At 72.7% G+C, this 55,666-nt stretch carries 59 protein-coding genes and 1 pseudogene (1 of these 60 cut by a window edge); 29 read left to right on the top strand and 31 right to left on the bottom strand.

The window, feature by feature from the left end:
• Positions 1-1,080: the 3' portion of an MFS transporter gene (locus BI06_RS04865; RefSeq protein WP_233290006.1), read on the top strand. The gene continues 162 nt to the left of window position 1, outside the view; the window shows 1,080 of its 1,242 coding nt (coding positions 163-1,242); its start codon lies off the left edge, out of view; it ends in the stop codon at positions 1,078-1,080.
• A gap of 134 nt (positions 1,081-1,214) precedes the next feature.
• The gene (locus BI06_RS04860; protein WP_043465369.1) at positions 1,215-1,610 is read left to right on the top strand and encodes a contact-dependent growth inhibition system immunity protein; all 396 of its coding nucleotides are present in this window, start codon (positions 1,215-1,217) and stop codon (positions 1,608-1,610) included.
• Positions 1,611-1,776: 166 nt separating this feature from the next.
• Here BI06_RS04860 and BI06_RS04855 read toward each other — a convergent pair whose 3' ends face one another.
• The gene (locus tag BI06_RS04855; protein ID WP_043465367.1) at positions 1,777-3,087 is read right to left on the bottom strand and encodes a lipopolysaccharide assembly protein LapB; all 1,311 of its coding nucleotides are present in this window, start codon (positions 3,085-3,087) and stop codon (positions 1,777-1,779) included.
• 92 nt (positions 3,088-3,179) lie between these two features.
• Positions 3,180-4,628 (bottom strand): DUF4331 domain-containing protein, encoded by a 1,449-nt coding sequence (locus tag BI06_RS04850; RefSeq protein WP_043465365.1) that lies wholly within the window; start codon positions 4,626-4,628, stop codon positions 3,180-3,182.
• Between the two features lie 536 nt (positions 4,629-5,164).
• On the opposite strand from BI06_RS04850, the gene BI06_RS50335 reads away from it, so the two are divergent.
• The 12 genes from BI06_RS50335 to BI06_RS04790 all read left to right on the top strand — a co-directional run bounded on the left by BI06_RS50335 (position 5,165) and on the right by BI06_RS04790 (position 20,299).
• Positions 5,165-6,874, top strand: coding sequence for a nickel/cobalt transporter (locus BI06_RS50335; protein ID WP_051740234.1), 1,710 nt, complete (start codon positions 5,165-5,167; stop codon positions 6,872-6,874).
• Positions 6,875-6,903: 29 nt separating this feature from the next.
• Positions 6,904-7,239 (top strand): hypothetical protein, encoded by a 336-nt coding sequence (locus tag BI06_RS04840; RefSeq protein ID WP_051740233.1) that lies wholly within the window; start codon positions 6,904-6,906, stop codon positions 7,237-7,239.
• Between the two features lie 204 nt (positions 7,240-7,443).
• Positions 7,444-8,346 (top strand): ribosome-inactivating family protein, encoded by a 903-nt coding sequence (locus tag BI06_RS04835; protein ID WP_030395311.1) that lies wholly within the window; start codon positions 7,444-7,446, stop codon positions 8,344-8,346.
• Positions 8,347-8,622: 276 nt separating this feature from the next.
• Entirely contained in the window at positions 8,623-9,333 is a 711-nt protein-coding gene (locus tag BI06_RS04830; RefSeq protein WP_043465359.1) for a GPR1/FUN34/YaaH family transporter, read from the top strand.
• A 22-nt stretch (positions 9,334-9,355) separates the two neighbouring features.
• Positions 9,356-11,254: an amidohydrolase gene (locus tag BI06_RS04825; protein WP_043465356.1), complete on the top strand. Its 1,899-nt coding sequence runs from the start codon at positions 9,356-9,358 to the stop codon at positions 11,252-11,254.
• A 125-nt stretch (positions 11,255-11,379) separates the two neighbouring features.
• The gene (locus BI06_RS04820; RefSeq protein ID WP_043465353.1) at positions 11,380-12,054 is read left to right on the top strand and encodes a hydrolase; all 675 of its coding nucleotides are present in this window, start codon (positions 11,380-11,382) and stop codon (positions 12,052-12,054) included.
• Between the two features lie 20 nt (positions 12,055-12,074).
• Positions 12,075-12,578: a DoxX family protein gene (locus BI06_RS04815; RefSeq protein ID WP_030395315.1), complete on the top strand. Its 504-nt coding sequence runs from the start codon at positions 12,075-12,077 to the stop codon at positions 12,576-12,578.
• A gap of 114 nt (positions 12,579-12,692) precedes the next feature.
• Positions 12,693-13,514: an alpha/beta fold hydrolase gene (locus BI06_RS04810; RefSeq protein WP_030395316.1), complete on the top strand. Its 822-nt coding sequence runs from the start codon at positions 12,693-12,695 to the stop codon at positions 13,512-13,514.
• Between the two features lie 313 nt (positions 13,515-13,827).
• Positions 13,828-16,554 (top strand): LuxR family transcriptional regulator, encoded by a 2,727-nt coding sequence (locus BI06_RS55055; RefSeq protein WP_082558263.1) that lies wholly within the window; start codon positions 13,828-13,830, stop codon positions 16,552-16,554.
• Between the two features lie 210 nt (positions 16,555-16,764).
• A complete protein-coding gene (locus tag BI06_RS04800) occupies positions 16,765-17,730 on the top strand; it encodes a helix-turn-helix domain-containing protein (RefSeq protein WP_030395318.1) in 966 nt (321 codons plus the stop codon).
• A 235-nt stretch (positions 17,731-17,965) separates the two neighbouring features.
• Complete coding sequence (locus BI06_RS04795) at positions 17,966-18,946, top strand: alpha/beta hydrolase (RefSeq protein ID WP_043465350.1); 981 nt, start codon at positions 17,966-17,968, stop codon at positions 18,944-18,946.
• 354 nt (positions 18,947-19,300) lie between these two features.
• Positions 19,301-20,299 carry a helix-turn-helix domain-containing protein gene (locus BI06_RS04790; RefSeq protein WP_051740231.1) on the top strand — a complete coding sequence of 333 codons (999 nt, stop codon included), beginning with the start codon at positions 19,301-19,303 and terminating at the stop codon, positions 20,297-20,299.
• Positions 20,300-20,363: 64 nt separating this feature from the next.
• Here the strand turns inward: BI06_RS04790 and BI06_RS04785 are convergent, their stop codons facing one another.
• The gene (locus BI06_RS04785) at positions 20,364-22,685 is read right to left on the bottom strand and encodes a helix-turn-helix domain-containing protein (RefSeq protein WP_051740230.1); all 2,322 of its coding nucleotides are present in this window, start codon (positions 22,683-22,685) and stop codon (positions 20,364-20,366) included.
• Between the two features lie 273 nt (positions 22,686-22,958).
• On the opposite strand from BI06_RS04785, the gene BI06_RS50330 reads away from it, so the two are divergent.
• The 5 genes from BI06_RS50330 (at position 22,959) to BI06_RS04760 (ending at position 26,165) form a co-directional block, all read left to right on the top strand.
• A complete protein-coding gene (locus tag BI06_RS50330) occupies positions 22,959-23,387 on the top strand; it encodes a hypothetical protein (protein WP_043465347.1) in 429 nt (142 codons plus the stop codon).
• A gap of 109 nt (positions 23,388-23,496) precedes the next feature.
• Entirely contained in the window at positions 23,497-23,721 is a 225-nt protein-coding gene (locus BI06_RS04775; protein ID WP_030395326.1) for a hypothetical protein, read from the top strand.
• 179 nt (positions 23,722-23,900) lie between these two features.
• Positions 23,901-24,641, top strand: coding sequence for an NUDIX domain-containing protein (locus tag BI06_RS04770; RefSeq protein ID WP_051740229.1), 741 nt, complete (start codon positions 23,901-23,903; stop codon positions 24,639-24,641).
• 214 nt (positions 24,642-24,855) lie between these two features.
• Positions 24,856-25,221 carry a PadR family transcriptional regulator gene (locus tag BI06_RS04765; protein ID WP_030395328.1) on the top strand — a complete coding sequence of 122 codons (366 nt, stop codon included), beginning with the start codon at positions 24,856-24,858 and terminating at the stop codon, positions 25,219-25,221.
• Entirely contained in the window at positions 25,218-26,165 is a 948-nt protein-coding gene (locus BI06_RS04760; RefSeq protein WP_043465343.1) for a hypothetical protein, read from the top strand. The genes BI06_RS04765 and BI06_RS04760 overlap by 4 nt, the downstream gene beginning before the upstream one ends.
• Positions 26,166-26,251: 86 nt before the next feature.
• Here BI06_RS04760 and BI06_RS04755 read toward each other — a convergent pair whose 3' ends face one another.
• Positions 26,252-27,004, bottom strand: coding sequence for an SDR family NAD(P)-dependent oxidoreductase (locus BI06_RS04755; protein ID WP_043465340.1), 753 nt, complete (start codon positions 27,002-27,004; stop codon positions 26,252-26,254).
• Positions 27,005-27,093: 89 nt separating this feature from the next.
• Between BI06_RS04755 and BI06_RS04750 the strand changes: the two genes are divergently transcribed.
• Positions 27,094-27,504 (top strand): helix-turn-helix domain-containing protein, encoded by a 411-nt coding sequence (locus BI06_RS04750; protein WP_043465337.1) that lies wholly within the window; start codon positions 27,094-27,096, stop codon positions 27,502-27,504.
• A 140-nt stretch (positions 27,505-27,644) separates the two neighbouring features.
• Here BI06_RS04750 and BI06_RS04745 read toward each other — a convergent pair whose 3' ends face one another.
• Positions 27,645-28,502 carry an alpha/beta hydrolase gene (locus BI06_RS04745; RefSeq protein ID WP_043465333.1) on the bottom strand — a complete coding sequence of 286 codons (858 nt, stop codon included), beginning with the start codon at positions 28,500-28,502 and terminating at the stop codon, positions 27,645-27,647.
• A gap of 100 nt (positions 28,503-28,602) precedes the next feature.
• Between BI06_RS04745 and BI06_RS04740 the strand changes: the two genes are divergently transcribed.
• The 3 genes from BI06_RS04740 (at position 28,603) to BI06_RS04735 (ending at position 30,204) form a co-directional block, all read left to right on the top strand.
• Positions 28,603-29,013 (top strand): helix-turn-helix domain-containing protein, encoded by a 411-nt coding sequence (locus BI06_RS04740; protein WP_043465330.1) that lies wholly within the window; start codon positions 28,603-28,605, stop codon positions 29,011-29,013.
• 316 nt (positions 29,014-29,329) lie between these two features.
• On the top strand, positions 29,330-29,464 hold the full coding sequence (locus BI06_RS54650) for a hypothetical protein (RefSeq protein ID WP_255360187.1): 135 nt from the start codon (positions 29,330-29,332) through the stop codon (positions 29,462-29,464).
• A 362-nt stretch (positions 29,465-29,826) separates the two neighbouring features.
• Positions 29,827-30,204: a hypothetical protein gene (locus tag BI06_RS04735; RefSeq protein ID WP_206743630.1), complete on the top strand. Its 378-nt coding sequence runs from the start codon at positions 29,827-29,829 to the stop codon at positions 30,202-30,204.
• A 487-nt stretch (positions 30,205-30,691) separates the two neighbouring features.
• Here the strand turns inward: BI06_RS04735 and BI06_RS04730 are convergent, their stop codons facing one another.
• Positions 30,692-31,417, bottom strand: a complete 726-nt coding sequence (locus BI06_RS04730; protein WP_043466076.1) for a HEAT repeat domain-containing protein — start codon at positions 31,415-31,417, stop codon at positions 30,692-30,694.
• A 241-nt stretch (positions 31,418-31,658) separates the two neighbouring features.
• Between BI06_RS04730 and BI06_RS49210 the strand changes: the two genes are divergently transcribed.
• Positions 31,659-32,567, top strand: coding sequence for a hypothetical protein (locus BI06_RS49210; RefSeq protein ID WP_149030265.1), 909 nt, complete (start codon positions 31,659-31,661; stop codon positions 32,565-32,567).
• Between the two features lie 141 nt (positions 32,568-32,708).
• On the opposite strand, the gene BI06_RS04715 is transcribed toward BI06_RS49210, so the two are convergent.
• The 4 genes from BI06_RS04715 to BI06_RS04700 form a co-directional block, all read right to left on the bottom strand.
• Positions 32,709-33,611 (bottom strand): SAM-dependent methyltransferase, encoded by a 903-nt coding sequence (locus BI06_RS04715; RefSeq protein WP_233290005.1) that lies wholly within the window; start codon positions 33,609-33,611, stop codon positions 32,709-32,711.
• The gene (locus BI06_RS04710; RefSeq protein WP_082558260.1) at positions 33,608-34,246 is read right to left on the bottom strand and encodes a cysteine hydrolase family protein; all 639 of its coding nucleotides are present in this window, start codon (positions 34,244-34,246) and stop codon (positions 33,608-33,610) included. The genes BI06_RS04715 and BI06_RS04710 overlap by 4 nt, the downstream gene beginning before the upstream one ends.
• Positions 34,243-35,364 (bottom strand): isocitrate/isopropylmalate family dehydrogenase, encoded by a 1,122-nt coding sequence (locus tag BI06_RS04705; RefSeq protein ID WP_043465315.1) that lies wholly within the window; start codon positions 35,362-35,364, stop codon positions 34,243-34,245. Before BI06_RS04705 ends, BI06_RS04710 begins: the two co-directional genes overlap by 4 nt.
• Before the next feature lie 65 nt (positions 35,365-35,429).
• Positions 35,430-35,960, bottom strand: a complete 531-nt coding sequence (locus tag BI06_RS04700; protein WP_030395342.1) for an EF-hand domain-containing protein — start codon at positions 35,958-35,960, stop codon at positions 35,430-35,432.
• Between the two features lie 458 nt (positions 35,961-36,418).
• Between BI06_RS04700 and BI06_RS04695 the strand changes: the two genes are divergently transcribed.
• Together BI06_RS04695 and BI06_RS04690 are read left to right on the top strand one after the other, a co-directional pair.
• Positions 36,419-38,254, top strand: a complete 1,836-nt coding sequence (locus BI06_RS04695; protein WP_043465312.1) for a glycosyl hydrolase family 18 protein — start codon at positions 36,419-36,421, stop codon at positions 38,252-38,254.
• A 575-nt stretch (positions 38,255-38,829) separates the two neighbouring features.
• A complete protein-coding gene (locus BI06_RS04690) occupies positions 38,830-39,156 on the top strand; it encodes a beta/gamma crystallin domain-containing protein (RefSeq protein ID WP_199523246.1) in 327 nt (108 codons plus the stop codon).
• A gap of 110 nt (positions 39,157-39,266) precedes the next feature.
• Here the strand turns inward: BI06_RS04690 and BI06_RS04685 are convergent, their stop codons facing one another.
• Complete coding sequence (locus BI06_RS04685; protein WP_043466070.1) at positions 39,267-40,163, bottom strand: NADP-dependent oxidoreductase; 897 nt, start codon at positions 40,161-40,163, stop codon at positions 39,267-39,269.
• 70 nt (positions 40,164-40,233) lie between these two features.
• Here BI06_RS04685 and BI06_RS04680 point away from each other — a divergent pair, with 70 nt between their 5' ends.
• Positions 40,234-40,896 (top strand): TetR/AcrR family transcriptional regulator, encoded by a 663-nt coding sequence (locus tag BI06_RS04680; protein WP_043465310.1) that lies wholly within the window; start codon positions 40,234-40,236, stop codon positions 40,894-40,896.
• Positions 40,897-41,248: 352 nt separating this feature from the next.
• Complete coding sequence (locus BI06_RS04675; RefSeq protein ID WP_030395347.1) at positions 41,249-41,596, top strand: DoxX family protein; 348 nt, start codon at positions 41,249-41,251, stop codon at positions 41,594-41,596.
• A gap of 298 nt (positions 41,597-41,894) precedes the next feature.
• On the opposite strand, the gene BI06_RS04670 is transcribed toward BI06_RS04675, so the two are convergent.
• On the bottom strand, positions 41,895-42,521 hold the full coding sequence (locus BI06_RS04670; RefSeq protein ID WP_043466067.1) for a class I SAM-dependent methyltransferase: 627 nt from the start codon (positions 42,519-42,521) through the stop codon (positions 41,895-41,897).
• Between the two features lie 633 nt (positions 42,522-43,154).
• Between BI06_RS04670 and BI06_RS47715 the strand changes: the two are divergent.
• Positions 43,155-43,394: pseudogene (locus BI06_RS47715) on the top strand (hypothetical protein); the annotation flags it as partial.
• A gap of 75 nt (positions 43,395-43,469) precedes the next feature.
• On the opposite strand, the gene BI06_RS04660 reads toward BI06_RS47715, so the two are convergent.
• The 19 genes from BI06_RS04660 to BI06_RS04580 all read right to left on the bottom strand — a co-directional run.
• Positions 43,470-43,694: a hypothetical protein gene (locus BI06_RS04660; RefSeq protein WP_149030264.1), complete on the bottom strand. Its 225-nt coding sequence runs from the start codon at positions 43,692-43,694 to the stop codon at positions 43,470-43,472.
• A 136-nt stretch (positions 43,695-43,830) separates the two neighbouring features.
• On the bottom strand, positions 43,831-44,325 hold the full coding sequence (locus BI06_RS04655) for a GNAT family N-acetyltransferase (RefSeq protein WP_051740225.1): 495 nt from the start codon (positions 44,323-44,325) through the stop codon (positions 43,831-43,833).
• The gene (locus BI06_RS04650) at positions 44,322-45,164 is read right to left on the bottom strand and encodes a hypothetical protein (RefSeq protein ID WP_043465296.1); all 843 of its coding nucleotides are present in this window, start codon (positions 45,162-45,164) and stop codon (positions 44,322-44,324) included. The genes BI06_RS04655 and BI06_RS04650 overlap by 4 nt, the downstream gene beginning before the upstream one ends.
• On the bottom strand, positions 45,128-45,784 hold the full coding sequence (locus BI06_RS04645; protein WP_233290004.1) for a hypothetical protein: 657 nt from the start codon (positions 45,782-45,784) through the stop codon (positions 45,128-45,130). The genes BI06_RS04650 and BI06_RS04645 overlap by 37 nt, the downstream gene beginning before the upstream one ends.
• A complete protein-coding gene (locus BI06_RS04640) occupies positions 45,781-46,203 on the bottom strand; it encodes a hypothetical protein (RefSeq protein ID WP_043465293.1) in 423 nt (140 codons plus the stop codon). The genes BI06_RS04645 and BI06_RS04640 overlap by 4 nt, the downstream gene beginning before the upstream one ends.
• 132 nt (positions 46,204-46,335) lie before the next feature.
• Positions 46,336-46,458 carry a hypothetical protein gene (locus tag BI06_RS54645; RefSeq protein ID WP_255360186.1) on the bottom strand — a complete coding sequence of 41 codons (123 nt, stop codon included), beginning with the start codon at positions 46,456-46,458 and terminating at the stop codon, positions 46,336-46,338.
• Positions 46,459-46,491: 33 nt separating this feature from the next.
• Positions 46,492-46,692 carry a hypothetical protein gene (locus BI06_RS04635; RefSeq protein WP_149030263.1) on the bottom strand — a complete coding sequence of 67 codons (201 nt, stop codon included), beginning with the start codon at positions 46,690-46,692 and terminating at the stop codon, positions 46,492-46,494.
• Between the two features lie 77 nt (positions 46,693-46,769).
• Complete coding sequence (locus BI06_RS50325) at positions 46,770-46,940, bottom strand: hypothetical protein (RefSeq protein ID WP_158516384.1); 171 nt, start codon at positions 46,938-46,940, stop codon at positions 46,770-46,772.
• A 55-nt stretch (positions 46,941-46,995) separates the two neighbouring features.
• On the bottom strand, positions 46,996-47,226 hold the full coding sequence (locus tag BI06_RS04630) for a hypothetical protein (protein WP_043465287.1): 231 nt from the start codon (positions 47,224-47,226) through the stop codon (positions 46,996-46,998).
• Positions 47,223-47,441, bottom strand: a complete 219-nt coding sequence (locus tag BI06_RS04625) for a hypothetical protein (RefSeq protein ID WP_043465284.1) — start codon at positions 47,439-47,441, stop codon at positions 47,223-47,225. Before BI06_RS04625 ends, BI06_RS04630 begins: the two co-directional genes overlap by 4 nt.
• Positions 47,442-47,538: 97 nt before the next feature.
• Positions 47,539-48,387, bottom strand: coding sequence for a helix-turn-helix transcriptional regulator (locus BI06_RS04620; RefSeq protein ID WP_043465281.1), 849 nt, complete (start codon positions 48,385-48,387; stop codon positions 47,539-47,541).
• 27 nt (positions 48,388-48,414) lie between these two features.
• Positions 48,415-48,939, bottom strand: coding sequence for a DUF6879 family protein (locus tag BI06_RS04615; RefSeq protein WP_043465277.1), 525 nt, complete (start codon positions 48,937-48,939; stop codon positions 48,415-48,417).
• On the bottom strand, positions 48,911-49,174 hold the full coding sequence (locus BI06_RS04610; protein WP_043465273.1) for a hypothetical protein: 264 nt from the start codon (positions 49,172-49,174) through the stop codon (positions 48,911-48,913). The genes BI06_RS04615 and BI06_RS04610 overlap by 29 nt, the downstream gene beginning before the upstream one ends.
• Positions 49,175-49,793: 619 nt before the next feature.
• Positions 49,794-51,170 carry an IS1380 family transposase gene (locus tag BI06_RS04605; RefSeq protein ID WP_043465270.1) on the bottom strand — a complete coding sequence of 459 codons (1,377 nt, stop codon included), beginning with the start codon at positions 51,168-51,170 and terminating at the stop codon, positions 49,794-49,796.
• 91 nt (positions 51,171-51,261) lie between these two features.
• Positions 51,262-53,583, bottom strand: coding sequence for a hypothetical protein (locus BI06_RS04600; RefSeq protein WP_043465267.1), 2,322 nt, complete (start codon positions 53,581-53,583; stop codon positions 51,262-51,264).
• Positions 53,584-53,649: 66 nt separating this feature from the next.
• Positions 53,650-54,048, bottom strand: coding sequence for a hypothetical protein (locus tag BI06_RS04595; protein ID WP_149030262.1), 399 nt, complete (start codon positions 54,046-54,048; stop codon positions 53,650-53,652).
• Positions 54,045-54,254, bottom strand: a complete 210-nt coding sequence (locus tag BI06_RS04590; protein WP_043465263.1) for a hypothetical protein — start codon at positions 54,252-54,254, stop codon at positions 54,045-54,047. Before BI06_RS04590 ends, BI06_RS04595 begins: the two co-directional genes overlap by 4 nt.
• 41 nt (positions 54,255-54,295) lie before the next feature.
• Positions 54,296-55,189: a hypothetical protein gene (locus BI06_RS53190; RefSeq protein ID WP_233290003.1), complete on the bottom strand. Its 894-nt coding sequence runs from the start codon at positions 55,187-55,189 to the stop codon at positions 54,296-54,298.
• Between the two features lie 95 nt (positions 55,190-55,284).
• Positions 55,285-55,666, bottom strand: a 382-nt coding sequence (locus BI06_RS04580; RefSeq protein ID WP_158516383.1) for a hypothetical protein, incomplete at its 5' end; no start/stop codon positions are given.

The following is a 55,666-nucleotide window of genomic DNA, read 5'->3' as shown; positions in this document are numbered from 1 at the left end:
AGCGCCGCCTTCGGCCTCGCGACGATCCCCTCGCGGCTGGCCGGCGGACACCTGGCTGACCGGATCGGCCGGCGCACGACCATCGTCCTCGGGCTCTGCGGATGCGCCGCCGCGCAGCTGGCCATCGCCGCCTCCACATCGCTCACCTGGGCGATCGCGGGAGCCGTGCTGCTCGGGCTGGCCTTCGAGCTCTACGAGCCCCCGAGCCAGGCGATCATCGGCGAGTCCGTGCCCGAGCAGCAACGGGTGCGCGCGTTCAGTCTGTTCAACGGCGCCCTCGCGGCGGGCGCCATGGGGGCCGGACTGCTCGCCGCCCTGCTCGGCCGCTGGGACCTGCGCCGGCTCTTCGTCACCGATGCCCTCACCTGCCTGGCCTGCGCGCTGCTGATCCACCTGGTCCTTCCCCGCGACCGCCCCGAACCCTCTGCAGCAGACCAGGCCGATACCGCCGTACGACCGCTGCGCGACCGCGCTCTGCTGAGCGTCCTGGCCACCGGAACCGCCTACGCCCTGATCAACCAACAGACCACCGTCACCCTGCCGCTCGCCCTCACCCGTCAGGGCCTTCCAGCCGCCGACGCCGGGCTGCTGTTCACCGCCGCCGCGGTCACCACCGTGGTCGCGCAGCCGCTGATCCGACTGCCCTGGGTGGCCCGGCTCGCCACACCCGCCGCGCTCGCCCTCGCCCACCTTCTCCTCGCCGCCGGACTGATCGGCCTCGCCCTCACCCGCACCCTGCCGGCCCTGATCGCCTCGGTCGCCGTGAAGAGCCTCGGCGATCTCCTGGTGATGGGCCGTATCTACGCGCTCGTCACCGACCTCGCGCCCCCCGGCGCGAGCGGCCGCTATCTGGCCGTCTTCGGCACCAGCTGGGGCATCGCCGCGACACTCGCGCCCGTCCTCGGCACCCAGTTGCTCTCCCACGCGGGGACCACCGCACTGTGGTCCGCGATGGCCGCGTTCTGCGTCCTGCTCGCCGCCCTCCGGGTCACACCGAAGGCACCCCGGCCACCGCAACCGCCCGCGGCGAATGAGCACGGATCGACCGAACCGGCGGCCGCACCCGGCCCGCGACACTGACCGACGGCGGAGGGGACCGCTCCAGGAACTCCTTGAACGGCGCAAGGCGCAAGGTCGGCGCGCCATCGGTGGCGAGGCCCGCCCCGCCACAACAGATCCCTCCCGGCGCCGATCGGAGCTGGGACGATCGGACGATGACACGATCTGTGAACCGCGGCTGCTCCCTCGAAGAGCTCGAGCGCGACCGCTGGCCGGCCTTGTCGGGCGGCGAGACCCGGCTGATGGCGACGGTGTGGCAGCTTCGGCGCAAGCCGGTCGGCGACCTGACGGTCGAGGACCTGCGGTTGATGATCGGCCAGAGCGAGGGCCTCACCCACCTCCTGCCCCTGGCGGTGGACATCCTGCGGGCCGACCCGCTTGCGGAGGGCGACTTGTACGAGGGGGATCTCCTGGCCGCCGTGCTCAGCAGGAATGCCGAGGTCTGGAGGGCGATCCCCGAGCTCGGGCGCGAGGTCCGGTCGATCGTGTCGGAGTTGGTCGACGTGCCGTCGATCCTGGAACCCCGGATCAGGGAGTTCCTGGCCCGGTAGCCCCGGTAGCCCCGGTAGCCCCGGTAGCCCCGGTGGCCCGGTAGCCCGGTAGCCCAACAACCCGGCAGCCCGGCGACCGCCGGAGCGGGCCCGGTGCGCGAGCCTCGACCCGCTGCCCCGGTCGAGCCCCCTCGGGGCAGCGCAGCCGCCGCGCGTCCACCGCCGCTCAGCGGAGGCCGGCGAGTGCCGTTCGGGCGAGCGGGGCCTGGAGGGGGTTGAAGGCGGGGTCGGTTGTGAGGGCTTCGCTGAGGTGGGTGCGGGCGTCGTCGGTGCGGCCAAGGGCGTGTTCGATCGTGCCGAGGTGGTAGAGGAAGAGGGCGTTGTGCCAGCCGTGGGCCTGGGCCCGCCGGGCGAGGTCGAGGGCCTCGGCGTCGGCGCCGGTTCGGTGCAGGGCCCAGGCGAGGGCGTCGGCGACGAGGACGTTCTGCCGGCGGTCCCATTCGGCCCGAAGCAGGCGGACGGCTTCGGCCGGGTCGCCGTGGTCGGCCTGGAACTGGCCGAGGGTGAGGTCGTCGACGACGCCGTTGGCGGCGGCGAGCCGCTGTTCGGCGGCCAGCAGCCGGTACTGCTCCTGGGCCTGTTCGGGGTGACCGAGGGATTCCTGGAGCTCGCCGAGTTCGAGGAGGTACTGGGGGAGCGGGACGCGGGCGACGGCCGCTGCGTAGTCGCGCAGGGCGTCGTCGGTGCGGCCGAGGGCGGCTTCGGCGCGGGCCTGGCCGGCGAGGGCGGGGGTGTGGTCGGGGTCGGTGCGCAGGGCCTGCCGGTAGCCGGTGAGGGCGTCGTCGGCGCGGCCGGAGTTCCGGTCGAGTTCGGCGATCTGGTAGTGGCAGAAGGCCTTGTCGGCCGGGTCGTAGGCGCCGTCGAGGGCCTGCCGGAGCGCGGCCCGGGCGTCGTCGGTGCGGCCGTGCTGTTCGAGGTCGTAGGCGGCGCGGGTGAAGGAGGCGGTGCCCGGGCGGCGGTCCAGGAGTTGCTGGACGGCCTCGGTGGCGCCCGTGTCGTCGCCGAGCTGGGTGCGGGCGTCGGCGAGGACGGCGTAGGCGGGCCAGTGCGCGGGGGAGGCGGTGACGGCCTGCTCGGCGAACTCGCGGGCCCGGTCGAAGAGGTGGCGGGCGTTGGCGAGGGCGCCGAGGCCGGTGAGGGCGTCGGCGTTCGCCTGCGGGGCCAGGGCGAGGGAGCGGTGCAGCGCCTCGTCGGCCTTGGGGTAGTAGGCCGGGTCGGCGGTGAGGCGGGCCTGTTCGACGTACTCGGCACCCAGGCGTGCCCACAGGGCCGCGTCGGTGGGCAGTTGCCGCAGGCGCTGCTGGTCGGCGGTGATCGCGTGGCTCAGTGAACTGTCGTGGGCGGAACGGCTGTCCGGAGGCCCGGCGGTGTCCGCGGCCGGGCGGGTGGCGCCGGGCCCGGTGCGGTCGAGTGCCCCGAACGCGGCCAGGCCGCCGCACAGGGCGATGGTGGTGAGCAGCAGGGGCAGGCGGCGCATGGGGGCCCTTCGGCGGGTTCTTCGGCGGTGCGGCGGGTGGGGGCCGTGCGGGTGGCCGACGGTGGCGCCGGCCACCCGCACGGCGGGGTGGGTCAGTGGGCCTGGTTGACGGCCTTGTCGTACGGCAGCGCGACGTAGGGGAAGGCGGTGCCGAAGGGCTTGTCGGCGGTGTTGACCTTGTCGCCGGCGGCGAGGGCGCCGATCAGGTGGCCCGGGGTGGCGCCCTCCATGACCTGGAGGGCGATGTCGACGACGTCGTCGGTGAGGCGGCGGCCGTTGGGGAAGCCCTGGAAGTCGCCGTTGAGGACGCCGAGCCGGTCGGGCTTGGCGGTGACCGGGGTGGACATGTTCAGCCGCAGCTCTTCGGCGGGCACGAAGTTCTTCGGGTCGATGTCCTGGTTCATCAGCTGGGAGTTGAGGTCGACGGCGAGGGGGCCGTTGGCGGCCTTGGCGATCCCGGTCAGGAAGATCTCCTGGAGGTCGGTGCGCGGGGTGGCCGGGGCCGGGAGGCCGTAGATGGCCTGGATCAGCTGCGGCACCTCGGGGTTGAGGACCTTGGCGACCACGGCGGGCTGGTTGTGGTCCTCGGACGGCGGCAGGGAGTTGAAGGCGTCCTTCAGTCCGGCGGGCAGGACGACCTCGTTGACGAGCGGGTTGCCGAGGCGGGAGACCTGGACGAACTTGCCGGTCGGTTCGGCCTTCCCGGGGCTGAGCTTGAGGGTCTGCTTCTCGGTGCTGGACCACACCCCGATGACGGGGTTGCGGCCGGAGTCGCCCTTGAAGGCGAGGCGGCTCTTGGGCACCTGGATGGACAGGGAGTTGACGTTGTACCCGGCGAGGGTGTTCTGGCCGACCTCGGAGAGGTTGGCGCCGTAGAGGAGGTCGAAGACCCGCAGGTCCAGGAAGAACGGATCGGCCGCCTGGGTGGCCACCGTCTGCCCGCCACCCGGCAGTTGGACGGTCGCCTGCTGCCGCAGCTGCCCGTACTTCGGCATCGACGCGCGGCCGGTGTCGGACGGCGCCGCGGTGCCGTGCTCGACCAGGGTGACCGGGTCGCAGCCGGGGCGCAGCTCCTGGAGCGTGTAGTACTGGCGGAACAGCAGGGTGGGGTCGGTGAGGTTGTTCACCACGCCGTTGTTGTAGAGGAAGGTGTTGGTGCCGCGCCGGTCCTCGGTGTGGAAGGTCCAGCGGTAGGTGAGGTCGGGCTTGCCGGTGCCCTGGGAGTCGATGTTGATGTCGTAGTGCGCGCCGTCGGCCCAGGGGTAGAAGTTGGGGCCGCCGTTGGGCTCCTGGAACGGCAGCCAGTTGGCGACCAGGGTGACGGTGTCCGGCTTGTCGGGGCTGGTGAAGGCGTAGACGTCGGTGTTGTCGACCTGCGGGTCGGCGGCGATCAGCGGCGCCTCGCGGTGGCTGGAGGCGGTGCTGACACCGGCGCCGGACCCGAGGACCGCGGTGCCGGCGAGCGCGAGGCCCATGGCGGTGAGGATCGCCGCGGTGCGGGCGACGGAGCTTCTACGGGCAGGGCGGAGCGTGACGTTCATGCGGGTGGGGTGCTCGCTTCCGTGAGGGGGCGGTGGCCGCTCCGGGCCGAACGCGGCGGCGGAGCGGCGGGATTCGGCTGGACAGCCGCACTCGGCACTGTGGACCGGATCCCGTCAGGGCTTCGTCAGCGGTGCAGGTGTGGTTCGGTCGCCTCACCCCGATGGGTCAGCGATGTCACTCGCGCAGGTGCAGACGCCCCTGACCTGCCGCTTTTGGTGCGAACAGGCAGTAGTTGCAAGCCATATGCAAGAGGGAGTCGTGGCGCAGGTTGCACCGCAATTGTGCGGTGAGGATCGAATGTTCGAGCGATGGGAACCCGTGTCCGGGGGCGGTGCTCCGTGCGAGTGGTCCCCGTGGACGGCCCGGAACGGTGACCACTCCGAGCTGCCCGGCAGCCCCGAAGGTGATGTGGGCCCCCTCGGCCCCTTCCCTCTTCCTCTCTTCCTGCCGGGCCGGGCTTCGCCACGGCAGCCGGCCCCTTCCCCGGAGGCCCAGCGTGGCGGTCCCACGATTTCTCGCCCGGACAGGTGCGGCGGTGTCAGGTGCCCTCTGCCTGCTCACCCTTGCGGCGCCCGCCGCCGGCGCCCACCCACTGGGGAACTTCTCCCTCAACCACTACCTCGGCCTCACCGTCCATGCCGACGACATCGAGGTCCTCGCCGTCACCGACGCCGCCGAGATTCCCACCCTCCAGGAGCAACCGAAGGTCGACCGCAACGGCGACGGCACCGTCGACGACGCCGAGCGCACCGCCTGGGCGTCCGAGCAGTGCGACCGGAGCGCACGGGACCTCCGGGTGACGACCGACCGGGCGACCGCGGCGCTCACCTGGCGAACGGACTCCGCGCGGTTCCAGTACGAGGAGGGCTCCGCAGGGCTGCGCACCAGCCGCCTGGAGTGCCTGCTGCGCGCCGAACTGCGCCTCCCGGCCGACGGAACCACCGTGCGCGTCGCCGGCGGCAGCGACCCGGGCCGGGTCGGATGGAACGAGATCACCGTCCGGGGCGACGGGGTGACGGTCCAGGACGCCGACGTCCCGAGCAGTTCGGTCTCCAAGGAACTGCGGGACTACCCCCGCGACCTGCTCGACAGCCCCAGCGGCGTCACCCACGCCCAGTTCCGTGCGCTCCCCGGCGGCAGTTCGTCACCCGCCCAGGGGGCAGCCGTGACGGCGGAGGGCTCCGGGCCCACGGCCTGGCTCAGCAGTCTCGACGCCCGCCTCACCGAACTCGGCGCCGCCCAACGCCTCACCGTCCCCCTCGGTCTGCTCGCCGTCCTGCTGTCGATCGTCCTGGGCGCGGGGCACGCGCTGCTGCCCGGACACGGCAAGACCGTGATGGCCGCCTACCTCGCGGGCCGCCGGGGCAGCACCCGCGACGCCGTCACCGTCGGCGCGACAGTCACGGCCACCCACACCGCCGGCGTCCTCGTCATCGGCCTGTGCCTGACCGCGTTCTCCTCGCTGGCCGGCGATGTGCTGCTCGGCTGGCTGGGTGTACTCAGCGGCGCCCTGGTCGCCGCCGTCGGCGCCGGTCTGCTGCGCGACGCGCTCCGGCGATCGCGCAGCAGCGCCCGGGTGCACGAGCACCACCGGCACTCCCACGAGGACGCGGACATCGAACCCCGAAGGGAACTCGCGCACGTGTCCGCGTCACCCGCACCGACCGAGCACCACGCGCATCATGAGCACCCGCACCCGCACCCGCACGCACACGCTGCGCACACCCATGCACACGCCGCCCATTCGCACGACCACGGGCACAGTCACCCGCACGACCACGACCACGACCACGATCACGGCCACGACCACGACCACTCGCACGATCACGACCACGACCAGTCGCACGGCCACGGCCACGGCCACCGACACGGCTTGTTCGGCGGCGGCCACCATCACCACCACGACCCCGCGGCACCCGGCCGCCGCACCCTCATCGGCCTGGGCATCGCCGGCGGCCTGGTCCCCAGCCCGTCCGCCCTCGTGGTCCTGCTGGGCGCCGTCGCCCTCGGCCGGACCCTCTTCGGCGCGGCCCTGGTGCTCGCCTACGGCCTGGGCATGGCCGCCACCCTCACCGCCGTCGGCCTGCTCCTGGTCTGCCTCGGCGACCGGCTCGCGGGCGTGGCGGACGGCCCCCTCGTGGGTCGGCTGCGCCGGATCGCCCCGTACAGCGCCCTGCTGACCGCCCTGCTCATCCTGACCGTGGGGGTGGGGCTGGTCGTCCGCAGCTTCCCCTCGACCCTGTGAACACCCGTCCCCACCGGAGGCCGACCACCGTGACCACCCGCCGCGCGCACCTGCTGTGCCTGATCCTCCTCGCCGCTGCGCCGCTGACGGCGTGCGGAGCCGAGCCGAACGGGAGCTTCGACGCACAGCCCGGCACGCCGTCCCCGTCCTGCATCCAGCACCAGAGCCAGGACCCCGGCACCAAGTACACGGAACGGGAGAACTCCGACCCCCGGGCGGTGCTGGAGATGATGCGCTTCTACACGGCCAACGGGACCAGAACGTACTGCGACGGCCGTCCGCCGACCGACACCGACCGCCGCTGGACCGAGCTGTACGCCGAACTCGGCGGCGACACGAGCCGTGTGTCACCCCCGCCGAAGTAGGACCTGACACGCCACCCGGGCTTCCGCCGCCTTGCCACCCGTACCCCGACCGGATCTTCCGGTCGGGGTACGGGGCGTTCTGCGCCCGTGCGTCCGGCCGTTGTGCGCCGTGGGGACGGGGGATGTGCGCTGGGGGCGAAGTCGGCGTCCTCTCCGCTGGAAGGGTTGGTCGTGTTCCCGATCAGCTCTCACAGGAGTCAACTCGTGCACATCCACACCGCAGTGGGCCGGCGGCTCGTCGCCCTCCTCCTCGCGCTCGGTCTGGCGCTCGGCCTGTCGCAGGCGGCGTCGGCGCCGGCCGCGCACGCCGATCCCAGCGGTTCGATCACCAAGTTCGACTGGGACATCGGCGACCTCGAATGGGGCGGCGAGGCCGCGCACTCGAACTACTGGTACGCCATCGACCAGCTCCACCGGATCAGCGGCCACGACATCCCCAACCACCCCGAGGTCGCCTCCCAGCTCGACGAGACGACGCTGCTGCCGACCCGCCTGGTCGAAGCCCGCATCCTCACGCACGGGCAGTACCGCGGATCGCTCTACTGGTGGGCGGACAACCTCTACTTCGCCGGCTTCTACCAGCCGGCGTACGACAACCACCCGGGCACCCACTACGGTTTCCCGGACGTCTGGCCCACCGAGTTCCAGCAGGTCACCCACAGCGTCAACTTCCAGCGTCTGCCTTGGGACGGCAACTACTCGCGGCTGCCCGGCGGCGGCACGGGCGAGCGGGCCGGGCGGGCCATCGGCTACGCCAACCTCACCAACGCCCTCACCAGCATCGCGACCGCGGCCACCCGCCTCCAGCGCGACTCGAACGGCTTCGCCCGCGAGATGGTGACGATCATCCAGGCGACCTCCGAGGCCGCCCGTTTCGGTCGCATCTTCGACAACGTCCGGGGCAACATCCGCAACTACACCTCGAACGCCATGGGCCCGGAGAACGTCGACCTCCAGCAGCACTGGGACGACGCCTCGACGTTCGTGTACCGGCGGCTGAGCGGCCAGACGCCGACGTTCAGCATCAGCGGCCGGACGTTCCAGACGCTGGCGGCCTTCCTCGCCTACGTCGGCTACATGGAGCTCCACGCCAAGGTGCCCCGCTGATCGGGGGATTCCACGGCCTCCCCCTGGGCCGAGGCCGGCCCGGGGGAGCCAGGTGACCACGCCGTACCGCCGTGCTCCGCCGCACCGGTGCACCCGTGGGCAAGCCCGGTGCAGCCAGGGAGCACTCGGGACCCGGCCGACTGGCTACCGTCGGCCCTGTCCGCAGCCACTCCGGCAGACCGCGGCAGACCGCGGCGCCGGTCCCGCCGCGCCCCGGCGGCCGGGACCGGCACGACCCGGACCGCACCTCTCCTCCACCCCATCGGAACAGGGACCATGACGACCAGTGAGAGTTCCCCGGCCGGAGCGCCGGACGGCCGGCGCTTCGAGCCCGATCTGCGCGGCATGACCCGGATCAACCTGCGGCCGATCGCGTCGCCGATGCCGCTCGGGTTCTACACGGTCGGGATCGCCTCGGTGATGGTCGGCTGCTTCCAGCTCGGCGTCTTCGAGGACGGCGCCCGGCGGGCGGTGGGCCTGGCGATCCTGCCCGCGTTCGTCCTGCAACTGGTGGTGGCGGTGTTCGCCCTCGGTGCCCGGGACGTCCTGGCGGCCACCCTGATGGCCTGCTTCTTCGGTCTCTGGCTGGCGAGTTCGCTCGTCCTGGTGGTGGATCCGGTCGGCGGGACCCGCGTCCTGGGCGTGCTGAACGCCACCTTCGCGCTGTTCGCCCTGATGATGGCGGCGGTCGCTGGCCGCAAGCGGGCGCTCTGGCTGGTGCTGTGCACCGCGGTGCCCAGGTTCGCGGTGGCCGCGCTGTCCAACCTGACCGGCCTCGCCCCGCTGGGCACCCTCTCCGGCGCGCTCGGGCTGCTGCTCGCGGCCGTGGCCCTCTACACGGCGTTCGCGCTGATGCTGGAGGACATGAGGGGCGAGGAGGTCCTGCCGATCGGCCGCAGCGGTCCCGCCCACCACGCGGTGGAGGGCGGTCTGACGGTCCAGCTGCGCGACCTCGAACGCCAGGCCGGCGTCCGCCGAACCCTCTGAACTCCTCCTGAAAGCGACGATCATGGCTGACTCCATGCCCGTCGGCGGCACTGTGCCCGCTGCCGGTCCGCCCCAGCACCCCGCCGACCTCGTCCTGCGCAACGCCAAGATCCACACCGGCGACCGGGCCCGGCCCGAGGCCTCCGCGCTCGCCGTCCGCGACGGCCGCGTCCTCGCCCTCGGGGACGAGCACGCCGTCGCGGCCCACATCGGACCGGACACCCGGGTGGTCGACGCTCTGGGCCGGCGGGTCGTGCCCGGGCTCAACGACTCCCATCTGCACGTCATCCGCGGCGGGTTGAACTACGTGCTGGAACTGCGCTGGGACGGTGTGCGCTCGCTGCGCCAGGGCCTCGCGATGCTCCGCGAGCAGGCCGCCCGTACCCCGAAGGGCCAGTGGATCCGGGTGGTCGGCGGGTGGACGGCCGAGCAGTTCGCCGAACGCCGGCTGCCCACCCCGGCGGAGCTCAACGCCGTCGCGCCGGACACCCCGGTCTTCGTCCTGCACCTCTACCAGTCGGCGGTCCTGAACCGGGCCGCCGTGCGCGCGGCCGGATTCACCCGCGACACCCCTGATCCGCGTGGCGGCCAGATCGTCCGGGGCCGGGACGGCGAACCCAACGGCGTCCTGCTGGCCGCGCCCGGCGCGCTCGTGCTGTACTCGACCCTGGCGAAGGCGCCCGCGCTGGACGAGGCGGACCGCAAGACCTCCACCGTGCACTTCCTGCGCGAGCTGAACCGCTTCGGCCTCACCTCGGCGGTGGACGCCGCCGGCGGCTTCCAGAACTTCCCCGACAACTACGCCACCGTCGTCGAGCTCGCCCGCGAAGGACGGCTCACGCTGCGCATCGCCTATCACCTGTTCCCGCAGACGGCCGGACAGGAGCTCGACGACCTGCGCCGCTGGGTCGCGACGGTCCGCCCCGATGAGGGCGACGAGTGGCTGCGGCTGAACGGCGCGGGGGAGAACCTCACCTGGGCCGCCGCCGACTTCGAGAACTTCAGCGAGCCCCGTCCCGAGCTGGAGGCCGGCTACGAGGGCCGGTTCGAGCAGGCCGTGCGGCTGCTGATGGAGCACGGCTGGGGCTTCCGGTTGCACGCGACGTACGACGAGACGATCCGGCGCGACCTCGCGGTCTTCGAGAAGCTCGCCGCGGACGGGCTCTTCCCGGCCGGCAACCGCTGGCTCTTCGACCACGCCGAGACCGTTTCCCCGCACAGTCTGGAGCGGATCGCCGCTCTCGGCGGTGCGATCAGCGTGCAGAACCGGATGTCCTTCCAGGGGTCGGCGTTCGTCGACCGCTACGGTGCCGAGGCCGCCGCCCGGACCCCTCCGGTGACCGAGATGCTGGCGCTCGGCCTGCCGGTCGCGGCGGGTACGGACGCCACCCGGGTCTCCTCCTACAACCCCTGGGTGGCCCTGCACTGGCTGGTGACCGGGCGGACCGTCGGCGGTCGGGCGCTCTACCCGCCGCAGCGGCTGCTCTCCCGGGAGGGCGCGCTGGAGCTGTACACCCGCGGCGGCGCCCGGATCACCGGCGAGGAGGAGGTGAAGGGGCTGCTGAAGGAAGGGTTCCTCGCGGACTTCGCGGTGCTCTCCCACGACTACTTCACCGTCCCGGCGGAGGACATCCCGCACATCGAGGCCGTACTCACCGTGGTGGGCGGCCGGCTCGTCCACGCGGTGGCCGAGTACGAGGGCCTGGACGAGGAGGCGCCGCCGATCAGCCCCGCCTGGAGCCCGGTCGCCCGCTTCGGCGGCTACCAGGCCTCCCTGCCGCCGTCGGCCTCCGGCGCCCGGCAGGCCGACCGCGTGGCCGAGGTGGCGGCCGGCTCCGACGAGCAGTACCGGTGGCGGCTCGCCCGCGGGCTCGAACCCGCCGGCCCGGCCGGGTTCGTCGACCCCTGCTACGGGGGCTGACCCGCCGTCCGTCCGACACCGCTCGACCGACAGACCGAACCTGAGCGCCAGTTCGCCAGACCGAACCTGACCGACCGACCTGACCGACAGACCGAACCCGATCGTCCTCTCCCAAGGAGTTGACCGTGACCGACCTCGCCTTCGACCTCGCCGACGTCTCCGCCCGGCCCAGCCCGGACCTCATCTCGCCCGACAACGCGCTGATGCTGTTCGTCGACCACCAGCCGCAGATGTTCTTCGGCGCCGCGAGCGCGGACCGGGCCGGGGTCATCAACGCTACCGTCGGTCTGGCCAAGGCTGCCCGGGTCTTCGACGTGCCGGTGGTGCTCTCCACCGTCGCGGCCGAGTCCTTCTCCGGTCCGATACTCCCGCAACTGCGCGCCGTCTTCCCGAAGCACGAGATCGTGGACCGCACCTCGATGAACGCCTGGGAGGACGCCGCGCTGGTCGAGGCCGTCAAGGCCACCGGCCGTCGCAAGATCGTGCTCTCCGGCCTCTGGACCGAGGTCTGCCTGGTTCTGCCGGCGCTGTCCGCGCTAGCCCAGGGGTACCAGGTGTACGTGGTCGCCGACGCCTCCGCCGGTGTCACTCCGGCCGCGCACGAGCACGCCCTCCAGCGCATGACCGCCGCCGGCGCGGTGACGGTCACCTGGCTCCAGGTACTGCTGGAGCTCCAGCGCGACTGGGCCCGCACCGAGACCTATGCGGACACCCTGGACGTGGTCAAGGAGCACGGCGGCGCGTACGGGACGGGCGTGGTCTACGCGCAGTCCATGATCTCCCCGCACGCCGCGGGCTGAGCGGGAGAAGGAACGTGACCATGGACACCGGTCTGCTCGTTCTCCGCCTGGTCACCGGGCTGCTGATCGCCGGCCACGGCATCCAGAAGGTCAGCTTCCGGCTCGACGGCAGCGGCCTGGCCGGCGGCACGGAGGAGTTCCGGCACGACGGCTTCCGCGGGGGGACCCTCACCGCCCTCGCGGCCGGGGCAGGCCAGATCGGCTCGGGCCTGCTGCTGGCGGCCGGTGCGCTGACCCCGCTCGCGGCGGCCGGCGCGGCCGGGGTGATGACGGTCGCCCTGACCGTGAAGTGGCCGCACGGCCTCTGGGTGCAGAAGGACGGCTACGAGTACCCGCTCGTGCTGATCGTCGTCGCCACCGTACTCGCGCTCACCGGGCCCGGCCGCTACTCCGTCGACCAGGCCCTGGGCCTGGCGCCCTGGGCCGCTTGGTGGGTGGCGGTCACCCTGCTCGGCGGCGTCGGCAGCGGACTCGCCGTCCGCGTCCTGCTGCACCGCCCCGAGCCGGTGGCCCCCAGCCGCTGAGACCGGCTCCGTCTCCTCCCACCTCCAACGGCCCGCCCACCGCACGCGGCGGGACCACCTACTCCGGCCCGGCCCACCGGGCCCGGCCGTACCACCGACACCGAAAGGCACACCATGCCCTACATCACGCTCTCCGACGGTTCGCAGAAGTTCTTCAAGGACTGGGGCACCGGTCGTCCGGTCGTCCTCTCGCACGGTTGGCCGCTGAACGCCGACGCGTGGGACAGCCTCGCCGTCGCCGTCGCCGAGGCCGGCTACCGGGTCGTCGCCCACGACCGGCGCGGGCACGGCCGCTCCGAGCAGACCTGGGACGGCAACCACATGGACCAGTACGCGGACGACCTGGCCGAGCTGCTGGAGCAGCTCGACCTCACGGACGCCGTCCTGGTCGGCCACTCCACCGGTGGCGGCGAGGTGGCCCGCTACCTCGGCCGCCACGGCAGCGACCGGGTGCGCAAGGCCGTGCTGCTGGGCGCCGTGCCGCCGCTGATGCTGCGGACCGGGGCGAACCCGGAGGGCACCCCGATCGAGGCCTTCGACGACATCCGGGCCGGCGTCGCCGCCGACCGGTCGCAGTTCTACTACGACCTCAGCGAGGCCTTCTTCGGTTTCGACCGGCCCGGCGCCGAGGTTTCCGAGGGCAAGCGCCGCGAGTTCTGGCTCCAGGGCATGCAGGCCGGCCTCAAGGGGGCCCTCGACTGCATCGAGGCGTTCTCGGAGACCGACTTCACCGAGGACCTCCAGAAGATCGACATCCCGGTCCTGGTCGCCCACGGTGACGACGACCAGATCGTCCCGATCGCCGCTTCCGCCGAGAAGGCCGTGAAGCTGCTCTCCCAGGGCGTGCTCAAGGTCTACCCGGGTGCCCCGCACGGCCTGGTCGGCGCCTACGAGGCCGCGTTCACCAAGGACCTGCTGGAGTTCGTCGGCGCCTGACCCGCTCGGGTCGCGACCTGCCGCTCGCGACCCGAGTCCGGACGATCCGGCCGGACGGTTCCATCGGTGCATCGTCCACGCACCACTCCGGCACCGCCCGCCCCACGGGCCCCTCACCTGCGCCGACGCGCAGCCGAGGGGCCCGTGGGCGTCTCCGGCCCGGGCACGCGCACGGCTGACGGGCGGTTAGCCTTGACCCTGCCCGGCGACGGGTCGCCGTCGGGCGACCCGGTCTGCCGGCTGCCGCGCGCCAGCGTGGGCAGAACGATCTGCGGACCCCCTCCGGGCGGCCGCCGGCCCCGGGGGAGCGACGGTGTGGGAGAGGTGCGACCCGCACCTGATCGGTCGACGGCGGGAGACTGACCTGCTGGACGCGGCACTCGCCAGGGCGGCCGACGGCGCGGGCGGTTCGGCCGTGCTGGTGCGGGGCGAACCCGGCGTCGGCAAGAGCACACTGCTGGAGCGGACGGCCCGCGAGGCGCGTGAGCGCGGGTTCACCGTCCTGCGGGCGGTCGGCGCCGAGGCGGAGACCGACTTCGCGTTCGGGGCGCTGCACCAGGCACTCTGGGCCCCGCTGAGCGACTCCCGCACGCTCTCGGCCCATCAGCGGGAGGCACTCGAAAGCGCCCTGGGCATCCAGGCCGGCGCGGCGCCGAGCGGGTTCGCCGTCGGCGCCGCCGCGCTGGCCCTGCTGGCCGAGCTGTCGCAGGGCGGGCCGCTCCTGCTGCTGCTGGACGACCTGCACTGGATCGACTCCTCCAGCGCCACGGTGTTCGCGTTCGTGCGCCGGCGCTGCGCCGAACTGCCGCTGGTGATCGTCGGCGCGAGCCGGCCCGGTGGCCCGGTGGCCCAGTCGTGGTCGGCCGAGCCCATCGAGGTACGGGCGCTCTCCGAGCCGGACGCCGCCCTGCTGCTGCGCCGGAACCACCCGCAGCTGGCGGAGACCGCCGCCCGGCGGGTCCTGCGGGAGGCGGCCGGCAACCCGCTGGCGCTGGTCGAGCTGCCGCGCCAGCTGGCCGCGGAGCAGCAGCGGGGCGTGGTCCCGCTGCCGGACCGCCTGCCGCTGGGACGCCGGTTGGAGCGGATGTTCGCCGGGCGGCTCGCCGCGGTGACCCCGGCGGCCGGGCGACTGCTGCTGCTGGCGGCCCTGGCCGCCGGGCCGGACTCCTCGGGCGGGGTCTGGCTGCGGGCCGTCGCCGGAGCGGACGCGCGGGAGGCCCTGGAGCAGGTCGAGGCCAGTGGCCTGGCCCGGCTGGACGCGGCCGGGCGGCTGGTCTTCCGTCACCCGCTGGTGCGTACGGCGGTGATCTCGGCGGCCTCGCCGGCCGCCCGGCGCGAGGCCCACCGCGCGCTCGCCGTCTGCCTGGCGCCGGAGGACCCGCAGCGACTGGTCCACGAGGCGTCGGCGGCGCTGTTCCCGGACGAGGACCTGGCCCGCCGCCTCCAGGAGGCCGGCAGCCGGCTGGCCCGCCGGGGCGGCGATGCCGAAGGGGCACTGCTGCTCGACCGCGCCGCCGCACTCAGCGCCGACGCGGACGAGCGCGCCCGGCGGCTCACCTGGGCGGCCGTGATGGCGGCCCGCGGCGGGCAACTGCGCTACACCGCGGCCCTGGTGGAGGAGCTGAAGAGCCGGCCGGTGCCGCCGGACATCGCCCCGCTGTTCGCCTACGCGGTGGTCTACGTCGACCAGAGCCACCGGATCGACTTCGAGTCGGCGGCCGCGCTGCTGCCCGCGGCCCTGGACGCGCTGACCGCCCCCGGCGCCGAGCCCTTCGACGGGCTGGCCGAGCAGGTCTTCTTCAAACTGCTGCTCACCGCGACCCACACCGGTGACCCGAGGGCCTGGCAGGCACTGGACCGCCACCGTGCTCACGTCTCCGAGCCCGGCCGGCTCTGCCACCGGGCCTGGCTCGACCCGGCCCGAACCGCCCGCGGGGTGGCCCGGGAGCTGGGCGCGGTGGTCGACCGGATGAGCGAGGCACAGGAGGCGGGCGCGGCCTGGCTGCTGCTCTGGACCGCCTCGGCGGTCGACGTGGCCGACGGGGACCTGTGGCGGCGCTTCACCGGCCTGCACGGCTACGCCACCCAGGGCTCGGTCGCGAAGGCCAAGTGCTACCAGGACTTCCTGCGCGGCCGCTGGGACCGCGCGGCCGTCTGCCTGCGCGAGGCCGAGGCGGCGGAGGAACTCGGCTACCACTGCAACGCGCTGCTGTTCCGGCACTACCACGCGCACTTCCTCGCCGGCCGCGGCGACGAGGCGGGGCTGGCGGCCGCGGCGGGGCTGATCCGGCCGGTGGCGGCCCGCGCCGGGATGAGGTCCGTGCTGGACCGGCTGACCCATCTGGAGGGCCTGGCCGCTCTGGCGCACGGGCGCTACGAGGAGGCGTACACACACTTCACCGGGCTGACCCCGGCCGGGCGACTGCCCGGCGGCCTGCCCTGGTTCCACCAGCTGGCCTTCGACCTGGCCGAGGCCGCCGCGCACACCGGTCGGCGCGGCGAGGTCCGCGCCCTCGTCGCCGCGGGGGCGGCCGAGCAGCCCTGGGAGATCTCCGGCCACCACGCCTTCCTGTTCGCCGCGGCGGCCGCCCTGACGGCCGAGGACGACACGGCCGACGACGACTACCGCGCCGCGTACCGGACACCGGGCGCCGAGCAGTGGGTCTTCGAGCTCGCCCGGCTGCGGCTGGCCCACGGCTCGTGGCTGCGCCGCCGGCACCGGGTCGAGGCACGCGAGGTGCTCCGCGCGGCGCACCGGGCCTTCCGGCAGCTGCAGGCGGAGCCGTGGGCCCTGCGCTGCGAGGAGGAGCTGCGCGCCGCCGGCGGACCGCTCGCCCCGGAGCCGCACCGGGCGACCGAGGCGCTGACCGGCCAGGAACTGCGCATCGCCCGGCTCGCCGCGTCGGGCCTGAGCAACAAGGAGATCGGCCACCGGCTCGGGCTCTCGCACCGCACCGTCGCGGCGCACCTGTACAAGGTCTTCCCCAAGCTCGGCATCGCCTCGCGGGCGGCACTCTCCCGTGCCCTGGAGGGCCACTGACGCCGAGGGGCCGGACGCGTGCCCGCCCGCTGCCGCCTCCGGCACGGCGCCGCCCACTGTGCTCCTGGTGCACTCCGTCGTGCCTCACGGCGCACGGCCGCCCGCACCCGGCGGAGCGACAGTCAGATGACCTAGGCGACCCCGCACTCCCCGGAGCAGGCTGGTCGTGCGGGGCTTCGGCCGCGCATGTCGAGAGAAAGGGGCTGCCCGGTGAACCTGCGGGTCACGACAGCTGCGGTGCCGGACGCGGAGAAGGCGGTGCACTGGGGTCGGGCGGTGTCGTCCGCCCTGGCGCCGGTGGAGGTGGTGCCGCTCGCCGACGGCCCGTTCGACGGCCGGCTGGACTCGCACCGGCTGGGCTGCCTGCGGGTCTCCACCCTGGAGGCGGACGCGACGCGGCTCTCCCGGACACCGGGCCTGATCGCGCGCGCACCCGAGGCGGAGGCCCAGGTGGCGGTGGGTGTCCAGGTGTCCGGTCGTGCCGTGCTGACCCAGGACGGCCGCAGGGCCGAGATGGCGGCCGGCGACCTCGTGCTGTACGACCTCGCGCGGCCCTACTCCGTGGACTACCCGCAGCGCTTCCGCTCCCACGTGTTCCACCTGCCGCACCGGCTGCTCGGTGTCCCGGAGGCCGAGATCCGTCGGGTGACCGGGTACGCCGTCACCTCGCAGGAGAGCCTCGGGGCCGTGCTGCTCCCGTTCCTCGACACCCTCGCCGACGCCGCGCCCAGCTACCCGCCGGCCGTCGGCGACCTGCTGGCCGGCAGCGTCGCCGATCTCGTCGTCACCCTCGTCGCCGAACTGGCCGGCAGGCCGACCGCCGCCCCGGACGACGCGAACGCCCACCTCGTCCGGGCGGTCCGTGCCCATGTCGACCGCCGTCTCGGCGACCCCGGGCTGACCCCGCAGAGCATCGCCGACGCCCACCGCATCTCGGTGCGGTACCTGCACCGGCTCTTCGAGGGCGAGGGGGTGACGGTGGGCCGGCTGATCCAGCGCCGCCGGCTGGAGGAGTGCGCCCGGGAGCTCGGCCGGCGGGGCCGCACCGCGCCGACGGTCTCGGCGGTCGCCCAGCGCTGGGGGTTCGTCAACCCCGCGCACTTCAGCCGGGCCTTCCGGGCCGCGTACGGCACGTCCCCGCGCGAGTGGCGGGCACGGCGCGCCGACGAGGCCTGACGGCGCCGAGCGAGCCGGGACGGCCGTGCGCGGTGGGGCCGATTCCGGTTCCCTCTCGGCACTGTTCCGCGGCGGCCGCTGCCTAGCGTGGCGAGGAGCGCCCAGGCGCTCCGGCCCCCGGGCACGGTCACGGTACCCCCGGCCCGTGGCCGCGCCCGGCGGCGCCGCGGTCACCGCCCGCCGCGGGAGACGAGCGGATTCCGGCCCGACCGGCCCCTACGCCAGGAGCGCACCCGTGTCCGACAGCACCACCTCCGACAGCCGGGGCCCGGTCCTGGACGGCGGCCTCAGGGAGTTCCTCGCCACCCGCGCCCGCCGCTCGGACGCGGCGAGCGGGGAGACCGCGCCCCTGGATCTCTCCTTCCTGGCCGGACCGCACCCGTCGGACGCTCACCAGGACACGGTCGCCGGCTGGCTGGCGCTGCCGACTCCGGCCGGTCACGTCCGGATCCAGGTGATCCGGCCGGTCGACGCTGCCCGGCCGACCCCGGTCGTCCTCTTTCTGCACGGCCTCGGCTGGGTGCTGGGCGACGCCGACAGCTACCGCCACCTGCTGCGCGAGTTCGCCGTGGGCGCAGACGCCGCCGTGGTCTTCGTCGACTACGGACGGCCGCCCGCCGCCAGGTTCCCGGTCGCCGTCGAGCAGTGCTACGCCGTGGCGTGCTGGATCGCCGAGCACGGGCACGAGATCGGGCTCGACGGGAGCCGCATCGCCGCGGCCGGGGACTCGGCGGGCGCCAACCTGGTCGCGGCCCTGACCCTGCTCCTGCGCCGGCGCGGCGGAGCCCGGCTGCTCCACCAGGTACTGCTCTGCCCGGTCACCGACGCGGACTTCGACACCCCGTCCTACCGTGACTTCGCCGAGGGCTACTTCCTGCACCGGGCGGACATGCGCCGCTACTGGGACGCCTACCTGCCCGACCCGGCCGACCGCACGCAGCCCGCCGCCGCGCCGCTGCGCGCCCGCCCGGACGAACTCACCGGCCTGCCACCGGCCTTGGTGATCACCGCGGAGGCGGACGTCCTGCGGGACGAGGGCGAGGCCTACGCGGCCCGGCTGCGGTGGGCCGGAGTACCGGTCGTGTCCACCCGCTACCAGGGTGTCGTGCACGGCTTCGTGCTGCTCGACTCCCACTGCCGCACGGCCTCGGCCCGCGCCGCCCTCGTCCAGGCCGTGGACACCCTGCACCTCGCCCTGCACCGCCACCCCTGGTAGCGGGCGCGGCCGCGCGCCCGCCGGCCTCGGCCACCCGGCGGGCGACGGGCACGCGTGTTCTCCCGGGTGTGCCGTACGGCCCGACCTCCGCGCCCCACGACCGTAGGGCCGCCGCGCCCGCAACGGCGGGGGAGGCGCAGTTCCTCCCGGGGTTCCTCCCGAAGTTCCTCCTGTTGTTCTTCCTGGTCACGCGCAGCCCGGCACGGTGGGATGAGTGGGCGGGCCTGAGCGGCTCGCCGGCAGGCCGGGGCGACGGCCCGGGCACCCGGCCGGTGCTGCCCCGCGCCCGACCCTCACCCCATGTCAGAACGCGGCCCTCCCGGGCACCACCCGGCGGCCACCGCAGGAGCACCGATGCCTGTCCTCACCCTCGCCCCACCGTCGCCCGGCGCGGCGCCCGCCCCGTCGGCCGCGCGGCAGCCGACCTCACCCCGGGCCGTCCCCCATGTCGCGAGCGTCGCCGGCCACCGGCTCGGCCCGCTGCAGATCTCCACGATCGTGGCCGGACCACGGCCGGCCGCGCTCGGCCGCAACGTCGTGCTGTGCGGCCGGGAGGAACACGTCACCCTGGTGCTGCCCCACCGGGGCACGGCCGCCATGCTCCTCGACGGCAGCCGGCTGTCGCTGCGGCCGGGCGCGTTCGCGGTCGCCCGGGCCGGTCGCCCGGTGGTCCTGGAGGTGTCGGAGGACTTCTCCGGCACGGCCTTCCACTGGCCCCGGGAGGCCGCCGCCGGGCTGACCGAGGACGATCTGCTGGAGCTGTCCGGGAGGGCCTTCGGGACGGACACCGGGACGGCCGCGCTGGTGGCCGCCTATCTGGGGCGGCTGGCCCGGCCGGTGGTCTCGCTGGACCCGCAGCTGACCGCCCGGCTCGTCACCACGGCCCAGGACCTGCTCACCGTCCTCGCCCACGAACACCGGCGGCGGGCGGCCCGACCGGTGCCCGAGGAGGTGCGCGCCACGATCGCCAGGACGAAGGAGTACATCCTGCGGCGGCTCGGCGACCCCGCTCTCACCCCGGAGGGGATCGCGGCCGCCCATCACTTCTCGGTGCGCTACCTCCACAAGCTCTACCAGTACGAGGGTGTCACCGTGGGCCGCTGGATCCAGCGTCGGCGCCTGGAGATGTGCCGGCGCGAGCTGGCCCGGCCGTCTGCCCGGCCGGCCACGGTGGCGGGTGTCGCCAAGCGCTGGGGGTTCGTGAGCACCAGCCACTTCAGCCGGGTGTTCCGGGCCGCCTACGGAGTCACTCCGAGCGAATGGCAGGCGGGCGCCCGGGAGCCGGACACCTGGCCCGCCGTGCCGGGCCCGGTCGGGCCGATCGGTGCGACCCGGCCCGGGACGGTGGCCTGACCCGGCGCCGGCCGCGGTGCTGCGGGACCGCCCGGAAGGTGCTGTTCGGGCCGAGTCGGTCGGATCAGTCCCCGGCGCCCGCCAGCGCGTCCAGCAGGGCGGTCACCTCGGCCAGCCGGGCCGGGTCCCCGGCGGTCTCGGCGAACGCCCGGGCCTCCCGCGCGGCCCCGACGGCGCGCTCCGGTTCCCCGAGCTCCGCCAGGGCCCGCGCCTGGCCGAGCCCGGCGATGGCCTGGAGCAGCGGCACCCCGACCCGGGCGCCCGTCCGGCGTGCGTCGGCGTAGGTGTGTTCGGCTTCCCGCGGCCGGCCGAGCGCCAGCAGCGCCCGCCCCTTCTGGGCGAGCGCGTTCGTCCGGGTGAAGTCGCCGATGTGCGCGGCGGGCGCGGTGGCCGGGTCGGCGAGCAGGTCGAGGATGGCGTCGGTGGTGGCCACCGCGTCCCCGTGGCTGCCCGTGCGGGCCTGGGCGGAGGCCAGGGCCAGCAGCGCCTGCGGGTGCCCCTCGCGGTCGCCCGCCGTCGCGAACAGCTCCGCCGCCCGCCGGGCCCGGCGGACCGCTTCGTCCGGCTCGCCCAGCCGGACGGCGGCGGCCGCCGCGTAGAAGTGCGCCCACGCCTCCTGGGTGACATCCCCGGCCCGGCGGGCGAGCTCGGCCGCCTGCTCGGCGATCGCCGACGACTCGCGGGGTTGGTGCGAGCAGTAGTGCACCGCCCAGGCCAGGTAGTTGGCGTGGGTCGCCGCCAGGACGTCGTCGCCCAGCGCGTGGGCCGCCGTCCGGGACAGCCCGAAGACGGTGGGCCAGTGGCCCCAGTGGGTCCAGCGGTCGGAGAACCAGTGCATGGACTCGGCCGTCCGCACCACCTCGGCATGGCGGCCGGCCGCGGCCGCGGAGCGCAGCGCGGCCAGCCAGTTGGCGCTCTCGGCCTCCAGCCAGGCCTGCGCGGCCCGCGCCGAGCCGAACCCGCCGGCCGACGTCGCCCCGTCGGTCGTTGCCGGGTCGGACGCCGCCGCGCCGGACGGCGAGGGGCCGGGCTGGAACCACTGGCCGGCGGCCGCCGCCGTGTCGAGCAGCCAGCGGTGCAGCGCGGCCTCGGCGGCGGCGCGCTCCTGGGAGCTCTCCTCCTCCTGGAACCGCTCGCGGGCGTAGAGCCGCAGTAGGTCGTGGAACAGCAACCGGTCGGTGGCGGTGTGGCCGAGCAGGCCCAGGTCGAGGAGCTCGTCGAGCATCTCCTCGACCAGGTCCGGGCCCTGGCCGGTGAGGGCGGCGCCCGCCCCCGGGCCGAAGTCCGGCCCCGGGACGAGCGCCAGCCGGCGGAAGAGGCGCCGCACCGGCTCGGCGAGCTGTTCGTAGGAGAGCCGGAACGCCGAGCGGATGCGCAGGTCCCCCGCGGTCAGGCGCTGGAGGCGCAGATCCTCGTCCCCGAGTCGCTCGGCGAAGCCGCGCGCGCTCCACGCGGGCCGGCTCAGCAGCCGGTTGCCCGCGATGCGCAGTGCCAGCGGCAGGTGTCCGCACAGCTCGGCGATCCGCGTGAGCACCGCCGGGTCGGAGCCGTCCGTACCGGCTGCCGCCTCCTCCTCTTCCTCGCGTTGCGCGAGGATCGCGCCGAGGAGCGCGGTGGCGGCGCCGACGGGCAGCGGCGCCAGGACGAGCCGCCGCGCGTGCTCGATCCCGGCGAGCGTGCGGCGGCTGGTCACCCAGAGCCTGCTCGACCCCGGGCCGGGCAACAGGGCGCGGACCTGCTCCTCGTGGGCGGCGTTGTCGAGGACGACGAGGGCCTCCCGTTCCCGCATCAGGCGCCGGTAGAGCACCCGGCGCTCGTCGGTCTCGGCCGGCAGGTCGCGTTCGCGGACGCCCAGAGCCCGCAGCAGGCGCGCCAGGGCGTCGTGCGGCACGACGGGTTCGGCATCCAGACCGCGCAGGTCGACGAAGAAGCAGCCGTCCGCGAACCGGCCGCCCAGCTGCGCCCCGGCGTGCACCACCAGGGCGGTCTTGCCCAGACCGGGCGCGCCGGAGACGATCGAGACCGGTGGGCCCGTCCGGCCGGTGATGCTCCGCCCGAGCCAGGCGGTCTCGGTCTCGCGGCCGGTGAAGTCGGGTACCGCGGGCGGCAGGTCGCAGAGGCCGGGTGCGGCGACGGCCTGCTGGCGCCGCCGGCCCGCGCGGGCGGCGCCCACCAGCTCCTCGGCGGCGGCCCGGGTGAGCCCCAGGGCGACGGCGAGGGCCTGGACGGTGCGGGCCTGGGGACCGCGGCTGTGGCCGCGCTCCATGTCGCCGATGGCGCGGGCGCTCACGCCCGACTCCTCCGCCAGCTCCTCCAGGGTCAACCCGGCGTCGTGGCGGTGCGCGCGCAGCAGCGGTCCCAGAGCCGACGGCTCGGGCTGGCTCATTCGACCCCCCGATTGGTGAGGGGCCATCATACCCGAGAGTGGCCCTGACCTGCGAAGACCTGGTCCTCCGGCCCGACGGCGACGGGAACACGGCCGAAATCGCCACGGTCGTCGACCCAGCGGCCGACGACCCAGCGGTCGACGAACCCGCGCCCGCGCAGAGCCGTGATCCGCCCGGACGGGTGAATCCCCGTCACCGGCGGGTGAGCCGGACGTGCTCCGGGACCGGCCGGAGCGGTTGACTGGGGCCCACTCCTCGGGAAGGTTCGTCGTATGCGGTGTGCGCCCCGGCACTGGCAGTCCGTGCTGCGGTGCGCCGTGACGGCGCTGCTGGGCGCGGCGCTGGTCCTGCTGGGCGGGGCGGACGCCGCCGAGGCCCGGCCGTGGGCGGCCGGCGCGCACTGCGTCACCGCCCAGGAGACCCCCGCCGGGGGAGCGGAACCGCTGCCGGTGGCCGCGCCGGGCACCGACGAGTGCCCCGAACCCGCCGAGCGTCGCCGAAGCCACGGAACCGTCCCGCTCCATGCCTGCGCCCACCGCGCGGGCCCGGCCTGCGTGACGGGCTGCGGTCAGCCACCGCTGCCGCCCACCGAGGCGTACGCCGTGCAGGGTCCCGCCGGACCGGCCGCACCCTGGCCCCCGTACTCCGGGCCGACCGGGGCCGGGGCCACCGGCGCACGAGGTGTCGTCCTGCGCTGCTGAGAGGTCCCGCCGGGCAACCTCGGGCCCACGCACCACCCACCCCGGCCGTGCAAGGCCCGGCCCGGCTTCCTGCGACCCCTTGTCCATGCCGTACCGCAGGAGATCCACCATGCCCTTCGACGTCTTCTCCGCCATCGGCGCCATGGTGCGCGCCGAGGCCACCCGGACCACCGAGTCCGCTCCGTCCGACCCGGCCACCACCGCCCACCCCGCCGAACCGCAGCCGGCCCCGCACCCGCTCCAGGAACCGGCCGCCGGACCCGCCGTCGAGCCCGCCGCCCAGCCCGGGGCCCTACCCCCAGCCGCGCCCCTGCTCCCCGGCCTGTCCACCTGAACACCCCCGGGGTCGGTCGGGCCGGGCTCCCTCGGCCCGACCGACCCCGCCGTGCCGGCGCGGCAGCCTGTTCGCAGGTCTCGGCAGCCGTTCGCGGGGTATCGACCGTGAGGACCGGCCGCGCGCGGCCGGCCGAGGCGGGCCGAGGAACCCCCCTGACGGAGAGGACTCCCTGAGCGATGAGTGCCGACTTCACCAGCGCGGACGCGATGATCACCACTCCCGGGGGCGAGATCCTGCTCCAGCTGAGGGACGACCTGCCGGACATCCGCTGGCCGGCCCACTGGGTCGTGCCCGGCGGCCACGCTGAGACCGGGGAGACCCCGTACGAGACCGCCCGCAGGGAACTCCGCGAGGAGACCGGTCTGGACGTCGAAGCCCTGCTGCCCTTCGACCCCGTCCGCGCGGAGGGGGACACCGGCGCCATCCGCTACTTCCACGCGATCGTCGACGTCGACCCCGCCCGGCTCGTGCTCGGCGAAGGCCAGGAACTGCGCCTGGTGCCGATCCCCGAGGTGCAGGGCATGAAGGTCCCGCCGGATCTCAAGGACTACGTCCGGCAGTTGGAGGGCCACCTCCGGGTCGGGAAGCCCCGGGTGTGGGCGCAGATCGACCGCATCCACGCGCGACTGGCCGCCCGCTGCGCCGCCTCCGGCGAGTCCGCGGTGGAGAACCGGCTCCGCCTGCTGGCGGAAGTCGGTGCCCAGGCAAGTGCGCTGGCGGCCGTCGAGGCGGATCCCGGACGTGCGGGGGAGCTTCAGGTCAGGCTGTGCGAGGCGATCGTGGCCGGCATGGTCGCACTGCGCGCGACGACGCCGGACGCGGCCACGTTCCTGTCGGACTACCTCGTCGAGGCCGAACGGGACTCGTCGGGCGGCCACCGCGCCGAGTTCGAGCGAGCCGATCACCGGACGGAATGAAGCGTCTCGGTCCGGATCGCCGAGCTGGCCGAGGCACCGACCCCGAGGGTGATCGCCGCCCATGTGATCGGCGGGTGACCCCGTCCCGGTGTGCGGTCCTCCGCCGCACACCGGGACCCACGCCGGGACACACATCGGGACGCGCACCGGGCACCGTCCGCCCGAGCATAGCTAATCCATCGACATATCTAAATCAATGATCTATGGTTCCCGTATGGCAGACCGTCAACTGCAGGAGCCGGCACGGCTCGTACTCACCGCACTGGCCGACGAGCCCCGGCACGGCTACGCGATCCTCCAGGAAGTCCTGGCGATCACCGAAGGCCGCACCAGGATGCTCACCGGTACCCTCTACACGGCCCTGGACCGCCTGCTCCAACAGGGCCTGATCCGGATCGCCCACGAGGAGGTCGTGGCCGGCCGGCTGCGCCGCAACTTCGAGCTGACCGAACAGGGCCGCCTCACACTGACCGAGGAGACACAACGGCTGCGCGCCGGCGTGGCGGAGGCCGAACGCCGGCTCGCCCTCGGCGCCCCGCGCCCCCGGCCCACGCTGCGCACGAACTGGGGGACGGCATGACCGACCGGCACACCTCTCTGCCCGCCCTGCTGCGACGCCTTCCCCTCGACAGCCTCTACCCGGCCGAGTACCGCGCCGCGCACGGCGAGGAGATCAGCGCCGTCCTCGCCGACGCCGTCCAGCACGCCGACCCCCGCACCGCCCTGCGCGAATGGGCCGCCCTCGCCGCACACGCCGTGCGGCTGCGCACCCGCCTCAGCTCCAGCGATCCGACCGGCAGGATCCTCGCCGGTGCCGCGCCGTTCCTGCTGGCCGGCGGCGCCGCCCTGAGCCTGCTCCACCTGCTGTTCGGCGCCCTTGTCGCCGGTCCCGACGCGCACTGGGCGGTGGCCGCCGCGCAGAGCGCTCCCTGGGTTCTCGCCCTGCTGTGTCTCGCCCTCGGCCGCTGGACCCCGGCCCGGGCCCTGCTCCTGGTGGCCGTTGCGGTGGCCGCGTTCACCCCGCATCCCGAGCCCGGTCTCTGGGCCGTCACGGCCGTCCTGGTGCTGATCGCACCGCCCGACGCCGTCGACCTCTCCCGGCGGTCCCGCTCCTGGGCGGTCGGCTCCGCCGCCGCCGTCGCGCTGCCGCTGAGCGGCCTCACCCTCCTGTGGCTCGACACCCGGCCCGAGGACTACGCCCACCTCGTCTTCCCACCCCTTCAGCAGGCACTGCTCGACTTCTCCCCGGTCTGGTCGGCCCTCGTCCTGGGTCTCGCACACCTCCTGCGCCCCACCGGGCCGGACACCGACTCCCTGCACACCAGCGGCATCGCACTCGCCGTCCTGCCCTGGGCACTCACGATCGTCCCGCCCCTCCACCGCGGCACCCCGACCGAAGCGCTCGGTCTGCTCCGCAACGTCGGACTGGTGGTCGCCCTCCTGGCCGCCACCACCGCCGTCGGCCTCGCGCGCCGTCGGACCCGGCCGGACCGACCGGGGGAGTCCGGCCGCCCGTTGGCCTAGATCTGCTGTCCGAAGTGCTGGTCACAGCCCTCCTTCAGGGCTGTGACCAGCACCATTGGTCGGACCGCGGCCGGACGGAGGGGGTGTCAGCGCATCCCGCCGGAAGCGAGGATGACGTCCCCGGTGATCCAGCGCGCGTCGTCGGAAGCCAGGAACGCCACCAAGGGGCCGTAGTCGGCCGGGGTGCCCGTACGGCCCAGCGGGGTGCCGGCGACGGCCTGCGCCTCCTGCGCCGAGCCGGGGAATCCCATCGCCCTGGTGCCCTCGGTGTCCGACGGTCCGGGCATGATCGCGTTGACCCGGATGCCGCGCGGGCCCAGCTCCTTGGCCGCGACGACGGTGAACGCGTTGACAGCGCTCTTGGACGCGACATACAGCGAGGCGTACACCGGGTGGGTGAGCGTGCCCGCCGTGGAGACGTTGACGACCGACGCGGAGCCGATGTCGTCCTGAGCCGCCAGGGCCTGCGTGGTGAGGATCGTCCCCAGCAGGTTCGTGCTCATCTGGCGCTGGAACTCCTCCTCGGTGATGCCCGACAGCGGCGCGAAGGTGGCCACCCCCGCGTTGTTCACGAGCACGTCGACCGGTCCGAACTCCTCGCGCGCACGGTCGAACAGACGGCGCACGTCGTCACCGCTGGCCACGTCCGCCCGGACCGCCAACGCCCGGCCGCCCTCCGCAGTGATTCCCGCGACGACCCGCTCGGCCCCCTCCTCGTCCTCCCGGTAGTTCACCACGACGGCCGCGCCCGCCCCGGCCAGCGCCTTGGCGATCCCCGCCCCGATGCCCTTCGACGCGCCCGTGACGATCGCCGTACGTGCCTTGCTGCTCGTGCTCACAGTGACTCCTCCAACGTCGGTACCTGCGAAGTCACCGTAGGAAAGCTGATTACTACTGGGAAGTACGTACTTTTTTGTAAGCTCGTACCGTGATCGAAACCCAGCAGGCCGCGACGGCCGCCCGGCTCCTGGCCCACGACACCTTCGACCAGAAGTGCGCACTCAGACCGATCATGGACCGGACGACCAGCCGCTGGGCGACCCTGATCGTCTCGGCCCTCATCGCCGGCCCGCACCGCTTCGCGCAGCTGCACCAACGAGTCGGCGGCATCAGCCAGAAGATGCTGTCGCAGAACCTCAAGGCCCTGGCCCGGGCCGGCCTCGTCCACCGCGACGTCACGCCCACCAACCCGCCCCAGGTCACCTACAGCCTGACCGAACTCGGCGTCAGCCTGGCCGGCCCGCTGACCGAACTCATCCAGTGGTTCGGCCGACATGGAGAGGAACTCCTCGCCGCGCAGGAGCACTACGACCGCCAGCAGGCGCCACCGGGCGAGTAACGGGCCGCTCCTACGGGCCGGTCGGTCTTCGTGAGAGTTGCCGAACCCCGGCCCGCACGGCCGGATCCGGCGGTCCAGGGAAACTCACCGCCGGGACGGACGCCCGAACCGCCGACCGTGCTCCTTCGGCCCCGCTCCGATCACTTCGGCAGGTCGGCGGACAGGAAAGGGGCCAGGAGCGCGAGCAGTGCGTCGGGGCGGTCGAGCGGGATGATGTGGCCGCAGTCCTGGAGCCGGTGTCCGACCAGGTCGTCGGCGATGGGGCGGAGTTGGCGTTCGAGCCCGTTGCCGACGGGGTGGGAGCCGACGGCCATGGTGGGCATGGTCAGCCGGGCCGTCGCGACGGCGTCCTTGAGCTGCTGCGCGCTGGTGGGCAGGGCCCGGTAGTGGGAGAACGCGCAGCGCAGGGCCTCGCTCCCGGTGTAGGCGTGGACGAAGGCCGCGCGGATGTCGTCGGGTACTCCGCGCCCGAGCGTCCCCGAGTCGAGGAACCAGTCGATGTACGGCGCCTCGTTGCCGGCCAGGACGGTCTCGGCGAGGTCGGGAACGCTGTGGAAGCCGAACCACCACGGGGTGCCGCCCGCGACGACGTGTTCGGCTCCCGGCAGGCGGCCGAGCAGTGCCTCCATCACGACCAGGCGCCGTACGAGGCCGGGTCGGCGCAGCGCCAGCAGGACGGCGGGCGCGGTGCCCGCGTCGATGCCGACCACCGCTGCCGAGGACTCGCCGAGCGCGTCGAGCAGCCCCTCGGCGTCGGCGGCCAGGGTGCCCGCGTCGTAGCCGTCGACGGCACGCTCACTGGCGCCGAGGCCCCGCAGGTCCGGGGCGATGACCCGGTGCCGTCCGGCCAGTGGACCGATGATGCTGCTCCAGACCTGCCAGGTGTGCGGGAAGCCGTGCAGCAGCAGAACGGCGGGTCCGTCCCCGGCGATCGCGACGTTGAGTCGGATGCCGTTCGTCGCGATGCGGTGCAGTCGGGGTGTGGTGCTGACGGGCACGGTGGCTCCTGCTGCTGATTACCATTGGTGACCACAGAACGATAGGTAACCGTCCGGCCGCTTCCTAGACGGCACTTTCAGGGAAGGTGGTGAGCCGCAGGTGACCACCCGAGGACCCCGGGCCGCCGATCGCGGGGTACGCGGCGATCTTTTCGATCCCCAGTGCCCGACAAGGCAGTTGCTCGATCGCATCGGCACGAAGTGGACGTCCATGGCCGTCAGGACGCTCGCCGATGCCGCACCGGACGAGGTGCGCTTCGCGGAGCTGAGACGCCGGATGCCCGGCGTCTCGCAGAAGATGCTGTCCGTGACGCTGCGAAGCCTGACCCGCGACGGTCTGGTGTCGCGCCGGGTCGAACCGACCGTGCCGCCGCGGGTCTTCTACCGGCTCACCGGCCTCGGGCTGTCCCTGGAGACCGCGCTCGCAGGGCTGCGTACCTGGGCCGAGGAGCACATGGCCGAGATCGACCGCGCCAACGAAGCCGCCGACCAGGAGGTCGACGAGGGGTAGGCAGGCCGGTTCCGTGTTCGGAACGGCCGGCTCGGGTCCTCGATCCCGGCAGCCGAGGTCCTCCTGCTCCTGTCGGGTGCGGTTGTCCCGGGGCAGAATGATCGCCATGACGACATGAAGAGCACCCACCGGCCGGAAGTCCTGGCGCAAGCGATGGGATGGCTGGTCGGTTCTCGACGGCGTCCGTCGGCTCTGCATCGTGTGCCACGAGCCCGTTCGCTCCTACGAGTACCGCCTCCATCCGCCCGAGTCCCGCAGCTTCGAACGTTGCGTCGGTCTGGTCTGGTGCTCGGGATGTCGGATCTACTCGGGCAGCATGGTCCACATTCCTCGCAGGAAGGTCCTGGTCGACGCCCTGGCATCGCTGCCCGCCGTCGACCGTGACCTGCTGCGCCGGAAGGAGGCCGCGCTGGTCGACCATCTCGACGGCCGAGGCGTCGGTCGGCGGTGAGCCGCGGATCGGGCTGAGCCGCCACCAGGAGCCGGGGCGACCTGCCCCGTCAGGGCGTTGTGGGTGAGGCGCCTCGGGGCCAGGTGCTGCCCGTTCTGCCTGCTGCATCGCGGAGGGGACCGACGAGGGTCGATGCGGCCCCTGTCCGCAGCGTCGCCGCAGGAGGTGAGACCGCCGGTCAGTACGGCGTCGTCGAAGGCTGCCTCAACTCGCTTGAAGCAGAACCGTCCTGAACCCGGCGCGACCCCGCCTGGGGCCGACGGCTTTCGCCACGGGGGCGAACGCAACTCGGCGGGCGGTGTGGGCAGGCGCCGATGTTCGCGGTATCTTTGAACGCGTTCAAATCTATTGTGGGGGACACCGTGATGTCGATCGACCGAGCACCGTCACGGGCCAAGTACCTGGTTTCACTGGCCGTCCTGGGCTGTTTGCCGGCGGCGGTCCTCTTCCCGGGGCCGTTGGCCCTCGTCGTTCTCCTGATGGGGTCGGCGCTGGCATGCCGGGAGCGGGACGCGTTCCGCACGGTGTGCGTTGCGAGTGTCGCTCTCATCGCGGTCGGCTCGGTGGTCTGGCTGTACGACGGGGTGTTCCTGGCAGCGCCGACCGTTCCGGTGCTGTTGGTCGCGTGGTGGGTGGCGCGTCCGGGCGTCGATGCGGGGTGGGGGCTGCTCGGGCTCGGCTGGACTGTTGGAATTCTGCCGGTGGTGGGCTGGCCGGTCCTTGTCCTGTGGGTCCTGTGACGGTGGCCCGGGCCTCCGGAGCCTCGTCGGCCGTGCTCCGTCCAAGCCGCGCCGGCCGTGCGGGTTCCGGCCCTCGAAGCGTCGGCCGGTACCTCGCGACAGACGTGGTGGTGTGTCCGAAACCTGTCCTGCTCCCTTCGACGAACCAGCCGAGCGTGCCTGGGTGCACGTCCGGGCGGCCTCCGCCGCTCGGCGGAGGCCGTCAACTGACCACTCTCGGGCCTTTCCCAGCTTCCTCGGCCGCACAGGACCGCCGCCGGGGCACCGGAGACGTCCCTTGAAAACGGGGCAGCAGGGCTCGCTCGAGTGACTGTCGATCGCAGCAACCAGGTCCCGAGCCGTTGCCCTCACCACAGGATCACGGTCGTGTGTGAGCCGAGCCGCTGTCGGTCGGCCGCTCAGCACAGCCTGGTGGGCTTGCAGTTGCGCCCCTGCGACGTTCCGACGGCCGCGCGCTGCCGTGATGCCGGTCCGCGAGGTGGTGCCGTCACAGGTCCGAGGCGTCGATCCAGCAGATCGTCGCTATCAAGTCGGGAGTCTTGTCGGTCGCCTCGGCTGCCAGAAGTGCCCAGTCCCGGCAGTCGGCGACGATCCGGTCCCAGGGCGAGCGGCGGTCGACATCCCAATCGACAGCTGGGCCGTGGTCTCTGTAGATCCCCTTGTCCTGCTTGATCCGCCACACCTGGAAATGGAGCACCGCCTGATCGTGAGCGGCGAGATCCTCGATGACTTCGGCGAGGTGAGCGGTCGGCCAGGCCGGATCCAGGGTGTCCGGCGAGGCCCGGAGGGCGGCGGCCCGAGGGGGGAGGACGGGTTTGCGGGCGCCGAGGTCCGTCAGCGCCCAGCGGAGTGCAGTTCCTTCGGAGTCGTCGGGGGCCTCGCCTCGCCACCGGAAGGCTTCGTAGGCTCGGCGAAGCGCCGGCACGGCGCGTTTGATCCCCAGGTCCGCCAGGGCAGTGGCTGCCCATTGGCGGACGGTGGCGTTCTCGCTCTCCAGCAGGTCGATCAGTACGCTTCCCGGTCGCGGGTCCTTGAGTGCGGTGAAGACCTCGATGGCGCAGAGCTGCCCGAAGACCCCGAGGCGAGGTGTCGCCGCCGTCAACTCGGCCAGCACGTCGGGCCCCATGGCGATCAGCGCATACTGGGCGTCCTCCGCCACTTCGCTGGAGTCCGCGTCGAGTTCGCCGACCCGTTGAGCAATCGTGCTGTTCATGGCCACGAAGTCTGGCTCGTCCCGTGCGTCACGACCAGTCAATAAACGGGCCTGCCCGCGCCGCGCAGCGGCAGACGTCATCCGGCCGAGCGTCGGCGGGCGGTGCGCGCGCGTTCGGGGGCTTAAGTGTGTCGTCGGTGGTGAAGACCACGGCCGAGGACCGTCCGCGAATACGACTTCGAGAATGTCAGTGGTTCGTGCAAGTGTTCTCCCTGCTCACCTCACCTGACCGGAGACCTCTGTGACGATCCGCCGTACCACCCTGATCACCGCTGCCACGGTGATCGCCCTGTCTGCCGTGGCCGCCTGCAACGACGGCGACGCGTCCACCCCCGCGGCCGCCGGTGGCTCGACCGCGCAGAGCGCGACTGCGACCGCGAGCGTGACCGCGAGCGGCACTCCGAGCGTCCCCACGCCGACGCCCACCGCGACGCCCACGCCGACCGCGACTCCTACGCCCACCGCGACGCCGACTCCTGCGGGTGCGCCGGTCGACGCCTCCGGTGCGTTCGACCCGGCGGTGGCCCTGGCGAACGCGGACCGGACGCCGTACGCCGCGACGCTGAAGATGAAGACGACGGCGACCGCGAACGGTCAGGGGACGGTGATGACCTCGACCGGCCGGACCAACATCAACACGCCGGGCCACGAGGGGCGGAACGAGGCGAAGATGACGATCAGCGGCAGCGACGAGCCGGTGCTCTGGATGGAGTCGGTCAACACCGGCAACGGCATCTTCATGCGCGACAAGACCAAGCCGGGCAGCACCTGGAGCCCGTCCGGCAGCAGCGAGGACGCCACGGACGACGACGGCGCCGGCCTCTACGCGAAGGCCCTTGTCGAAGCCGGCCCCGCCGCTCGCAAGGGGATGGAGCAGAAGAACGGCGTCCCGGCCTTCCACCTCGGGGCCCGTCTGACGGCAGCCCAGATCAAGGCCATCGACCCCGATGAGCACCGGCACATGACCGAGAAGGGCGTCGCCGCGAAGGACTACGACGTCTGGATCGACCGGGCCGGACGCATCCTGGCCGTGTCGCAGTCCATGAAGGTGCCGAAGGACGGCACGACCGTCACCAGCGTCATCACCGTGGAGTACAGCGACTTCGGGCCCCGCGAGACCTTCACCGTTCCGACCGCGGCAGCCAGCTGACCCGACCCGATCACCGCTGCCGTGCCCGCTGGAACGGTCCTCGGGTCGGCACGGTCTCGATCGGGTGAGCGCGTGCGTCGTCGCGGCCGTGGATCACCCGCTCCACGACCTCGCGGGAGCCGTCCGCCCGGGCGCCGACCGTTACCAGGACGTGTCCCGGTGTCGCGGGGGACTGGTCTTGCGGCAGGTGATCCAGCGGTTGGCGTCGAAGGGGTCGTGCGGGGTGCGGCGGAGGCGGGGGGTGGGGTGGTCGAAGGGGGAGCGGGTGGTGGTGTCCCAGCCGAGGGTGCTGAGGAGGGCGGCGGTGCGGGGCCGCGGGTCGGGGGAGAAGAGGGCGAGGAGGTCGATTCCGAGCCGGTCGCGGGCGGTGGTGTAGACGGGGTGGGTGCGGACGGCGGCGGACTCGGGTGCGCTCTTGATCTCGTACGCGAGGGTGCTGCCGGGGGCGCTGAGGAGGTCGAGGGTGGTGGCGACGCGCAGTTCGGCCTCGGCGGGCAGGTAGAGGAAGAGCCCTTCGGCGAGCCACGCGGTGGGCCGGTCGGGGTCGAGGCCGCTTCGGCGCAGGGCGCCGCTCCAGTGGGTGGTGAGGTCGACGGCCACGGTACGGCGTTCGGCCCGTGGTGCGGCGGCGGGCAGGCTGTCCAGGACGTGTTGTTTGAAGGCGAGGACGTCCGGGCGGTCGAGTTCCCAGACGGTGGTGCCGGGCGGCCAGGGCAGGCGGTGGGCGCGGGAGTCGAGCCCGGCGCCGAGCAGGACGACCTGGCGGGTACCGGCCCGGGCGGCGTCGAGCAGGTGGGTGTCCAGGACCCGGGTGCGCAGCGCGAAGTAGCCGGCCAGGCGCTCCCACACCGGGTCGCCCGGGGCGACCTGTGCGGGGTCGCGGGGCCAGTCGGCGCAGCCGGGCGCGGCGCGAACGAAGTGCTCCGCGTACGGGTCGACGGCGAGCGGGTCGGGGCGGCGGGCCTCCAGGGCGCGGGCGTGGGCGACCAGCAGGGCGGTGCGGCCCACGCCCGCGCCGACGCCGGGGGTGCCGACGGCGGTCACTGTCGCGTCACCGGCTCGGGTGAAGCGGGTGGGGCGGGCACGGATGCCGGCACGAAGGCGCCGTCGGAGAGGTCGGTGACGCGGGCCCCGTACACCCGGGCCATGAATCGCAGGACGTCCGCGTCGGCCAGGTGCAGTGCCGTGGTGCAGTCGCGCAGGACGGTCAGGTGGAAGCCGCGCTGGAAGGCGGTGCGGGCGGTGGAGTCGACACAGACGTCGGCGAACAGTCCGGCCAGCACGAGGTGGTCGATCCCGCGCCGGCGCAGGTGCGGTTCGAGGCGCTCGTCCAGGAACGCGTCGAAGACGGCGCGCTTGGTGAACACCTCCTCACCCGGGCCGGGCCGGACGCCGTGGAAGTCGGCGCCCCAGCTGCCCTCCAGGCACTTGGGCTGCTTGCCGAGCAACTCGTCCCTGCGGCGCCAGGCGGGCCCCTGGTGGACGGGGTCGCCGAGGAAGCGGACGAACAGGACGTCGAGGCCCGCCGCCCGGGCCAGTTCGACGGCGCGGGCGCTGTTCGCGGCGGCGCGGGCCAGCCGCTCGGGGTCGCCGGGGAAGCGGGTGGCGGCGAGGGGGCCGGCGCAGAAGTCGTTCTGCAGGTCGACGACGAGCAGCGCGGAGCGGGGCGCGCCGGTCACCGGGCGCCCGCCCCTGCTTCTGCGGCACCCACGCCGACCCCTGCTTCTGCGCCGGCCACGCCGGCCCCGGCCGCGCCCGCGGTGAGCTCGGCGAGGACGGCGTCCGCCACCTCGGCGGTCCCGGCCCGCCCGCCGAGGTCGGGAGTGCGGATGCCGCGACCGCGGACAGCGGCGAGCGCGGCTTCGAGGGCCGCCTCGGCACCGGGGCAGTGGGCGTGCCGCTCGGCGATCCGGGCGGCGGCCCGGAGCGTGGCGACCGGGTTGACCACGTCCCGCCCGGCCAGGTCGTCGGCCGAGCCGTGCACCGTCTGATACTCCGTCAGTTCATGTAGCTCCGGAGCCAGATGGACGTTCTCGGTGCACCGGTCCTCCTGCCGCTGCGCCCCGTACCGGTCGAGCAGCACCACGTGCATGATGTCCGCCCACTCGTTGCCGGCGACCAGCACGGTGCGGTCCTCGGGGCCGTGGGTGATCAGGTTGCGGTTGACGGTGTCGGGCTGGAACAGTTCCACGGCCACGCCGAGCCGCTCGGCCAGGCCCTCGGTCCAGTTGTCCAACGCCCCGTCCAGCAGGTGGTACTTGTAGGCCATCACGACCCGGGCGGGGCCCTGCGGCCAGAGCGCGCGGGCGCGGCGCACGGCGTACTCGAGGATCCGTACCGTGACGGCGCGGCTGAACTCCATGGTGCGCACCACGGTGTCGGGGGTGTGTCGGTTCTCGCCGGTGTAGAAGCCCTGCGCCTGGTCGCGGACCAGCAGTAACCGGGCCGGACCGGCCGTGAGCGGTTCGACCTTGACGGCGGCGAGCCGCTGACGGACCAGGTACAGCGACTGGGCGTTGATCGCGGTGCGGAACACCGCCCGCACGCCGCGGGCGGCCTGTTCCCGGCAGAACCGCTCGTAGTGCGCGGCGTCCTCGCCCGTGAGCCGCTCGAACTGCCCGGTGCCGCGGGCCTCCTGGCGCAGCGAGACGTAGGAGTGGTAGAGCCGCGGTGACCGCACCACCTCGGCTCGCGTGCCGTGCAGGGCGGTGATCCGTTCCAGTGCCCGTTCGAAGACGGGTGCGAGTTCGGGTCCGGTTCCGCGGTCGACGGCGAGGGCGATGAGCGGTGCGGTCATGCGTGGATCCTCCGGGGTTGGCGTTGCCGAGGTGGGACGGGGGCAGAAGGGGCAGCCGGGTGTGGTCAGGCGGAGGCCGGGACGAGGTGGTCGCCCGGGATGCCGGCCTTCTCGGGGGAGTAGTAGTCGCGGATGCCGTCGGCCCAGGTGGTGACGGCGACGCGGTCGCCGGCGTCGGGGCCGAAGGCGTCGAACAACGCGGCGATGTTGGGCTTCTCGAAGCCGATCGCGGTCATCAGCGCGAGGAACCGCGGCCGTTCGACCAGTCCGTCGCCGTCGGGGTCGCCGAGCGTGGCCAGGGCGTCCGCGAAGACGGCGATGGTTGCGCCGAAGCGCTCGGGGTTCAGGACGAAGCCGCGGAACTCCTCGGGGCTGATCACCCCGTCGCCGTTGGCGTCCAACGCTCCGAGCAGCACCTCCCAGTAGCGGCGCAGGCTGTCGGCCAGGGCGTGGCGGTCGGCTTCGGCGGAGCCGTCGGCCACGGCCAGGATGCGCTCGGTCATCAGGTCGAAGTCCTCGCCTTCGAGCACCCCGTTGCCGTTGGCGTCGAACAGGGTGAAGACCAGCTCGGCGCGCCGGTGAGCCTCGTGGGCCATGGTGTTCCCTCTCTCGCGGTGGCCCGGCCTCGGCCGACCGGGCATCGGCCCCGACTGCGCCGTTCGGGTGCGGTCGGGACTTCCACTGTGCGGGCCGGGTCGGGGGACCGGGGTCGAAACCGGCGGAGCGTCACCCGGGAGGGTGACCGAGTGGGCCGTTCCTGCCGTTCCTGCCGTGCTCGGGACTCACCGTGCCCGCCTTCCGGCGCCTCGACCGTGTCCGGAATGTCGCTGTGGACAACAGATCTGACGGTCCGTCGGATCGGGGCAGGTCGTCGGGCTCCCGGTCCGGCATGCCCCATTTCGGCAAAGGGGAGGTAAAGGAAAAGTGGTCTGAACCTCTTGACTGGTTGGTCTGGACCTTTCTAGTCTCACCGAAGCACCCTGCGGCGGACGTCGCGCAGTGTGCGGTCACGGACTCCCCACCCCTGTCCGCCCCCACGTCGAGGAGCCCCCTCTTGCTGACTCGCTTCGCCCTGCCCACAAAGAGGTTGAGAGCCGCCGCAGCCGGCCTGACCGCGCTCACCCTGCCCCTGGTCGCCGTCGTCGGCCTGTCCACCCCCGCCCAGGCCGCCGCCGGGGCCACCGCCACCTTCGCCAAGGGCTCCGACTGGGGCTCCGGGTTCGACGGCAAGTGGACGGTGAAGAACACCGGTACCACCACGCTCACGTCCTGGACGATCGAGTGGGACTTCCCCGCCGGCACCAGCGTCGGCTCCGCCTGGGACGCCACGGTCACCAGCACCGGCAACCACTGGACCGCCAAGGACAAGGGCTGGAACGGCACCCTCGCCCCCGGTGCCTCCGTGACCTTCGGTTTCAACGGCGCCGGCCCCGGCGCGCCCACCGGCTGCAAGCTCAACGGCGCCTCCTGCGACGGCACCGACCTGCCCGGCAACAAGGCGCCCTCTGCGCCCGGCACCCCGGTCGGCTCCGACATCACCGACACCTCGCTGAAGGTGTCCTGGACCGCCGCCACCGACGACACCGGCATCAAGAACTACGACGTCCTGCGCAACGGCACCAAGGTCGCCACGGTGACCGGCCTCAGCTACAGCGACAGCAACCTCACCGCGGGCACGAGCTACTCCTACACCGTCGTCGCCCGCGACACCGCCGACCTGACCGGCCCCGCCAGCGCGCCCGGCACCGTGCGCACCACCGGCGGCGACATCGTCACCGGCGACCAGGTCAAGCTCGGGTACTTCACCAACTGGGGCGTCTACGGCCGCAACTACCACGTGAAGAACCTGGTGACCTCCGGCTCCGCCGCGAAGATCACCCACATCAACTACGCCTTCGGCAACGTCCAGAACGGCAAGTGCACCATCGGCGACGCCTACGCCGACTACGAGCGCGCCTACACCGCGGACCAGTCCGTCGACGGCGTCGCGGACACCTGGGACCAGCCGCTGCGCGGCAGCTTCAACCAGCTGCGCGAACTCAAGCGCCTCTACCCGCACATCAAGGTGATCTGGTCCTTCGGCGGCTGGACCTGGTCCGGCGGCTTCGGCCAGGCGGTGCAGAACCCGGCCGCGTTCGCCAAGTCCTGCCACGACCTGGTCGAGGACCCGCGCTGGGCCGACGTCTTCGACGGCATCGACCTCGACTGGGAGTACCCGAACGCCTGCGGCCTGACCTGCGACACCAGCGGCGCCGACTCGTTCAAGAAGATGGCCCAGGCCATGCGCACCGAGTTCGGCAACGACCTGGTCACGGTCGCGGTCTCCGCCGACGCCTCCCAGGGCGGCAACATCGACAAGGCCGACTACGCGGCCGGTGCGCCGTACCTCGACTGGTTCAACGTCATGACGTACGACTTCTTCGGCGCCTGGGCGGCCAAGGGCCCGACCGCGCCGCACTCCCCGCTCACCGCCTACGACGGCATCCCGAAGGCCGGCTTCACCTCGGCCGAGGCCATCGCCAAGTACCGGTCGATCGGCGTGCCCGCCTCCAAGCTGCTGCTGGGCATCGGCTTCTACGGCCGCGGCTGGGCCGGCGTGACCCAGTCCGCCCCGGGCGGCACCGCCACCGGTGCGGCGGCCGGCACCTACGAGACCGGCATCGAGGACTACAAGGTCCTCAAGAACACCTGCCCCGCCACCGGCACGGTCGCCGGCACCGCCTACGCGCACTGCGGGACCAACTGGTGGAGCTACGACACCCCGGCCACCATCACGGCCAAGATGGCGTGGGCCAAGGGGCAGAACCTGCGCGGCGCCTTCTTCTGGGAGTTCAGCGGTGACACTGCCAACGGCGAGCTGGTGAACGCGATCCACACCGGCCTCAAGTAGCACAGCCGCAAGTAGCACCGCCGCAAGTTGCACAGCTGCAAGTAGCACCCCCGCACCACCCGCACCACCGCTCGCAGCGGCCCGCCCTCCCCGGCGGGCCGCTGTCGGCGTTTCGGCGCCGAGGAGCGTGAGCGTGCCGCAGGGGTGGTGAAGAGTAGTCCGCGCGCCTGCGGTGCGCCTGTTGAGCGGGCGCGGCGCGGCGGGTTCCACTCATCCGCCGACATGGGGGCGAGCCGGTGCGTGCCGTCCGTCGGCGGTCCGGCCGACGGCACGCACGTATCCGCAGGTCGGGGCGGTGGTGGCGAGGGCGGCCGGTGCCGACGCGAGCGCCGTCGCCCCTCCTCCCGCGGGCCTGCGCTCCGGTCCCACCAGCCGCTTCTGTCCCGTCCGGCACGAGAGGCTTCGGGGAAACCCGGCCGACACGGAGCCGGTTCGCCGAAGAATCAATTGACCGCAGCCACTGCTGACGGGATGCTGATCGAGCACGATGCAATCACCAGTGATTGTTTCGCGCATTTCGACCGGGTATTCGATTCGCGTGAGGAGAATTCGTGATCTCGAGGACGAAGAAGCTCATGAGCGTCGCCGCCGCCACGTTCGCCGCCGCCGCCGCGTTCACCGTGGCCGTGCCGAACAACGCGTTCGCCATCAACCACATCGAGTGCCGGGGAGGCGAGGACTACCTGAAGATCTGGTCCCACAGCGGCGGAAGCCAGAGCGTGGACTGCTACGCGAACGCCGGTCGGACCGACTTCGGCAACTGGTGGGTCGACCGGATCTCCACCGGGAACAACGACCTCATCTACTACGACGCCAACGGCGACTCGGTGAGGATCAACCGGTGGACCGACATCACGTTCCCGAACCACCCGCCGCAGGTGAAGTCCATCGAAATCCTGTGACGGGCGTCGGACCGAACGCATCGCCCGGAATTACTGTTTCCGTCCGACCTTGAAAATGGTCGTACATTCGGGTGAGCGTGTGCCGAGGCGCGGTTGACGCGCCGACGGGTTCACCGGACGACGAGGACCCGGCGCCCGCGGGTGTGGCCGGCCCGGCTGTCGATGTGGGCCGCCGCGGCCTCGGCGAGCGGGTACGCCTTCTCGACGGGGATGTGGAGCCTTCCTCGTGAGATGAGGTCCGCGGCCGTGGCGAGTGCCTCCGGCACGCTCCCGGCCGTGCCGGAGAACCGGACGCCGTGATCGGGTGCGCCGAGATCGGCGATGGAGACCACCTTCCGTGCGTCGCCGGTGAGTTCGACGAGTTCGGGGATCACGCCCGAGCCGGCCAGGTCGAGGGCGGCGTCGACGCGGCCGAGCCCGCGCACCCGGTCGGGCCAGCCCTCGCCGTAGGTGGTGGCGAGGGCCCCCAGGCTCCGCAGGTAGTCCTGGTTGCGGGCGCCGGCAGTGCCGACCACGCGGACGCCGCGGTCGCGGGCGATCTGCAGGACGGCCGAGCCGACGCCGCCGGCCGCGCCGCTGACCAGCAGGGTCTGTCCCGGGCGGACGCCCACCTCGCCCAGGATCCGCAGCGCGGTCTCGACCACCGAGGGGTAGCCGGCGGCCTCCTCGAAGGTGAGGCCCTCGGGCATCGCCGTCCAGGCCGTCAGTACGGCGAACTCGGCGTAGGTGTCGACGCCTTCGCCGAACACATGGTCCCCGACCCGCGTGCCGCGGACGCCCTCGCCGATCCCGTCGACGACCCCGGCGGCGTCCAGGCCCAGTCCGGAGGGCAGTCGGGTGGGGTGGGCGCCGAGGACCTGGCCTTCGCGGATCCGCCAGTCGACGGGGTTCACGCCCGCCGCGCGGACGGCTATGCGGATTTGACCGGGCCCCGGGCGGGGCTCGTCGGTGTCGAGGAGGTGCAGGACGTCGGGATCGCCGAACTCGGCGAAGATCACCTTCTTCATACGGACGACCATAACACTAACCGTTAGTGTTTTGTAGTTGTGAGGATTTTGGTCCTGGTAGCGTGGCCGGATGACCGAGAGGACCGAGCCGGCCGGGCGCCGCGAACGCAAGAAGGCCGCCACCCGCCAGAAGATCGCCGACACCGCCCTTCGGCTGTTCCTCGAACGCGGCTACGACGCCGTGGGGATCCGCGACGTGGCCGCCGAGGCCGACGTCGCCGTCACCACCGTCTTCGCCCACTTCGCCTCGAAGGAGGCCCTGGTCTTCGAACAGGACCAGGACTTCGAGCAGCGCCTCGTCCACGCCGTCACCGCCCGGGCCCCGCACGAGCCGCTCGTCCCCGCGCTGCACCGCGAGATCCGGGCCCTGGTGCACCACTGCACCGCCGACGGCGCCGCACCGCTCTGGCACATGATCGACACCTCGCCCGCCCTGCGGCAGTACGAGGAGGCGATGAGGCTGCGCCACGCCGAATCCCTGGCCACGGCCATCGCCGCGGACGTCGCGGTCACGGCGGACGATGTCGCGGCGGACGGCGTCATCGCGGACGCCGGGTCGGGGCAGAGCACCACGGCGTGTCGGACGATCGCACGATTCGCGATCGACGCCTTCACGCTGGCCCGGGAGGCGGCCGACCCGGACTTGGCGCTCGAGGAGATCTTCCGGATGATCGAGGCCGCGTGGAACACCGCGGGCACCGGTGGGCACCCCGCCACCCCGGCGGGCCGCTGACCCCGCGAGTCCGGTCCGGGCGGCGACCGACACTGTCCGGGGTGGTTTGCGATGGTGGATCGGGGTGAGAAGAGGGTGCGGTGGGCGAGAGTGAGGTCCGGCCGGCGGATATCCCCCCTCTCCGCCGTCCGGACCCGCCCACCGCGCTCAGAGCCCGGTCACCGTGACGACCGCACACCGGTGACCGGGCGCCCGGGGGCCTCTCGGACCGGCGGGCCGACACGCGGCTGCGGGCCGGCGAAAAGTTTCCGGTACTGCTGTCACATCCGGTGCGGCCGGCGGGTCAGTGGAGTGTTCGAGCAAGCGCAGCGGTTCCACCGCTCCTCCTCCACACGAAACCGGGGTTCTCGCCATGTCCGTCGCCCACGTCGTCCTCGCCGTTGTCAGCGCCCTGTGGGTCGGCTTCTCCGGCGTCTCGCTCGCCCGCCGGGCGGAGTTCGTCACCCAGCCGCTGGTCGAGTACGGCGTGCCGCGCTCGTGGTGGGGCCCGCTGGCACTGGCGAAGCTCGCCGGTGCGGCCGGCCTGCTCGTGGGTCTCGTGGTCCCGGCCCTCGGCGTCGCGGCGGCGACCGGCCTGATCCTCTACTTCCTCGGCGCCGTCATCACCTGCCTGCGGGCCCGCTCCTACAAGACCGTGCCCTTCCCCCTCCTCTACCTCGCCCCCGTCGCCGTCACCCTCGGCCTGGGCCTGGCCGCCTGACGGGCGAACGCCTCCGGCCGGCCGATCCCCACGACCACCCGGGCGGAGGCCCCACGCGGTCCCGGCCGGCGCGGACCGACCCCGGCTGCTACGGAGCATGACCGTTCACAGCGGCCCACCGTCTCCGGCGGTCCGCTGTCGGCGTTCCGGCCTCGGGGGTGAGGCAAGGTCAGATCATCTCTGGGTCCTGGATCAGAGATTGGCTCCAGTCGGCGAGCAAGGTGCCAGGCCCTCCGCGCCGATCCGGAACCCCGCACGATCGGGGCTGCCCCGACGCCCCCGCTCCTTCCCGCCACTGTCACCCCGAAGAGCGCCGAGCCCAGAACAGGACATGGCCGCTGTCGCCCTCGGGCACGAACTCCTCGTGGACCACGTCGAGGCCGGCCCGCACGAGCCATGAGCGGCTCGTCGCGGCATCCGCGTGACTCCACCACATCGCCGCCCCGCCACCGAGCCAATTCTCATCGGTCCCGGTCCAGGCTCGATGCCCGGCGGTGGCCAGGAACCAGCCCCCGGGCCGCAGCCAGGAAGCGATCCGGCTCAGCAGGGCGGGCTGTTCCTCCACCGGAATATGAATCAGGGCGTACAGGCAGACCACGGCGTCGAAGCTCTCTTCGGGGAACTCCAAGGTCGTGGCGTCAGCCCGGACGAAGTCGGCGCCCGGCACGAGTTCCCGCGCCCTGCGGATCTGGACCTCACTGATGTCGACGCCCGTCACGCGGTGACCAGCCGTGATCAAGGACCGGACCGCGGGGACACCGGTGCCACACCCGACGTCCAGGACGGTGCCTGCCCCCGGCAGCCGGCCGAGCAACTCCTCGATCCACGATCCGTACTTCGTCTCGCTGCCGAATGCCCGCTCATAGTGCTCCGAGAGCAGGTCGTACCCTCGCCGGACCACCTCTTTGGGATCTTCAACGTCCACGCGGCGCACGCTAACGGCGCATCGCCGAGAACGCGACTCCTTTTCGGCTCAGGTCCGGCTGCCAGAGCTGCCACCCTCGCGAGTGACCGCCGAGGTCGGGCAGCCCCGAGAGAGCGGCTCCCTCGGGGCTGCCCGATCGTCCACTTCTGCTGATCGGCCGGCCCGCGATGTCCGCCTGCCCGACAGCCCTGACCGCCGCCGAACGCGCGCGGTCGAAGAAGGCCGCCCACGGCCACAGGACCGAGCACCGACTGCGGGTACGCGACCAGGTCGTGCTGCATGCGGCGCGCGGTCGATCCAACACTCCAACGCGCACATCGCCCGGGAGACGGGGCTGCATCCGGACACGGCGCGCAAGTGGCGGGGCCGATTCGCCGAGATCCACCCGGCGTCGCCGACCGGCCGAGGACGCGCTCAAGCCCTGGCAGCACCGCTCCTGGATCCTCATCACCGACCCCGGCTCCAAGGCCGAGGCCGAGCGGGTGCTGGACCCGTATGCACGCACCTGTGGCGCGGGGGCGTGCTCGTACTGGTACCTCCCCACACTGCGGGGTTCCCGGTCACCGGCAGGTGCCTGGGCCCATTCGGTGTCGCGTGGCGAGTGCCGCTGGTGGCGATCGCTATCGTGCTGGCATGACCGGCTTCGCGCAGCGGCCGCTGCTGTTCCTCGACGTCGACGGACCTCTCATCCCGTTCGGCGCGGCGCCCGATCGGTATCCGAGTTTCGCGACGGGCGCTCACGCACTCGGTGATGACGCGAATCCGCTCCTGAGCAGGATCGATCCTGCCCACGGGCCCCGTCTGCTGGCGCTCCCTTGCGACGTTGTGTGGGCGACGACATGGAAGAACGCACCGTCCTTGCACCTTGTTCCCGACCTGCGGAAACAGGCTGAGGTGGAAGGGGCGACTACCTTCTCGTAGCCCCTTCCACCTCGGTCCCGGCACGGGTCATGGCATCGTGGTGCGTCCCGGAAGCCGGATCGGCGTCCACGGCATCCGAGGGCCGGTGTGGGCCACCGTGTTGGGGTGGGTGATCTTCCCGGACTTGAGTAGCTGGTCGTGCAGCCAGACCGGGTCACAGCCGTACATCGTGCCGAGCACGGCCAGGCTGGTTCCGGCGCGGTACCGGAGGGCGACGGCCGGCATCACCGCCATGACCAGCTTCCTGGTCATGGCTTGGTGCTCAGGCTCGGTGGCGGCCCACATGGGAGTCTCCTGGTGTGACAGGCCCCCGCCCCGTGCCTTCGGGGGAAGTCACGGGGCGGGGGCGTCCCGCCGCGAGGGGGTGAGCGGCGGGGGTGCGAGATGGTCAAAGGTGGACGGGCGTGGTGGCGCTGGCGGTCGCCAGCGGCGGCCGGATCGCGTAGGTGAGGAACTTGGCGCGAACGCCGGTGAAGGTGAACCCGGCCTTGAGCAGGACGCGGCCGGAGGCCGGGTTGTCGGGGTGGTGCCGGGCGTGGATCTCCGGCAGCCGAAGATGGCCCAGACCGAGGGCAAGGGTCTTGCGTACCCCCTCCGTCGCGTAGCCCTGCCCCCAAGAGTCGCGCCGCAGGATGTAGCTCACGGCGGCGATGGGGCGGTCCAAGTGGAGCTTGACGACCCCGACGAGGTCACCATCCACCGCGAGTCCGAGGGTGTAGAGCGTGCGCGGGTCTCGCTCCGCCGACGCCACGGCTGCGGCCACGAACTCCACTGCCTCACGGGAGTCCATCGCTGCCCGGCCGAGGTGTCTGACCGACTCGGGGCCGTAGATCCGGCGCACCGCGTCGGCATCGGCGAACGTCAGTTCCCGAAGCTCGGTCATCCGTCGGCCTTGGCAACGAGGCCGGCCAACTCGGCGGCGGTCGGACGGTCTTCGGCAGCGCACACCAGGACGTAGCGCAGCCGGGCCTGGAGGGACGGCCACGGCATTCTGCTGGACATCGGTACGGCGCGGTGGGCGATGGCGCTCCGGAGGTCTTCCAACGGGGTGCCCTTCCCGAGGCCGGCGGTTTCGTAGTCCAGGTGCCAGGCCCCGGTGACACAGGTCCACAGGGTCGCGGCGAGGGCGTAGACGTCGGCGGTGAGCGTGGGGAGAACGGGTTGGGGGCCGTTCATGATCCGGGCGGCCAGCTCGGGGGCGGTGAGGTGGATCATCGTGCCGTCGAAGCGCTGCCACGGTGTGGTGCCCACCTTGTGGGTCCAGGCGACGTCGAGGAGGCGGACGCCGTCGTCGGTGTGGATGCCGTGCTGGGGCTGGAGGTCTCCGTGCACCCATCCGGCCTCGTGCAGGTCGGCCACGGCGCGGCACAGGGCGACGGCCCCGGCCAGGGCCTGGTCGCGTCCGCCGTCGTCCTTGCGTACGGGGCGGAAGACGTCCCAGGTGGAGGGCCCGGCCAGCCACGGGGTCACGAGCCACGCGCCACCGTCGAAGCGGCCGGATTCCACGGTGTATCCCGGGAGTTGGTCAAGCACGGATGCTTCGTGGGTGGTGACCTCGGTGGCTTCGCCGGTGCCGAGCTTGATGCTCACCACGCCGTGCTGGCCGCTGGCCTTCCACACCGCTGAACCTCGCCGGTTGCTGATCTCCTCCAGCTCTACGGGCCCGCAGACGTCCTCCGCCGCCTTCAGCGCGGCTCTGGCCTCGGGAGGGAACTCGCCCATTCTCGTACTGCCTTCCACTCGCAAGGGATCTTCTCGAAGACGTTCCGGCCGCCGTCCGCCGCCACGGACAGTGCCATGGCCAGGCTGGGCGTGGCCTCCAGGAACGCCGGGTCCAGCGGCCGGACGCCCGCCCGCACCGGGAGGAACGAGAACGGCGGCGGCGGGATGCTCTGTCCGCGTCGGCCGGTCTCGACCGCGCCTTGGGCGAACTTGCCGAACATGACCCCGACCTGGGCGTACAGGTTCTTCAGCGCCCAGTGCGGCCAGGCCATCAGCTCCCGGTGGTCCGCGCCTTCGCACTGCCCGAGCAGCACGATGTTCTCGCACGCGAGGACCCCGAAGGCGCGGCCCATCAGCGGGCGGACCCACTCCGCGGCTTGCACCCCGGCATAGAACAACTCCGCTTCCACGGCGTAGCGGTGGCTGCCCGGCGTGATCTCGTAGACCGTCCAGGCGGTCATGCCCCGGCGGGTGGAGGGGGCCAGGAACGGGCAGTGCTCGTGCAGGCTGGCGAGGTAGCCGTCGGCGTCCACGCTGGCGGGGTTCTCGGTGCGGGCCTCGGTGAGGCGGAGCGCCCCGGCGGTGGGCCGGGACGCTCCGTCGAATGGTGCTGTGATCACCGGGTGGACTTCTCCGGGACGACGTCGTCACCGTCGCCACCGCCGACGGGGCCGCAGTCCCACTCGGCGGTGACGGTGCCGGTCTCGCGGTACTGGGCGAGGGCTGCGGTGTTCACGGTGCCGTCGGCGTCGGTGAACCACACCTCGGGCAGGGGGCCGTACGCCTCCTCGTACGCGGCCACCCAGGAGATCGGGCCGAAGCCCTGCATCTCGACGTGGGCCAGCTTGCGGCCGGCGTGCTTGAGCGCGAAGGCGTCGTGGGCGGCCGGGTCCGCGACGAGGGTGTGCCACGCCGAGTCGATCGCGGCGGAGAACATCTGCGGCGCGGTCTGGCCCGCGTCGATCTGCCGGGCGGCGATCGTGAAGAACTTGCCCAGCTCGTCCAGCGCGGTGTCGTGCTTGATGGTGGCGGTGCTCATGTGCCTCTCCCATCGGGTTGGCTCTGCTCTCCCGCTGCGGGTGAGCAGTTGTGCGGGGTGGTGCGGCCCGGCCCGCCAGGCTTCGTGCGGCGGGCCGGGAGTTCGTGGGCGCCCGGGGGCGCGAGGTGCTGGTCAGAACCAGCAGGAGGCGATGAGCGCGATCACCGCTGCCGCCAGCAGGACCAGCGCGGCCGTCTGGGCGATGGCCACCGGCAGCGGCGTCGGGAGTCCGCGGGCGGCCCGTTCGGCGGCCACGCGGTACTCCTCCTGTCCGTCGTCCACGGCGGCTTACGCCGGGCGCTTGTCGAGCGCGGCCCGCATCGCGGCACGGCGCTGGGGCCGACGGGCACGGTCGATGCAGTCGTCACAGGTCGCGTGGCAGGTGCCCTGGCTCTCACCGGGGGCCTGGAGTGTGGTGCCCGCGCAGACCAGCGTCTCGCGGTGGCAGGCCCAGCAGGTCCCGTGCCGGTAGCCGTCGGGACGGTCCACGAACACCCCCTCGCCTGCGAACCGGACGGGAACCGGCGGCGGGATGCTCGCTCGGACGGGCAGCGGCGGCGGGGTGCTCACTCCGCGGACTCCAAGTCGGTCAGGAGGACCATCTCCGGGTACGTGTCACCGGAGCTGTCCCGGTTCACCCAGGCGTGGTTGGCGAGGCCGCTCGGGGTCTCGGCGACGGTGCCCGTCCAACCGTCCGTGCGGTGGCGAACCGGGTCGCCCTCAATCACCTTGGTCACAGTTGCGCCTCTCCATCAGGTCAGGGTGTGCGGAGTGGTTGCGCTGGTTGTTCGGTCAGGCCGCGCGGCGGGCCGGGTCGCGGTCGACTCCCGCGACGACCACCGCGTCCGTGCCGGGGTGGGTCCTGATGTACTCGGCGGTCAGCAGGAAGCCGTAGCGCCCGCAGACGTCGCAGCTCCAGGTGTCGTCAGCGGGTGACGGGGAGTCGTACGCCGTCTGGAGGAAGCAGGCCGGGCAGAGCGGGGGCGGTTCCATGCGCGGGCGCGGGGCCATCTTGGAGGTCACGCGGCCGATCTGCGGGCCGTGCAGTCCGGGCAGGGGCAGGTGGAGCGCACGGCGTCGAGCTGGAGCAGACTGCCCACCGACGGGGCGCGGCCTGCCAGGTTGGCGGCCCGATAGTCGGCCAGTGGACTCCAGTCCACCGGAGCCTTGCTGAGTTCGCGCTTCGAAGGGCCGGTTACGGCCTCGCGGTACACGCGCTTGGTCTTGGGTGTCGCCATCGGTCTCTCCTCCTTCGCCGAGGCGGTGGGGGTACGTGATAGACCGTAGGGAACCGACTACAGACGGTGCCAGGAAGTTGCGAATAGTTGCGCGGATTCACCCGAGGGCGCTGCGCGCGCTGATGATCAGTTCACGGGCGGTGTCCCCGTAGACGGCGCTAGAGGTCAAACCAGCGAACGCGCGCGCGTAGTCCATCAGCTCGCGCGGCTGCGTGATGTTGACCTCTGCGGTGAGTGTTTCCACCAGGGCCTGGCGATCGTCGTAGAGGTAGAACGCCTCAAGCGGCCAGATCGTCCGAGCAGCACCCATCGGGATGATCCCCAGCGAAACAGATGGCAGGCCCATGACTTCGAGGAGGTGGGCGAGCTGGCCATCCATGGCGACTTGGTCCCCGACTCCGGAACGGAGGACCCACTCCTCCATCAGCACCACGAAGCGATGGTTTCCCTCGTACAAGAACCTGCTGCGGGCAACCCGTGCGCCGACAGCCTCGGTGACGTCGTCAGGCGTGCCCTGGAAGGCGGTGATGGCCCGCATCAGGGCTGTGGCGTAGGCCGGAGTCTGAAAGAAGCCAGGGACCACGTTGGAGACATAGACACGGCACACCGCCGTCTCCCCGTGGAGCACGTAGAAGTCCTCTTGGACCTTACGCATACCGGTCCGATGAAGCCTGCGCCACTCCAGGTACATCGACTCGACGGCACGGGCGGTGGCGATCAGGTCATCTACTTGGTCGCCCGCCCCGCACGCTGAGCACCAGGCCCGGATGTCCAGATCGGACGGGGTGGCCTTGGCGCTCAGAATGCGGGACGTCTTGGCGGCGTGCCACCCGCACCGAGCGGACAACTCTCGCCCGGTGATCCCGGCGTCCTTAAGGAGATGAGACAAGCGCGCGGCAAGCGCCGCACGGGCGGCTTGTGCGCTCGAAGAAGGCGACGAAGGCATGAGCGGGTGGTCCGATTTGCAGCAGGATCAGACCGTGAACTTCTCATGCGGGATGCCGGCCGCCCACACGGCTTCAAACGCCGAGGTGCAGAGCTTTACCGCAGCCTCGTCCCCCGAGAACGCGTGCCCCGCCCAGTCACCGTCGCCGGTGAACCAGTGGAAGAGCACCAACCTCTCGTCAATCAGCCAGAAGTCATTACCCGGAAGCGCGATCGCCGAGGCCCGGCTGCGCGGAAGCCACCTGACCTGCTCGCCCGCAGCGATGTTGACCGGCGTGATCGCGTGCTCATACCGGATGTAGTCAGTGACGGGCTCGGACACGATCCGCGCCCGGCGCATGACGACTCCCCGAGAGATGGCGCCCTCCACCAGAGGTACCCAGGTCGGCCAGAACGAGGCAGCCGGGTCGTTGTCGACCTCACCAGTCTTCTTGAAGTGCTCGAACGCCTCAGCTTCGTCCCCTACCGAGTAGCTGTCGCGCATCTCCAGGTGCACGGCGGAACGCTTGGCGCCCCTCAGCAGCTCAGCAAAGTCCGGCGCGCTCTGCGTCATCACAAGCCTTCCTCAAGATCGAAATCATCCTCAGCGGGATGCGGACCACGTTCTCGCCGGGAGGAATACCCACGGCATGGCCAGCCACCCACTCTGTACTGCCCAGCAGAGCCAGCTTCTCCGGGGGCAGGTCCCACCCCTGGATCAGCAGTTCCCGCTGCTCCTCGTCCAAGAACACCGACGGTGAGCCACCGCCGCCCGTATTGGGGTCGATCCCGATGAACCGTACTGGCACTGGTACCCCTCCTGTCACGCTGCTTGCGCATACTTGCGCTGGGAGTTGACGTGAGCACCAGCTTCCAGCGTCGAGGGCCGTTCTGTCAGGCGTTTGCTCTTCTGACGAACCGTTAGGTTAGCGGTTCGACTCGGCAACGCCGCGTCCAGCCCCGCGCGACCCGACGTCCGGCCAGCGACCCGGGCCACAGATGCCCCACCCGTCCCCGGTGTCGGGGTGGGCGGGGCCTGTGGTCACGCTGAGTCGCCGTTGGGGTAGTACAGCGTAGTGGCTATGTCGTTATGTCTTTTTAGACGACATTCTAAGAAGAATATAGACATAGGCCCTACTGGTGGGGCTCAACCCAGATTGGCTTCGACACTCAGCATTCCGACACGGCAGGCCCCGGCCTTGGCCGCGAGGAGGCCGACGGAGGCCGCTCAGGCGGGGGTGGGGCCTGCCTCGTTGTTTCACCACAACTGCCGGTTGATCTTGTGCCCGTGATGTCGCGTTGTTCCCTGTCCGATGGCGGTTCCGGTCAGGGGTGCGCGTCGGCTGTCGTGCCGGGCAACGCCGGGTTCCACGGGCCCGGGGACTGCGGGTTGCTCCTCTCGGGTCTCGGCTGGGCCGGGCTTGCTGGTCAGGTGGGGTGAGGCAGGGCGAGGATGCGGGTGAAGGCCCGCAGGATCGCCGCTGCCCAGGGCCAGGTGGCGGGGAGCTTGAGGTGCCGTTTGCGCTGGCCGCGTACCAGTCGAGCGGGGACGTGGAGGATGCGGTAGCGCAGGGTCTTGGGTGTGGCCTTGGCGTTCTCGCCGTCCAGTGCGAGGAGTTGAAGCCAGGCGCGGAGGTCCGCGGCGATGGCGGTGGCGGTCAACCAGGCGGCGTTCACGTTCATCTCGCGGGAGGGCAACAAGCCCATGCCGGAGGCCTTCTGGTCGCGGATCTTCGGCTCGACGCGGGCGTGCTTGCGATGCCGGGCGTCCAGGTGGGCGATCTGCCTGCGGCGGCTGTTGGTGGCGAAGGTCTGGTAGCGCGCCTGCTTGGTGGTCTCGTAGGCGGAGGCGTCCTTGAGGTAGCGGGGGTGCAGCGGCTCCTTGCGGGCGATCACCCGATGCCTCTGGGGCCAGCCCGTCAGGTCGCCGAGTAGGCCGGTGATGTCGGCGACGAACGCGTCCTCTCGCGCCTGGCCGCCTTCCCCGGTGGCAGGCTGCCACAGGCCCAGCCGGTCCACGGTCTCGATGGCCGCCTGCTCTCGCTCGGTGAAGGACCAGCCGATGGAGTACTCCCAGCGGAAGGTCGCACTGGCCCGTCCGCCGGCGCTCGAAATCCAGGTGAGCAGTTCGTGGGAGAACCCGGCCCCGTCCACCCGGAACAGGATCTTCTGCCGTCTCCACCAGGGCAGTTGGGCAACAGCCCTGGTGAGAATGTCGATGTTCACGCTCGCATCGTTGGCGGTGACGTTGCCCGGATACAGCCGGGTGGCGAGCTGTTCGCCGGTGTTGTCGCACGTGGCGACGAACACGTGATGCCCGAAGGTGCCCTTGTATGTACCGCAGGCTCCTTCCTTCTCGGACGGGGCGCTGATCAGTGTGCCGTCGCTGTCGATCACGGTCCAGCCGGACAGCACGGCGCCGTCGACCTCCACCTCGGGAAAGCCCTCGGGCCGGTCCCTCAGCAGGGCGTACACATGGCGCCGCACCGTGGCCCGGGTCCGGTCGATGCGCCGCAGGGCGAGTTCGTCCACTTCGCTCAGCGTCCGCCACACGGTGGGGAACGAGGCCACCGGCCCGAACACGGCGCGTTGGTGCTCCAGCAGCCGGACGTCTCGGATACACGTCGCCCCGAGCGTGATCGCGACCGCGAGATCGACCATCACCTGGCCCCGGTCGTGCAGCGGATGAAAGCCGCGCCGGGCCAGTGCCGCCGACAGCGCACCGGTCAGGCCGGTGCGCTCCGCCAGTAGTCGCAGGTGCACCCCGCCGACATGCCCGACCTGTCCCTTCCCGTCCGCCGACATGGCCAGACCACGGCTCCACTCGCTATCGTGCACGGGAAAGGTGCCCCCACCTGTTCAAGATCCAAGCCTTCGCAAGCCGGATCCTCGCAGGTCACGGGGCACCTTTTCTCTTGCGCGACGGACAGTCACCGTCTTTGCAGATCACGGTGAAACACCGAGGCCTGGTGCCACCCGGTACTGCTCTTCGTCCTCGGGCGGCGGGAGCGGGACCATGGTCGACAGCTCGATGGCCGCGACCTGGCGGGTGAGGTAGCCGAGTCGGCCGGCGGCGGCTCCGATCCAGGCTCCGGTGGTGTCCTTGGCCATCCAGACGCCTCCGTGCTTCTCCACGGTGCCGATCTGTTCGCCTAGGCCGCGCACGACCCGGTAGCGGCCTTTCCTGCCCTCGTATTCGAGGTCGAAGAGCCGGTCGTTCCATCGGCCGTCGGGCAGCACGTTGTCGGGGTGGATGCTCAGGGGTGTGTCCTTCCGTTCGGGTGGGGCGTGGTGGGGCCTGGTGCCAGCGGCCGGCGGGGCCGGCGGAGCACGGGCGGGTAGCGGGGGTGGTGTGCGGCGGGGTGGGGGTGGGGCCTGGTGCCAGTGGGCCGATCTCGACTCCGTCGGCGAGGAGCTGCCGCACGGCGGCGTCGGCGTGGTGCTCGTACCGGCGGCGGGAGACGAAGTAGCCGTTCTCCCGGATCTCGTAGGAGTCGTGGGCGAAGTCGGTGGTGTTGAGGGTGACGTCGAGGCGGCGGGAGTGGCCGGCCCCGGTGACGGTCCAGCGGCCGGCACCCACCGCGGACCACGTCACGTCGATGTCCGCTCCGGTGCGGGTCCGTTCGGCGCGTTCGCGCTCGGCCCGCTCGTCTTCGCGGCGCTGGCGTTCGGCGGCGCACTCAGCCTGGTACTCGCGCTCGGCCCGCTCGCGGAGCCGCACCAGCTCGGCTCGGGTCTCGGCGGCCTGGCGCTCCATCTCTACCTGTCGCCGACGGGCGACCTCACGTCGCCGCTGATCCTCCTGGCCGCCGGGGAGCACAGGCAGGGCCTCGGGCTCGTGGCGGACTGGCCAGGGTTCGGCGAGGTCGGCGCGGTGGTGCTGCCAGACGGTGAGCATCGCCCGGCCGTCGGGGGTGGCCACCACGTCCCCGTTCTCCTCCTGCTGGAGGAACCCGGCCTTGACGACCAGCTCGACCACGCGGCGGCGCACCCGTCGGCCCTTCGCGTCGAGCCGGGCCCCCGTGGGCACGAGGCGGTAGCCGGAGCCGTCCCACCACACCCCGCTGTAGTCGTCGCCGCAGGCCGCCGAAACAAGGGCGTAGACGCGGGTGGTCCACCCGGACTTCTCCCGGACCTCCCGGGTGTTCTCGGCGGTGACGTAGCGGCGGATCGTGGCTTCGTGGTCGTCGGCATGGAGGCGGGCGGCGTGGTGGGCGTCGTCGCGGTGAAGGTGGTCGTCGCCGACCTGGGCCGGGCGCCCGGTGCGGCCGTCGCCGCAGTCCAGGCACCACACCTTCCCCCCGTCGCCCCGGTAGCCACCGGGGCCGACGCCGACGGGGCACGCGATGCGCAGGCCCCAGTCCAGGGCGGTTCCGCCTCCGGGTATCCAGGGGGCCAGGGCGGGGGCGGGCACTGGTGTCTCCTGCGGTGCGGTGGCCGGCCGGGGGGCCGCGCTGGGCGCTGGCGCGGCGTGCGCTTCGAACAGGGCCCGTGCTTCCGCTTCGGACTGTCGCCAGGCGATGGCGCGGGAGCGGCCGGGCTCGGTCAGCTCGAAGTTGTACCCGTCGTGGCACGTGGTGCAGGTGACCCGGAACTGGCCGCGCTTGCCGCCTGCGATGGCTTCGATGACCTGTCCGGTGTGGCCGTGCGCTTCGACCTTCACGCGGACCAGCTTCGCCACGTCGGCGGGGTCCACGATCAGCAGCCGGTCGCAGGAGTCCATCAGGGCGTCCCCGTAGGCGTCTGGCGCGGTGGTGGCCCACCACGACCCGTTGCGGTGCACCCGCGTGACGGGTCGGGCCCCGGTCTGCTCGTAGAAGTCCTGCACCACCCACATGCCCGGCCGGATCGCCCGGCCCCGCGCGTCGACGGGCAGCTTCCACTTCTCCACCCCGGCCTTGTGCTGGGCCTCCACGTCGGCCGCGTCCGGCAGCGCCAACCAGTCGGCGAACGTGCCGTACTCCCCGGCCGCGTGCCAGGCGTGCAGCGCCCGCGCCTCGGCCTCGGTGTCGCACCAGGTCTCGCCCTGGCCACCCGTGACGATGCCGCCCACCTCGTCCGGGCAGTCGCAGGAGACCCACCAGCGCCCGGCCTGCGGACGGCCCTCCTCGGCCTGCTGGAGCTGCGGCCGGTGCGCGGCTTCTTCGACCACGGCCGCGTTCACGGTGGTGGCTCGGACTGGGGGCTGCGCGGTGGTGTGGACGGCGGGGCGGGGCACGGGTGTCTCCTGGGCTGGGAAGGGGAGTTGGGAGGGGGGTGGGGCCTGGTGCCAGCGGGGCGTCGGTCAGTCGGTGCCCATGGCGTCCAGCCACTCGCCCGCGTCCATGCCGTCGAGGGTGGGGTGGCCGTCGCGGAACCGGATGTCGCGGGGTTCCAGCTCCAGGTCGAGCAGTCGGCCGACGTGGAGGACTTCGCGGACGAGGAGGCCGCGGAAGGCCGCTTCGGCTCGGGCCTGTGCCTCGTCGCCGTAGTACCGGCGGGGCTGGTCGCCGCTGAGTATCCGGCCGGCCGCGCCGAACGCCTCCCGCTCGACGGTCCACGTGCCCTTGTCGTCGGGGGCGGCGGTGAAGCGGACGGCCATCGGGGGCCGGTCGTTGGTCTTCGGGTAGGTGAGGGCGTAGCGGGTGGCGGTGGAGATGGTCACGGGTGTCTCCGGGGTGGTGGGGGCGGGGTCTGTGGTCACGGCTGGACGAGGGGCGCGCAGGCCGGGCAGAGCGGGTCACCGTTGAGTGCCCAGTCCGGGGTGAGCGGGGTGTCCGGGTCGCAGAGCGCGCGGCGCTCGGGGTCGTCCACCAGGGCGACGTGCGGCACGGTGCCGGGGGCGGCGTAGCCGAAGGTGTGAGAGCGGGGCAGGTCCATGACCTTCAACGGCTCGGGGATGACGTGCACGGGGTTCTCCGGAGGGGGTGGGGCCTGGTGCCAGCGAGCGGTCAGCCGTGCTCGGTGGCGAGGTGCCGCCGACGGGTCTCGTCCACGTACGTCTTCGCCGCGCTGCGGGTGGTCCAGCCGCACGTGCAGGTGGCGGTGGAGTAGGTCCGGCCGGGGCAGGTGGCGTACAGCGGCTTGCCGCTGCTGGTGTGCTTGTGCGTGGGCGGGCACTCGCTGTCGTCGGCGTGGTGGTCGGTGCGGGGCGCCTGAAACTTCTCCTTCGGCCGGCGGCCGGGGGTGCCCATCGGGACGAGGCCGAGCCGGGGTGCCTCCCGCTGTTCGGCGTCCCACTGTTCGGGGGTGAGGGCGTCGCCGACGCAGACGGGTTCGGCGTGGTCGTACCAGGTCTGCCAGTCGGCGGTGACGATGCGCTCGGCTTCGCGCTGGGCGGCTTCGGGGCTGGAGGCGATGACGGGGACGACGTGCACGGTGATCAGGTCGACGGGGACGATGTACCTGCCCGGCCCGGCCGGGACCACTGCGGTGGGGGTGGGGCCTGATGCCAGCGGCGGCTGCTCGGCCTTCTCGGGGGTGGTCGGCTGCGGCTCGGCCTGGCGGGCGTCTTCGGCTTCGGCGGCGTTCTGCGCGTCGCCGACTTCACCGACGATGGCGGCGAGGCGTGCCCGGCTGACGCCGAATTCGGACGCGGGGACGAGGGCGGCGTCGACCAGGCCGAGCAGGCTGTGCAGGTAGTCCGCCAGCACGCCGACCTGTTCGGCGGTCATGGTGGTGGTGACGCTCACGCCCTTGCCTCGCTTGATGTGGGTGGAGTTGGCGTACAGCGCTGCGGCAACGGCGTCTTCCAGACTTCCGGAGCAGCCGGACTGGAAGGCGTCGCGGTCTTCGAGAGCGGCGACGAGTGCACCGGGGAGGGTGACGGTGGTGATGGTGGGCATGGCTGTCTCCTGCGGTTGCTCGGGAGGGGGTGGGGCCTGGTGTCTGACCGGCCTCGGCGCGGTCCGGAGGGGTGTCCGGGCCGCACCGGGGTTGGTCAGGCCGCCAGTTCGGTGCTGCTGACGACCAGGCCGGGCAGGCAGTCCTGAAGGAGGGCGGGAACCATCTCGGTGGCCTTGTCGCGCATCCACGGGAAGCCGGGGGCGGTGGCGATGGCGAACGGCTCCCCTCCGTCGGCGGGGACGACGACGCGGAACCGGGCGCGGGTCGCGCGGACGGCCGGGCGGAGCAGACCGAGGACGCTGGGGTCGGTGTCGGCGGCGACGCCGTAGCGGACTCGGCCGTCGGGCTCGGTCCAGCGCTGCCACCCTGCCCCTGCGCTGCGGGTGGTGCTGGGCTTGATCCGGGGGCGGAGCCCGGGGCCGATCTTCACCGCGCGGCCGGGGCTGCTGGCGCTGGGCAGTTCCAGGGCGAGCTGT

The organism is Kitasatospora sp. MBT66, from assembly GCF_000710405.2.
In the GTDB taxonomy this organism is placed as follows: Bacteria; Actinomycetota; Actinomycetes; order Streptomycetales; family Streptomycetaceae; genus Kitasatospora; species Kitasatospora purpeofusca.
The sequence above is the reverse complement of the archived record's forward strand: the minus strand, read 5'-3'. Positions and strand labels throughout refer to the sequence as shown.

What these genes read in the sequence shown, in the direction of transcription:
- BI06_RS04860 (WP_043465369.1), top strand. Translation starts at nt 1,215, where the DNA reads ATGACACGATCTGTGAACCGCGGCTGCTCCCTCGAAGAGCTCGAGCGC.
- BI06_RS04855 (WP_043465367.1), bottom strand. Translation starts at nt 3,087, where the DNA reads ATGCGCCGCCTGCCCCTGCTGCTCACCACCATCGCCCTGTGCGGCGGC.
- BI06_RS04850 (WP_043465365.1), bottom strand. Translation starts at nt 4,628, where the DNA reads ATGAACGTCACGCTCCGCCCTGCCCGTAGAAGCTCCGTCGCCCGCACC.
- BI06_RS04830 (WP_043465359.1), top strand. Translation starts at nt 8,623, where the DNA reads ATGACGACCAGTGAGAGTTCCCCGGCCGGAGCGCCGGACGGCCGGCGC.
- BI06_RS04825 (WP_043465356.1), top strand. Translation starts at nt 9,356, where the DNA reads ATGGCTGACTCCATGCCCGTCGGCGGCACTGTGCCCGCTGCCGGTCCG.
- BI06_RS04815 (WP_030395315.1), top strand. Translation starts at nt 12,075, where the DNA reads ATGGACACCGGTCTGCTCGTTCTCCGCCTGGTCACCGGGCTGCTGATC.
- BI06_RS04810 (WP_030395316.1), top strand. Translation starts at nt 12,693, where the DNA reads ATGCCCTACATCACGCTCTCCGACGGTTCGCAGAAGTTCTTCAAGGAC.
- BI06_RS04790 (WP_051740231.1), top strand. Translation starts at nt 19,301, where the DNA reads ATGCCTGTCCTCACCCTCGCCCCACCGTCGCCCGGCGCGGCGCCCGCC.
- BI06_RS04785 (WP_051740230.1), bottom strand. Translation starts at nt 22,685, where the DNA reads ATGAGCCAGCCCGAGCCGTCGGCTCTGGGACCGCTGCTGCGCGCGCAC.
- BI06_RS50330 (WP_043465347.1), top strand. Translation starts at nt 22,959, where the DNA reads ATGCGGTGTGCGCCCCGGCACTGGCAGTCCGTGCTGCGGTGCGCCGTG.
- BI06_RS04775 (WP_030395326.1), top strand. Translation starts at nt 23,497, where the DNA reads ATGCCCTTCGACGTCTTCTCCGCCATCGGCGCCATGGTGCGCGCCGAG.
- BI06_RS04770 (WP_051740229.1), top strand. Translation starts at nt 23,901, where the DNA reads ATGAGTGCCGACTTCACCAGCGCGGACGCGATGATCACCACTCCCGGG.
- BI06_RS04765 (WP_030395328.1), top strand. Translation starts at nt 24,856, where the DNA reads ATGGCAGACCGTCAACTGCAGGAGCCGGCACGGCTCGTACTCACCGCA.
- BI06_RS04760 (WP_043465343.1), top strand. Translation starts at nt 25,218, where the DNA reads ATGACCGACCGGCACACCTCTCTGCCCGCCCTGCTGCGACGCCTTCCC.
- BI06_RS54650 (WP_255360187.1), top strand. Translation starts at nt 29,330, where the DNA reads ATGGTCCACATTCCTCGCAGGAAGGTCCTGGTCGACGCCCTGGCATCG.
- BI06_RS04730 (WP_043466076.1), bottom strand. Translation starts at nt 31,417, where the DNA reads ATGAACAGCACGATTGCTCAACGGGTCGGCGAACTCGACGCGGACTCC.
- BI06_RS04705 (WP_043465315.1), bottom strand. Translation starts at nt 35,364, where the DNA reads ATGACCGCACCGCTCATCGCCCTCGCCGTCGACCGCGGAACCGGACCC.
- BI06_RS04700 (WP_030395342.1), bottom strand. Translation starts at nt 35,960, where the DNA reads ATGGCCCACGAGGCTCACCGGCGCGCCGAGCTGGTCTTCACCCTGTTC.
- BI06_RS04690 (WP_199523246.1), top strand. Translation starts at nt 38,830, where the DNA reads ATGAGCGTCGCCGCCGCCACGTTCGCCGCCGCCGCCGCGTTCACCGTG.
- BI06_RS04685 (WP_043466070.1), bottom strand. Translation starts at nt 40,163, where the DNA reads ATGAAGAAGGTGATCTTCGCCGAGTTCGGCGATCCCGACGTCCTGCAC.
- BI06_RS04680 (WP_043465310.1), top strand. Translation starts at nt 40,234, where the DNA reads ATGACCGAGAGGACCGAGCCGGCCGGGCGCCGCGAACGCAAGAAGGCC.
- BI06_RS04675 (WP_030395347.1), top strand. Translation starts at nt 41,249, where the DNA reads ATGTCCGTCGCCCACGTCGTCCTCGCCGTTGTCAGCGCCCTGTGGGTC.
- BI06_RS04660 (WP_149030264.1), bottom strand. Translation starts at nt 43,694, where the DNA reads ATGACCAGGAAGCTGGTCATGGCGGTGATGCCGGCCGTCGCCCTCCGG.
- BI06_RS04655 (WP_051740225.1), bottom strand. Translation starts at nt 44,325, where the DNA reads ATGACCGAGCTTCGGGAACTGACGTTCGCCGATGCCGACGCGGTGCGC.
- BI06_RS04650 (WP_043465296.1), bottom strand. Translation starts at nt 45,164, where the DNA reads ATGGGCGAGTTCCCTCCCGAGGCCAGAGCCGCGCTGAAGGCGGCGGAG.
- BI06_RS04640 (WP_043465293.1), bottom strand. Translation starts at nt 46,203, where the DNA reads ATGAGCACCGCCACCATCAAGCACGACACCGCGCTGGACGAGCTGGGC.
- BI06_RS04625 (WP_043465284.1), bottom strand. Translation starts at nt 47,441, where the DNA reads ATGGCGACACCCAAGACCAAGCGCGTGTACCGCGAGGCCGTAACCGGC.
- BI06_RS04620 (WP_043465281.1), bottom strand. Translation starts at nt 48,387, where the DNA reads ATGCCTTCGTCGCCTTCTTCGAGCGCACAAGCCGCCCGTGCGGCGCTT.
- BI06_RS04615 (WP_043465277.1), bottom strand. Translation starts at nt 48,939, where the DNA reads ATGACGCAGAGCGCGCCGGACTTTGCTGAGCTGCTGAGGGGCGCCAAG.
- BI06_RS04605 (WP_043465270.1), bottom strand. Translation starts at nt 51,170, where the DNA reads ATGTCGGCGGACGGGAAGGGACAGGTCGGGCATGTCGGCGGGGTGCAC.
- BI06_RS53190 (WP_233290003.1), bottom strand. Translation starts at nt 55,189, where the DNA reads ATGCCCACCATCACCACCGTCACCCTCCCCGGTGCACTCGTCGCCGCT.